This window comes from Mesobacterium pallidum (genome assembly GCF_019966535.1).
GTDB lineage: Bacteria > Pseudomonadota > Alphaproteobacteria > Rhodobacterales > Rhodobacteraceae > Mesobacterium > Mesobacterium pallidum.
In genome coordinates this window covers 55338-110729 of the sequence record NZ_JAIMID010000003.1, presented here as the reverse complement: position 1 = coordinate 110729, position 55392 = coordinate 55338, and the positions used below count along the sequence as shown (strand labels likewise).

Below are 55392 nucleotides of genomic sequence, written 5' to 3'. Positions count from 1 at the left end.
CGCCATGTTGAAGTCATGCGTCAGCGAGACCAGCACCAGTGACGCCGCCAGCGTGTTGACCACGAAATACGACAGGCATTCCGAGGTCACGAACCGCATGCTGAGCGAGAGGTAATTGGCGACGTAGAGAATGAACCCGGCAAAGCCCAAGAGGCGGGGTAGCTCTGCCAGGGTGATATCGAAGTGGAAGAAGAACATCGCGCGCCCCGTTGGAAACTGGCTGATCGCCTATGTCCTTACCCTAGCGTCAACCTGAGGTGGCGGGCAGTCCGGTATTCCATGCCTCGTGCGGACGATTTGAAATGCCATGCGGGCCATCCCATATTCATCGGCATGGAGATCGTACCCGGCATGACCGAGGCGCAGGTGAACGCCCGCCTCGACGAGTTGGCCCGGCGGCACAAGGCCGCCAGCGGGCTTGGTGTGCAGTTGTTGAACGTGGTGGGCGGACAGGCCGAGAACCTGCTCGATCGCTTGCCGGGCAGCGTCAAGGAGCGTCTCGACGGCGCCACCGAGGCGGCGCTGCGCACGGCGATGAACGCCGCCGGCCGGTCGCGCAAGGCCGTGCCGGACCAGGCGGGTTGGCTCAACACCGCCGTCAGCGCCGCGCTGGGCGGGGCCGGGGGCTTTGGCGGGTTGCCAAGCGCCTTGGCCGAGCTGCCGGTCACCGTGACGGTGCTGTTGCGCGCGATCCAGGGCGTGGCCGCGCGCCACGGGTTCGACCCTGACGACGAGGTGATCCGCCTCGCCTGTCTCGAGGTGCTGGGCACGGCCGGGCCGCTTGACGACGACGACGGGGCCGAGCTGAGCTTCCTTGCCGCCCGCGTGACGCTGACCGGGGCGACGGTGCGGGGCCTTCTGGCCAAGGTCGCGCCGCGGCTGGCGACGGTGCTGGGCCAGAAGCTGGCCGCGCAGACCGTGCCGGTGCTGGGCGCCGTGACCGGCGCTGCGACCAATTACATCTACACCAATTATTACCAGGAAATGGCCGAGATCCAATTCGGCATCCTGGCCCTGGCCCGCGACAGCGGCACCCCGCGCGAAGAGCTGCTGGCCAGCCTGCGCGACCGGCTGCGCCCGCCGCAGGTCAAGCGGGCCTGAGCCCGGGTCAGTTGCTTGAACTGCGCAGGTAATCCATCACCGCCTCGCGCACGCATTGCTCTCCGCTGGCGCGCGCGCCGTCGATCACGGCCTTGACCGCGTTCAGGTCGGATCGCATCAGCAGATGCTTGACCGGCCCGATCGAGGCCGGGCGCATCGACAGCGACCGGAAGCCGATGGCGGCAAGGCACAGCGCCTCGACCGGCCGACCGGCGTCTTCGCCGCAGAAGCTGAGCCTGGTGTTCGATTGCGCGCAGCGCTCCACGATCAGCTCGAGGAAGGTCAGGAAGCTGAGGTTCAGTGTGTCGTAGCGCCGCCGCACCAGCTCGTTCTCGCGGTCGGCCGCAAAGAAGAACTGCTTGAGATCGTTGCCGCCCACCGACAGGAACTCCACCTCTTCGAAGAAGCGTTTGGAGGCATAGGCCAGCGAGGGCGTCTCGAGCATGCTGCCCACCTCGACCCGCGAGGGCAGCGGGTGGCCGAGGATGCGTTCGCGCTCAAGCGCCTTGTCCATCTCGGCGCGGGCGGCGCGCCATTCCTCGTATTGCGCCACGAACGGAAACATGACCGACAGCGGCCCGCCCGCGGCGGCCCGGATCAGCGCCTGCAGCTGCATCCGCAGCACGCCCGGCTTGTCGAGCCCGACGCGGATCGCCCGCCAACCCAGCGCCGGGTTCGGCTCGTCCGTCGGCTTCATGTAGGGCAGCACCTTGTCCGACCCGATGTCGAGCGTGCGGAAGACCACGCGCTGGCCGCGTGCGGCCTTCATCACATGGGCATACAGCGCGGCCAGTTCGGTGCGGCGCGGCATCTGGTTGCGGATCAGGAACTGCAACTCGGTGCGGAAGAGGCCCACGCCCTCGGCCCCCGACCCCTCGAGCGAGGGCAGGTCGGCCATGAGCCCCGCGTTCATCGTCAGCGTGATCGTCTCGCCCGAGAGCGTCGTCGCGGGCTTGTCGCGGATCGAGGCGTAACGCTGCTGCGCCTCGGCCTGCATGGCGATCTTGTCGTTGAAGGCGGCGATGACCGTGTCGTCGGGCCGCAGATGCGCGATGCCCTGGTCACCGTCGACAAGGATGACGTCGCCGTTCAGCGCCTCGTCGGTGATGCGCGCGGCATGGACCACCAGCGGGATCGCCAGCGCCCGCGCGACGATGGCGGCATGGCTGCCGACCGAGCCGTCCTGCAGCACGATGCCCTTGAGCTTGCGGTCGTATTCCAGCAACTCGGCCGGGCCGATGTTGCGCGCGATCAGGATCGGGTCTTCGGGCATCTCGGCCCCGGTCTCTTGCCCCTGGCCGGTGAGGATGCGCAGCAGGCGGTTCGACAGGTCGTCGAGGTCGTGCAGCCGCTCGCGCAGGTAGGCGTCGGGCACCTGCGCCATGCGGGCGCGGGCGCTGCTCTGTTCCTTCTCCACCGCCGCCTCGGCCGACAGGCCGCGCGCGATGTCTTCCTCCATCCGGCGCAGCCAGCCCTTGGAATTGGCGAACATGCGGTAGGCCTCGAGCACCTGCAACTGTTCGGTGTCGCCGCCCCGCGCCCCGTCGAGCATGTCGTCGACCCGCACGCGCAGCGTCTCGACCGCCTCGTTCAGGCGCTGGCTCTCGGTCTCGGGGTCCTCGGCGATCGGGTTGGTGACAACGACGCGCGGCTCGTGCAGCCAGACATGGCCCTTGGCCGTGCCTTCCTGGCCGGTGGTGCCGCGGAACATCACCGGCTGCTGGTGCCGCGCCTTCATCGCCGCGCCTTCGCCGACGAAGATGCCCAGCTCGGTCATCTCGGCCAGCACCATGGCGACGACCTCGAGCGCGTAAAGTTCGTCGTCCGAAAATTCGCGCTTTTCCTTGGACTGCACGACCAGCACGCCCAGCTTTTCGCCCAGCCGCTGGATCGGCACGCCGAGGAAGCTCGAATAGATCTCCTCCCCCGTCTCGGGCATGTAGCGGAACCCCGGCTCCGAGGGGGCATCGGCGCTGTTGACCACCTTGCCCGACCGCGCGACGCGGCCCACCAGGCCCTCGCCCAGCCGCATCCGCGTCTGGTGCACGGCCTCGGCCTTCAGGCCCTCGGTGGCGCAAAGCTCCAGGGTTTCCTCGTCGCGGAAGAGGTAGATCGAGCAGACCTCGGTCCCCATCGAATCCGCGGTCAGGCTGACGATCCGGTCCAGCCGCGCCTGGCCTGCCGCTTCCTCTGCCATGAGGGTGCGCAGGCGGCCGAGCAGCTTTCGGCTTTCGCTCTCGGAATTCTGGGGCATCAGGGCGGGGTCCCTTCAGGGTTGAATCCGCAGGCGACTAGACCACATGGCGGCCCGAAGCGAAACGGCAAATCGGACCGCCCCCGAAAACTTTCGGCGCCCCGCAACGCGCAGCGCCCGGCGGGCCGGCTTCCCGGGGCGCCGCGCCCTGTCTTTCACTTTTCCCGAAATACTCCGGGGGTATGGGGGCAGCGCCCCCATGCGCGGGCCGCAACAGGCGCCCCGCGGGGTCGCCGTGTCACGCGACCCAAAGCAGTCGCCTTGATCAGGCGACCCAAAGCAGTCGCCTTGTTCAGGCGACCCAAAGCAGTCGCCTTGTTCAGGCGACTTTGTCCAGTTCGAACGCATCGTGCAGCGCCTGAACGGCCAGCTCGGTGTACTTGCGGTCCACCAGCACCGAGATCTTGATCTCGGAAGTCGCGATCACCTTGATGTTGATGCCTTCCTCGGACAGCACCTTGAACATCTTGGACGCGACACCCGATTGCGACCGCATGCCGATGCCCACGACCGAGATCTTTGCGACGCCCGTGTCGGCGATCAGCTCAGCGAAATCGAGCCCCGCGGCCTTGGCATCGGCCAGCGCCTTTTCCGCCCGCTTCACTTGGTCGGTGGGGCAGGAGAACGTCATGTCCGTGCGGCCCTCGTCCGAGATGTTCTGCACGATCATGTCGACGTTGATCCCGGCATCGGCCAGGGGGCCGAAGATCGCCGCGGCGATGCCCGGCTGGTCGGCGACCGACGTCAGGGTCATCTTGGCTTCTTCCCGGCTGGCGGCGACGCCGCTGACGACTCTGCTTTCCACGATATCCTCCTCGGCACAGATCAGCGTGCCGGCATTGGGGTCATATTCCTCGAACGAGCTCAGCACCCGCAGTTTCACCTTGTAACGCATCGCCAGCTCGACGGACCGGGTCTGCAGCACCTTGGCGCCCAGCGATGCCAGCTCGAGCATTTCCTCGAAGGCGATCTTTTCCAGCTTCTGCGCCTTGTCGGTGATCCGCGGGTCCGTGGTATAGACCCCGTCCACGTCAGTATAGATGTCGCAGCGCTCGGCGTCGAAGGCGGCGGCAAAGGCGACGGCGGTCGTGTCGCTGCCGCCCCGGCCCAGCGTGGTGATCCGGCCCTCGGGGCTGATGCCCTGGAAGCCCGCGACCACGGCGACCTTCATGCCCTCGCCGAACTTGGCGCTGATATTGTCGGTCGGGATGTCCACGATCCGCGCCTGGCCATGGGCCGAGGTCGTCTGAAGCGGCACCTGCCAGCCCTGCCAGGAGCGGGCGGGCACGTCCATCTCCTGCAGCGTCAGCGCCATCAGGCCGGCGGTCACGTTCTCGCCCGAACTGACGACGGCGTCGTATTCGCGCGCGTCGTACAGCGGCGAGGTCTCGCCGACGAAGCCCACCAGCTTGTTGGTCTCGCCGGACATGGCCGAGACGATGACGATGACGTCGTAACCGTTGGCAACCTCGCGGCCGACCCGTTTGGCCGCACGGCGGATGCGGTCAAGGGTGGCTACGGACGTGCCGCCGAATTTCATCACGAGGACGGGCATGGAAGGCTCCGGTCAGGGTCGAACGGACGGGGGTTTAATCCGCGGTGAAAAAAAGGGCAAGCAGGATGGGGCCCCGCAGATTTTTCCGACGAAAAATCTGCGGCGGGGGCGGGGCGGCTGACCAAGATTATTCGTCAGAATAATCTTGGGCCCCAGCGATGGGTCAGTTCGTCTTTTGCCGGGGGGTGAAGGGAAGCGGGGCGATGGTCACGCCATCCTCGATCAGGGCGCGGGCTTCCTCGGGCTTGGCCTCACCGTAGATCGGCCGCTCGGGCGCCTCGCCCAGGTGTTGGGCGCGCGCCTCCTTGGCGAATCCGCCGCCCACGTAGGTGGCGTTCTTCTCGACCGTGTCGCGCAGTTTCGCGATCATCTCGGCCATCCCGGCGGGGGGCTGGCCGGGACTTGCGGCCGGCGCCGGCGCGGGGTCTGCCGCCGCCTTGCGCGAGGTGCGCACGCCGGGCGCCATCATCATCTTCTCGACCTCGGTCGAGCCGCAGGTGGCGCAGGCCACCATGCCCGCCGCATGCAGCTTGTCATAGGCCGAGGCCGACTGGAACCAGCTGTCGAACCGGTGACCGTCTGAGCATTTGAGGTCGTAATGTATCATGATCGCGCAGGAAGGGCTGTTACCTGAGGTTTACATAAACCCTGCCGGCCGAAGATCAAGCGCGGCGCAGCTTGCGCGGGTCGAAGTTGCGGATCAGGTAGGCGAGGTCCGGGTCATCCGTCTTGCGCGCCGCCTTCTTGCGTCCCATCCAGCGCCGCTTGCGTTCGTGCTTTTCCGGCCAACTGTCGGCCAGGCTGTCCACCTTGACCGGGTAAAGCATCACCACGCAGGGCAGCAGCACCCCGTTCTCGACGATCTTGCCATAAGAATACACCCCCAGGCTCGGCCCCACCGCCTGGCCGCGCACGCCGGCCTCTTCCCAGGCCTCGATCTCGGCGGCCTGGCCGGGGGTCTTGTTCTCCATCGGCCAGCCCTTGGGCACGATCCAGCGCCGCCGGCTGCGCGAGGTGACCATGAGCACCTCGGTCTTGCCGTCCTTGATCCGGTAGCAGAGCGCACCGAACTGCACGCGGACGTCGGACTTCCCGGCGCCATAGGTGGAAATGGGGCGCTGTCGCGGCAAATGCATTGGCTCCCCCGTATGCTCGACTGCTTTTGACCAAAGCGTAGTCACGAGAGGCGGGTGAATCCAGCGTTAATCAGGGGCGCCATTGGATTTCAGCGCTGCGAGAATCCCGGCCAGTACCCGGTCGGTTTGCGCGGCGTGGCTGCCCGCCAGGGCGGCCGAGGCGCGGGCCGGCAGGGCAGCCAGCGCGGCCGGGTCCGACAGCGCCACGGCAAGGGCCGGGCCATGCGCCACGGCGATGGCGGCATCCGCGCGGGTCAGCGCGGCGAAGGCGGTGGCGTGGTTGGCCACATGCGGCCCGTGCAGGATCGCGCTGCCATGGGCGGCGGGCTCATAGGGCGTGTGCCCGCCGATGCCCGGGACCAGCGAGCCGCCGACGAAGCAGGCCGAGGCCGCGTCGTAGAACAGCGCCATCTCGCCCATGGTGTCGACCAGCAGGACCTCGCCTGCGGCAGGGGCCGTGCCGTGCGAGCGCAGGCGGTGGGGCAGGCCGGCGGCGTCCAGCAGGGCCGCGACCTCCGGCACCCGGCGCGGATGGCGCGGGGCGAGGATAAGGCGCAGGGCCGGGCGACTCTTCAGCGCCGCGAGGTGAGCGGCGATCACCTCGGCCTCCTCGCCCGGATGGGTCGAGGCGGCGAGCCAGGTGTCGGCCCGGTCCAGCCCCGCCAACATCGGGTCGGTCCCGCGCTCCGGGGCGGTGTACCCGGCCTTGAGCGGCGTCACCGGCCCCAGCGCCGCCGGGTCCAGCCCCAGCGCCACAAGGCGCGGGCCGGTGGCCGTGTCCTGCGGCCAGGCGCGCGCCACGGGGGTCAGTGCCGCGCGGGCGGCGACAGGCAGGCGCGACCAGGCCCGCGCCGTCGCCTCGCTCATCGCCGAAGCGAGGCCGAGGATCGGTGCGCTCTGCGCTGCAAGGCGGGCGTGGCGCTGCGGCCAGAATTCCTTTTCCAGCGTGATGTAGCCCTGCACGTCGTGGCGGCGCAAAAAGGCCGACAGGCAAGGGCCCAGGTCAAGCGGTGCACAGCGGGCGGCCAGCCCCCAGCCCGCGATCATGTCGCGCGCGGTGGTGGAGTTCGAGGTCACCAGCAGCGCTAGGTCCGGGCGGGCGGCGGCGATGGCCTCGATCAGCGGGCGGGTGGGCGCCAGCTCTCCGTTCGAGGCGCCGTGGATCCAGAGCACCGGGCCATCGGTCGCCGCGCCGAACCCCAGCCGTTCGCCGAACACCGCCCAGCTTTCCCGGCCGCGCAAGGCGCGCAGGGCCAGCGCCGGGATCATGACCAGCGCGATCAGCGACAGCAGCAGGCGGTAGGCCAGCATCGGGCGCTCAGCTCGCCTGCCCGCGGCGCCAGAGCACGGGGAACCAGTCTTCGCGCAGGCGCTGGCCGTCCACCATGTCATGCCCCGGGAAGGGCGGAGAGGTCGGCCCCGGCCGCGTCACGTAGCGCGCGTCATCCCCCAGCAGCCGCAGCGAGAAGGCCCGGCGCCGGCTGGCCGCCGCATTGCCGCGCGCGCCGTGCAGGGTGTTGTAGTCGAAGGCCACTGCATCGCCGGGCTCGAGCGTCCATTCCAGCACCTCCATGCCTTCCGTATCCGGGTCGGGCACGGGGCGATAGGCGCCTTCGTCCGGGTAGAAGGCATCCTCGTTCAGCCAGCGGGTCGGCAGCACCGGCGGGTCCCAGCGGTGCGAGCCCGCGACCAGACGTAGCGTCGCCTCGCGCACCGGGTCGACGGGCGACCAGAAGGACACGGTCTGGCGGCCTTGGACGAAGTAATAGGGGCCGTCCGCATGCCAGGGCGTCGGCTTGGACGTGCCCGGTTCCTTGACCAGCACGTGATCGTGGAAGAGCTGCGCCGAATCCGACCCCATCAGGTCCGCGGCGACCTCGGCGGCGGGGCTTTGGCGGATCACCTCTTCGAACTCGGGGATGCGCTGCCAGTTGCAGTAATCGTCGAAAAAGCGGCCGGCGTCCCCGGGCTTGAGGTTCTCGGCCGCGTAAGGCCCCGGCTCGGCCATGTTGCGGGCGATGCCGGCGGCGAGCGCATCGACATGGCCGGCAAAGAGCCCGCGCACCACGCAGGCGCCGTCGCGGGCGAAGGCGTCGATCGTCTCTTGGGTCAGGAGAGGATGCATCGGCCTCACTCCGGCGCGCGCGTGTTCTGCCAATGGGCCAGCTGCGGGCCATGGCCCGTGTCGATCCAGAAAGCGGAATAGAGGTTCTGCGAGACCTTGGGCGTGTCATTGATTTCCAGCGCGATGCGGATCCGGCCCGAGACCATGGCCCCGCCCGGCACGGCGACGATGCGCTGCGCTTCGGGCGTCATGTCCGACACCTTCAGCGCGCCGGTCAGGAACTTGCGCACCATCGTGGCCCGGCTGTCGGTCTGGCCCGAGCCATGGACCCAGCTGAAATCCGTCGCGAAGAGGCTGTAGAGCGCCTCGGTGTCGGCGGCTTTCATTGCGGCGATCATCTGCGCCTCGGCCTGTCTGGCGTCGTCTTCGGTCATGGTCTCGGCCCCTTGGTCGGTTCGGCGCCAATGGGCCAGAGCGGGGCGCGTTTGTCCAGTGATGGAAGTGGGGGGCTGTCTGCCCCCCACACCCCCCGAGAGTTTACTGGCAAGATGAAGCGGGATCCTGCCTCGTGGCGCGGTTACGCGGTCACGTCGGCGTGGAGCTTGTCGACAGCGTTGACCAGCAGGATCATGTCGAGCGAGCAGGCGACGAAGAGGAACCCCCAGTCGAGGTACTTGCGCGCATCGGCGGCGTTGGTGGCCAGGATGCCGGGCGCCTTGCCGGCGGCGCGGATCTTTTGCGCGGCTTGCCTGATGGCGGCCTGCACGTCTTCGTGACCCGGGTTGCCGATGTGACCGAGCGAGGCCGAGAGGTCCGAGGGGCCGATGAAGACGCCGTCCACCCCGTCGGTCGCGGCGATGGCCTCGATCTGCTCCATCGCCTCGCCGGTTTCGACCTGGACCAGCACGCAGATGTCGTCCGAGGCGCGGTGCAGGTATTGCTTGTCGCGCCCGTAGCGCCCGGCGCGGGTGGCGCCGGCGACGCCGCGGATGCCGCCCAGGGGGTAGCGGGACGCGGAGACGGCGCCGGCCGCCTCCTCGGGCGTCTGGACGAAGGGCAAGAGGATCGTCTGTGCGCCCGAATCCAGCACGCGCTTGATCAGGACGGGGTCGTTCCAGGGCGGACGGACGGCGGAATGGGCCGTGCCAGAGGCGGCGGCCTGCATCATCGGCACGAGACCCGACAGCTCGACCGGCGTGTGTTCGGCATCGAAGAGCACCCAGTCGAAGGCCGATTGCGCCAGAACCTCGGCCACGGTCGGCGAGGGGATCGAACACCAGATGCCAAGCTGCGGCGTGCCGGCAGCAAGCGCGGCCTTGAAGGGATTTTTCAGCGGGGGCAGGGACATGGGATTTCCTTACACGAATTGCAGGGCGACAGAGCCGAGCGGGCCGAAGTCCGCGTGCAGCGTGTCGCCTTTCTTGGCGTGAACGGGCCGGGTGAAGCTGCCCGAGAGCATCAGGTCGCCCGGCTTCAGCGTCACGTCGAAGGGCGCCAGCTTGTTGGCGAGCCATGCGATGGCCATGGCCGGGTGGCCCAGCACGCCGCAGGAGACGCCCGTCTCTTCGATCTGCGAGTTGCGGTAGAAGGCGGCGCCGATCCAGCGCAGGTCGACCTCGTCCACCTTGACTGGGCGGCCGCCCAGAACGATGCCCGCGCCCGCGCCGTTGTCGGCGATCGTGTCGAAGATCTTGCGCGGCTCGGTCAGACGGGCGTCGATGATCTCGATCGACGGAATGACGTATTCGGTGGCGCGCAGCACGTCGACCAGGCCCACGTTCGGCCCCTTGAGCGGGTCCTTCAGCACGAAGGTCAGCTCGGGCTCGACCCGCGGGACGCAGTAGTCTTCGAATTTCACGATGGCGCCGTCGGCCAGGACCTGGTCGGAAAAGATGTAGCCATAGTCGGGCTCGTCGATCTTCGAGGCGGCCTGCATCGCCTTGGAGGTCAGGCCGATCTTGTGGCCGACGATGCTGCGCCCCTCGGCCTGGAAGGTCTGGGCCACGGCCGAGGAGATGGCGTAGCTGTCGGCAATCTCGATCTCGGGGAACATGGCCGAGGGGCGCTCTCCCTGGATCTTGGTGCGGTGGCTCTCAAGCAGCGAGGCGACGCATTGCGCGCGCTGGTCTTCGGTCAGCATCAGGTGTCCTTTTCGGTCGTGTCGATCACCGCGAGGACCGCTTGCGTGGTCCGGTCGAGGTGGGATTTCGTGGCCGCGCAGGCGCGGGCGGTGTCGCGGGCCAGCACCGCCTCGAGGATGGCGCGGTGTTCGGCCTGCACGTCGCGCGGCGCGTCGGGGCGCTGGCGCGAGATGCGGCGGTAACGTTCGTGCTGGGCGTAGAGCATGTCGCGGAAGCGGCGCAGCCAGGTGCTGTCGCAGGCGGCCACCAGCGCCTCGTGGAAGGCGCGGTTGCGGTCCTCCCATTCGTCCTGGGTGGCCTCGGGGTCGGCCTGGCGGCGCTGGTGCGATTTTTCCAGCGCGTAGAAGGCGGCGACGATGCCCGCCTCCCATCCGTCGTCGCCGGCGGCGATGGCGCGGGCCAGCGCCTCGCATTCCATCTCGCAGCGCATCTGCGAGATGTCGCGCAGGTCCTGGGCGCTGATCGGTGCGACGGCAAAGCCGCGCTGGCCTTCGACGGTGACGAGGAATTCTGCGGACAGGCGCGACAGCGCCTCGCGCAGGGGGGAGGCGCCTATGGCGTAATCCTCGGAGAGGCGGGCGATGCGCAGCCGCGTGCCGGGGGCGAGGCGGCCCGAGACGATGTCGCGGCGCAGCGCGGCATGGGCCTGGTCGGTCAGGGTCGGGGCGGGCGATTCCAGCATCCTGCGGTCTCCTTGGAGGGAGGGATAGCGGGGACGGGGATGTGGATCAACGATGAATGTGTGAAATATCGATGATTTATGTTCAGGTCGATATTTCAATCCGAGTCGCAAGTGGAGAGCGCGGACTGGGGGCTGTCTGCCCGTCGCCATTGTCGCTCGGACCAATGGCGCGACAATGGCGACCCCCGAAGGTATTTTGCGGACCAATGAAATGGGTGCGCAAATGGGCGACGGGTCGCAATCCGAACCGGGACGCACTAGGTTGCAGATACATGCGGACCACATCGAACCGGAGCGCGCCATGATCCCCTATTCCTTGCTTGACCTCTCGCCCGTGCCCGAGGGCAAGACGACCGCCGAGGCGTTGCAGAGCACGCTCGAGCTGGCGCCCCATGCCGAGGCACTGGGCTACAACCGCTACTGGCTGGCCGAGCATCACGGCATGGTCGGAATCGCCTCGGCCGCGACGGCGGTGCTGATCGGGCAGGTGGCCGCGGTGACCAAGACGATTCGCGTCGGCGCTGGCGGCATCATGCTGCCCAACCACGCGCCGATGGTGGTGGCCGAGCAGTTCGGCACGCTGGCCGAGCTGTTCCCCGGGCGCATCGACCTGGGTCTCGGCCGCGCGCCGGGATCGGACCGCAACGTGATGCGCGCCCTGCGGCGGGGGATGGAGGCGGACCGCTTCCCCGAGGACGTGGTCGAGCTGATGGGGTTCCTGGGCGAGGCGCAGCCGGGCCATCCCGTCCGCGCCATCCCGGGCGAGGGGACGAATGTGCCGGTCTGGATCCTCGGCTCCTCGCTCTACGGCGCGCAGCTGGCGGCGCATCTGGGCCTGCCCTATGCCTTCGCCAGCCATTTCGCCCCCGACGCGCTGGGCGAGGCGCTGACCATCTACCGCGACCGCTTCCGGCCCGGGATCACCGACAAGCCGCATGCGATGATGGCGGTCAACGTGATCGCGGCCGAGACCGATGCCGAGGCGGCCCGGCTCTTCACCTCGGTCCAGCAGGCCTTCCTGAACATGATCCACGACCGGCGTGGCAAGCTGCCGGCGCCCATCGACGACATCACTGCCGTGGCCGGGCCGGCCGCGCTGGCCCAGATTGGACACATGCTGCGCATCACCGCCACCGGCGGGCCGGGGACGGTCAAGGCGCAGCTGGGTGCCTTGATCGACGAGTTCCGCCCGGACGAGGTCATGCTGGCCGGCCAGATCCACGACCTTGGCGCCCGCAAGCGGTCGTTCGAGATCGCGGCCGAGGCCATGCGCGCCCTGGCGCCCGAAGCGGCGGCCTGACGCGCTTTGCCCCTCGCATTTCGCGCCCGTTAGCGGTATCGACGGGCCGAACCGCATCTGCACCCGGAGGGAGACCCATGGCAAGCGCACTCGACCAGCTGAGAGACATGACCGTCGTCGTCGCCGACACCGGCGACGTGGAGGCAATCCGGGCGCTGAAACCCATCGATTGCACCACCAACCCCTCGATCGTGCTGAAAGCGCTGCAATCGCCGGCCTTCGAGGCGCTGGTCGCGGACGAGATCGCCAAGGGCAAGACCGCCGGCTCCACGCCGATGGAGATTGCCGATGCGCTGACGCTGGGCGTGGGCGCGGAACTGGCCGGGCTGGTGCCCGGACGCGTCTCGACCGAGGTGGACGCGCGGCTGTCGTTCGACACCGAGGCAAGCCTTGCCAAGGCCCGCGCGATCATCGCCGGATACGAGGCGCGCGGCATCACCCGCGACCGCATCCTGATCAAGCTCGCCTCGACCTGGGAAGGCATCCGCGCCGCCGAGGTGCTGCAGGGTGAAGGCATCGACTGCAACCTGACGCTGCTCTTCTGCCGCGCCCAGGCCATCGCCTGCGCCGAGGCGGGCGTCTTCCTGATCTCGCCCTTCGTCGGCCGGATCACCGACTGGTACAAGAAGGCACAAGGCGTCGACAGCTTCGCGCCGGACGAGGATCCGGGCGTGCTCTCGGTGCGCGGGATCTACGATTACTACAAGTCGAACGGCATCGAGACGGTCGTCATGGGCGCGTCGTTCCGCAACACCGACCAGATCAAGGCGCTGGCGGGCTGCGACCGGCTGACCATCTCGCCCGACCTGCTGACCCAGCTGGCCGCGGACGAGGTCGCCCTGCCGCAGGTCCTCTCTGCAGACAGCGCCACCGGGCTCGAAAAGGTCAGCCTAACCGAGGCGGACTTCCGCTGGGAGCTGAACCAGGACGCCATGGCGACGGAAAAACTGGCCGAAGGCATCCGCAACTTCGACGCGGACCACCAGAAGCTGCTCAAGTTGATCGCCGACAAGCTCGCCGCCTGACCGAAACGCACGCCAGGCAGGGCCACCCCCTGCCTTCATCGTTTTGAAAATACCTCGGGGGGCGGTGCCAAGGGCACCGGGGGGGCAGCGCCCCCCAAACGGGCGGCCCTGGCCGCCCCACCAAGAATGAAAACGGCGCCCGCGGGCGCCGCTTCCATCTCACATCTCGTAATCGGGCAGGCTGTCCAGCGCCTGCTTCAGCGCCTCGCCCCAGCCGTCCGAGATGGTGCGGAAATACGCGTTGTCCGCCTCGATCCGCCGGCTGTAGCCCAGCTTGAAACTGTCCGCCTCGTAGACCTGCAGATCGAAGGGCGCGCCGACCGACAGGTTCGCCTTGACCGTCGAATCAAAGCTGACGAGCAGCAGCTTGATCGCCTCTTCAAAGGACATGGCCGGGTCATAGGCGCGCACGAGGATCGGGCGGCCGTACTTGGTCTCGCCGATCTGGAAGAAGGGCGTGTCGCGGCTGGCCTCGATGAAATTGCCCTCGGGGTAGATCAGGAACAGCCGCGGCGCGCTTCCAGCGACCTGGCCGCCCAGCAGGATCGTCGCGTTGAAGGCGCTCGACGCCTCCTGGCCCGAGGCGTCGTGCCGCGCGATCACCTCGCGCAGCGTGTCAGCGACCATGCGCGCGGCCTGGAACATCGACGGCACGCCCAGGATCGACGGCGTGCGGTCCTCGGGCGCCTTGGTGCGTTCGTTCAGCAGGCTGACCACGGCCTGGGTGGTGGCCAGGTTGCCCGCGGTCATCATCGCGATGGTGCAGTCGCCCGGCGCTTCCCAGGTCTGCATCTTGCGAAAGGTCGAGATGTTGTCGAGACCGGCATTGGTCCGCGTGTCCGACATGAACACGAGGCCCGCATCCAGCATCATCCCCACACAATAGGTCACGGGCCCGACTCCCTTGGCAACAGCTCCAGCAGGTGTCTTTCTCCTGTTCGCCAGCCATTGCAAGAATTTTCGGATGAAAATTCTTGCAATCCCGCGCGACATATCGCCGGCACGGCGCAGGTGAAGATTTTTCGGGCGAAAAATCTTCCTCGGCGGTGCGGTTACTGTTGCGCGACTTCAAGCGCGACAGTCAACTCCTCGGCCTCGCCGCCGTAGCGGGTGCCGGTGACAGGCGCGGCCTCGTTGTAGTCGAGGCCGGTGGCGATGCGCACGTAGCGCACGTCGGGGCTTTGCTTGTTCGACACGTCGAACCCGACCCAGCCCAGCCCGGTCACATGCGCCTCGGCCCAGGCATGGGTGGCCTCCTGATGCGGGCTGTCCTCCATCAGCAGGTAGCCCGACACGTAGCGGGCCGGAAAGCCCATCTCGCGCGCGCAGGCGCAGAAGATATGGGCGTGGTCCTGGCAGACACCATGCCCCGCCGCGACGGATTCCTCGGCCGTGGCGCCGCTGTCGGTCTGGCCCTTCTCGTATGTGACCTCTTCGTGGATCAGCGCCATCAGCGCGTGCAGGCGTTCCAGCTGGCTCTCGCCTTCGACCTTGCGGACGAGGGCCTTGCAGCCGCTGCCCGCCTTGGTGCGGGGCGTCGCGCGTTCGAACAGCCACAGCGGTGCGGGGCCCACATGGGCGCCGACCACGCCATGGGTCTCGGTCAGTTCGACCTCGCCCGTGCTGCGGATCGACACCTCGGTCGCGTCGCGGTCGATGCTGATCAGGTCCACCGTGTTGCGGTGGTAATCGTCGAAGGTGAGCTCTCGCTTGCCGCCCTCGAGCGCAAGCGACCAGGACAGCACCCGCTGCGAGGCCATCGGTTTCGGGGTCACCCGGATCTGCTGCATCCCGTAATGCACGGGCTGTTCGAACCGGTAGTGGGTCAGGTGATTGATCTTCAGTCGCATGATCTCACTCGTAGAACCGGTAATCGCGTTCGATGGCCATCCCCAGTTCCCCGAAGGAACCAAGGATGCTTTGGATGTATTCGTGCAGCCCGAAATCGAAGATCGCCTCGATGTCGTGCGACATGAACTGGCGCACCAGCTTGTCGATGCAGGCCTGGGATTCGCCCTTCTCGCCGTAGTCCGACGCCAGGTAGGACAGGTTGCCCTTGATCTTGGAGGCGCAGAAATAAAGGCTGCGCGGCATCCGCCGGTCAAGGATCAGGTACTGCGCGATGTCGCGCGGCACGATCTGGTCGCCATAGGCCTTCTTGTACCCGCCGCGGCCCGAGACCGAGCGCAGGATGGTTTCCCATTGCACGTTGTCGATGTTCGACCCGACCGCGTTCACCGACGGCAGCAGCACGTAGTACTTGACGTCGAGGATCCGCGCCGTGCTGTCGCCCCGTTCGAGGAAGGTGCCGATGCGCGCGAAATCGAAGATGTCGTTGCGCAGCATGGTGCCATGGGTCGCCCCGCGCACCAGCCCGGTGCTTTGCCGGATGCGGCCCAGCACCGCCGGCAGCTCGCGCTCGCCCACCTTGCGGGCCAGCGCCTCTTTCGTGTCCATGTAGGCCGCGTTCAGCGCCTCCCAGACCTCGGAGGTCAGGGCCGTGCGCACCAGCCGCCCGTTCTGCCGCGCCGCGTTGACGCTGGCGCGCACCGACGAGGGGTTGTCGAGCGCGCGCAGCAGCCAGTCGATCGCCCCGTCGCGGGTCACCGCGTCGTGGGTTTCGCGATAGCTCTCCAGCGCGCCGGCGGTCTGCAGCACCGACGTCCATTCGTCGTCGCCGCTGCCCGAACGGGTCAGCGAAATCCGCTGTCCGGTCTCGATCAGTCGCGACGTGTTCTCGGCCCGCTCCAGGTAGCGATACATCCAGTAGAGGCCGTTTGCCGTTTTGCCGAGCATCAGTCCTCCAGTACCCAGGTGTCCTTGGTCCCGCCGCCCTGCGACGAGTTCACGACCAGCGAGCCCTTCTTGAGTGCCACGCGGGTCAGTCCGCCGGGCGTGATCTCGATCCCGTCCGGGCTCATCAGCACGAAAGGCCGCAGGTCGACGTGGCGCGGCGCCAGCCCCGCCTTGGTAAAGATCGGCACCGTCGACAGCGACAGCGTGGGCTGGGCGATGTAATTGCCCGGCCGCGCCATCAGCTTCTTGCGGAACTCGGCGATCTCCTTCTTGGTCGCGGTCGGCCCGATCAGCATGCCGTAGCCGCCCGATCCGTGCACCTCCTTGACCACGAGGTCCTTGAGGTTGTCGAGCACGTAGGCCAGCGAGTCGGGCTCGTTGCAGCGCCAGGTCGGCACGTTCTCGAGCAGCGCCTTCTCGCCGGTGTAGAACTCGACGATCTCGGGCATGTAGCTGTAGATCGCCTTGTCGTCGGAAATCCCCGTGCCCGGCGCATTGGCGATGGTCACGTTGCCCGCGCGGTAGACGCCCATCAGACCCGGCACGCCAAGCGCGCTGTCGGGGTTGAAGTTCAGCGGATCGAGGAAGTCGTCGTCGATGCGGCGGTAGATCACGTCGATCGGCTTGTAGCCGCGCGTCGTGCGCATCATCACCCGGCCGTCCATGACGCGCAGGTCGTTGCCCTCGACCAGCTCGACGCCCATCTGGTCGGCCAGGAAGCTGTGTTCGAAATAGGCCGAGTTGAAGATGCCCGGCGTCATCACCGCGACCGTCGGCTTGGGCCCGGCCCCGGCGGGGGCGCAGGCCGCAAGGCTGCGGCGCAGGTTGCGCGGGTAGGTCGACACCGGCCGCACCCGGTTCGACGAAAAGAGCTCAGGGAACATGCGCAGCATGGTCTCGCGGTTCTCGAGCATGTAGCTGACGCCCGAGGGCGTGCGCGCATTGTCCTCGAGCACGTAGAACTGGCCCGCATCCGTCCGCACCAGGTCGATGCCGGTGATATGCGTGTAGATCCCGCCCGGCGGGTCGAACCCCATCATCTGCGGCAGGAACGCCTCGTTGCGCGCGATCATCTCGCGCGGGACGCGGCCGGCCTTCAGGATCTCCTGCCGGTGGTAGATGTCGTGCAGGAAGGCGTTGATGGCGATCACCCGCTGCTCGATCCCGCGCGACAGCTTCTGCCACTCGGCGCCCGAGATGATGCGGGGGATGATGTCGAAGGGGATCAGCCGTTCCTCGGCCTCGGCGCGGCCGTAGACGTTGAAGGTGATGCCCGTCAGGCGGAACACCTCTTCGGCCTCGCGCTGCTTCGCGCGCAATCGGGCCGGGTCCTCATCGTCGAACCATTGGTGAAAGTTGGCATAGGGAGACCGCAGGCTGTCGTCGCGGCCCCACATCTCATCAAATACGCGATCATTTTCCATGAATTGACCCTATACCTTGGCGTCGTCTCGGCAACAGGGAACATACGCAAGCCGCCGTTTTTTCCCGTTGCCGATGTGAAACTTTGAGCATCCTTCTAGGCTAGCACGCCCGGCCACGCAGTCCAGTCCGGTCGCAGCGCTCAGGCGCCGGCAAAGTCCTGACGGGCGGACTCCATGAACTCGACCAGGCGCGCCCGGTCCAGCGGCTTGGCGATGAACGGAACGCCCAGCAGGTCGCATTCGGCCATCAGCGCCTGGGTGCGATCGGCCGAGATGATGCGGGCGTTGATGTCGCCGTAACGCGCGCGCAGGTGGCCCAGCAATTCGGTGCCCGGCATGTTGCCCGCGCCCAGCTGGTTGTCGATCAGGAAGCCGTCGGGCAGGATGCCCAGCTCTTCCATCAGGGACAGCGCTTCTTCGCCGGATTCAGTGTGGATGACGTGGCTGCCCCAGCCCTCGATGGTCAGGGTGATGCCGCGCGCCACGTCCGGGTCGTTCTCGACCAGGAAGACGACGAGGCCCTCGGCCAGCGGCATCTTGCGGCCCTCGGGGCGGCGCGCATCCGTGGCCACGCCCTGGCCGATGCAGGTGGCCGAGACGGAAAAACAGCTGCCACGCCCGGGCTCGGACCAAAGGCCAAGGCGGTGGCCCAGGGTCTGGCAGGCGCGTTCCACGATGGCGAGGCCCAGCCCCAGCCCGTTGGCGCCCGAGCGGCCCGGCTGCAGCTGGCGGAATTCCTGGAAGATCACCTGCTGGTCTTCGGGCGCGATGCCGGGGCCCTCGTCCCAGACCTCGACCCGCGCGGCGCCCCCGGTGCGGCGCACGCCCAGCACGATCTTGCGGCCGTTGGTGTGGCGGATCGCGTTGGTGACAAGGTTCTGGATCACCCGGCGCAGGTAGATCGGATCGCTCTCGATCAGCAGGGACGAGGGCACGATGCGCAGCTCGAGCCCCTTGCCGCGCGCCAGCGGCATCATTTCCGTCCGCAGAGAGCTGACCAGCGCACCCAGGTGGACGGGCTGGATGTTCAGGCTCGCCTGCCCGCTGTCGAGCTTGGAGATGTCGAGCAGCGCCTCGATGATCCCCTCGACGCTGGCCAGCGCCGAGATTGCCTTGGTCGCGGTCTCGCCCGCCTCGCCCTCGCAGCGTTCCTCGAGCGAGGCCATGAACAGCTTGGCGGCCGAGAGCGGCTGCAAGAGGTCATGGCTGGCGGCGGCGACAAAGCGGTTCTTGGAGGCATTGGCGCGCTGCGCCTCGGCCAGCGCCTCGCCCAGCTCCAGCGTGCGCTCCTCCACCCGCCGCTCGAGCGTCTCGTTGAGGTCGCGCAGCGCGCGGGCCGCCTCGCGTTCGACGGTCACGTCGGTGAAGGAGATGACGAAGCCGCGGTCCGGCATCTCCTGGGCGAAGACGGCGAAGATCTGGTCCTCGAGGCGCTGGATCTCGAAGTTCAGCGGCCGGCGGCCATTGGCCAGCCGCGCCCAGGCCTCGATGTCGTCGCGGCCCACCTGGCCGGTGAATCGCAGCGTGTCGTCTAGCCGGTCGAGCAGGTCCGAGAACGGCAGGCCCAGCACGCTGCCCTCGGCGGGCAGTTGCAGCAGCGCCTCCATCTGCATGTTCCAGCCGACGAGGCGCTGGTCCTTGTCGAAGATGCAGACGCCCTGGTTCAGGTGGTCGAGCGTCGCCCGCACCATCCGTGCCTGCCGGTCGACCAGCCGGTCGCGTTCGCGCCGCTCGAGCCGCAGGATCTTGGTGACATCCGTCTGCAGGATCGCCGTGCCGCCCGAGGCCGAGCGATGCTCGCTCACCTGCAACCAGCGGTCCCAGATCAGCGCGACGTTGAAGACGACGTGCCGGTCCTTGTGCCGCGCCATGCGGCGGTCGGCCCAGCTGCCCGGCGTGTCCCCGCCCGGCAGCGACAGGAAACGCGACCCGCTGACCGCTTGCACGTAATCCTCGAAACTCAGCCCCGGCCGCAGGATCGGCTTGATGTCCGCCAGCTCCTTGCAGAAGCGGGTGTTGTGCATGACCAGCCGGTCGTCCACGTCGAAGAGGGCGAACCCTTCGTCCACCGCCTCGATCGCCTCGGCCAGGTTCTTGCGCGCGGCCTCCGCCTCGGCATTGGCCTGGGCAAGCCGGGCGTTCGAGGAATGCAGCAGGTCCAGCGTGCGTTCGAGATCGTTGGTCCGCTGGCGCACCTGCGCCTCGAGCAGGGCGGCCCGTTCGAACTGCGCATAGGCCAGGCCGGAATTGTTCGGGCTCTGCTCGACCCGCCGCATCAGGCTTTCGGCGATGCGCACCAGCTTTTCGTTCTGCCGCTCGAGGCTGTCGGTGGGGTCGATCAGGCTCATCGCAGCGCGCGCTCGGGCAGGTAGAAGGCGACGCCGGTCATGGTGTGGTTCACATGCATCGGGCCGATCTGTTCGCCATAGGTGGAAAAGCCGACCACCCTGTTGCGTTGCAGCACGTCCGACACCGCCTGCTTGATCTGGCTCTGCTCGGCCTCGATCTTGCGCAGAAGGCAGTCGCAGCCAAGGATGTCGGCCGGGCGCTCGGTCTCGGACAGGCGCGCCAGCTCGGCCTCGAGATGCACGGACAGGTCCTGCGCATTGGCGACCGTCAGCACCATGCCCTCGTCGATGGCGGAAAAGAAATGCAGCTCTCCGTCGTCGCCGACGCGCTGGATCGACCGCACGTGATGCGTGTCACCAAGGCGCACCACGACCGGGTGGGCGGCAAAGGTGAACTCGTCGAGATCGCCCGCCGTCTTGCCGATGATGCGGGCATATTCCTGCGCGGCGGGCTCGGCGTTGATTTCCTTGACCACGCGGCGGTCGGGGTCGGCATCGGTCACCACCATGCGCGTGCCGGTCGGCACCAGGTGGTCGAGGCTGAAGACCCGCGTGCCGCAATCGGTCACGGCAAAGGTCAGCACGGCGGCATTGTCGTAAAGCAGCCCGTCATGCAGCACCCGCGTTTCCTGGAACCGCATCCCGTCCCCGGCCGAGCCGCCGAAGACCGGGAAGGTGCCAAGCGCCGGGGCGATGGTGCCGGCCAGCATGTCTTCGCGCAGCGACATGCCGTCGACCAGCAGGAAGGCAAAGCCGTTGGGCCGCTCGGGGTTCTCGCGTGTCAGCGTGATACGCTCCTGGACCAGCCGGTCGATCAGCGATTGCGAGTCGAGCGCGTCGAGGTTCTCGATCAGCACGGTGCGGGTGCGGAAATGGCGTCGGGGCAGGGCGATTGCCACAAGGTGATCGTCGAGATATCCGGCGGGCCCGATCTCTCCGGCCGTGGTGCAGCCGGTGATGTCGGAATTCGGGAAATGGGTGCGGCAGGCAGCGCCAAGCGCGCCCAGATCGCCCGAGGGCGACATGAACAGGAAGATCTGCTCGGGATCGTCTTCGCCGAAGGCGACGCGCATCTGGGCCACCGGATCGGGATGATCCGAAGGCACCTGAAGCGTGACGAGGGCGTGCGCCGCTCCTCCGGCGGCGCGCGACGTCAATCCGCCGCTCTTCATTTCCATGCCCGAAGCCTCCCCTGCTTCGAGAACCAGTCCCGGAGGTCAGGTTACGGCGATTGCTCGATCTCTGGCAAGATGGCGGCGAACCGCGCCTCTTGCGCGACCAGTACGGCCTGGGTCCGGCTTTGCACACCGAGTTTGCGCATGATGGCGGTGACATGCGCCTTGACCGTGGTCTCGGCGATCGTCAGCTCGAAGGCGATCTGCTTGTTCAGCTTGCCGTCGCAGATCAGTTCCAGGATGCGCCCCTGCTGCGCGGTCAACGTGGCCAGCCGCGCCACGGCATCGGCATGCTCGGCCTCGCCGCTGGCGTCGAGGAAATTGTCCGGCACGAAGGTCTCGCCGCGCGCGATGGTGTCCAGCGCCGCCTTGAAGACCGAGCGCGGCGAATGTTTCGGCACGTAGCCTGAGGCGCCGGCCTTGAGCGCGCCCGAGATGATCCGCGCATCGGCCATCGAGCTGACGACGATCACCGGCGTGTCCTGTGCGGCGCGTTTCAGCCGCATCAGACCGTCCAGCCCGGTGACATCGGGCAGGTTCAGGTCCAGCGCGATGACGCCGGGCGCGGGGCGACCTGACAGCACCTCCAGCGCGGCCTCGAGCGTGTCGGCGGTGACCACGTCGCAATCCGGCGCGACCGAGCGCAGCGTCAGCTCGAGCGCGTCGCAGAACAGCGGGTGATCGTCGATCACGAGGGCCCAGTCCTTGTTCATCAGCATGTCGGTCACCGGATTTGGTTCGGGAGTTCAGGCTATGCGGACCCGGCTCCCGGGTCACTAGGCAATTGGTCGGAGGCGGCGCGCGGCCCCGCGCCTCGCAGCGGCCGCAGCCCGGCCAGCAGGTCGGCATTTTCGTCGTATAGCCGCAGGATGCGGTCGATCAGGCGGCGCAGGGGCGGGCGGTGGCGGTCGTCATCATGCATGACCAGGTGCTGCGTTTCCGTGAGCGCTTCGATGATCGGTCCGGCGCGGGCCAGCGCCGGGTCGGTATCGCCGGTCATGCAGGGCATCACCCCGATCCCCGCGCCCGCGCGCACCAGTTGGTGCACGGTGCCGACCGAGGTCGCCATGGTGCCGATCCGGTGCCCTTGGTCATGCACCCAGAGCGCGGCGGGATGGCGCGCATGGGCGGGGTCCAGCGCGACCCAGTCCAGCAGCTCGGGGCGCGGCACACTCATGGCGCGATAGGGGGCAAAGCGCAGCATCCCAAGCGGGCGCGAGGCGAGGTTGCCGCCTTCGGGCGGGCGGTTGCGGATGCCCAGGTCGACCTCACGGTGAGCGATGTCCAGAACGGCCTCGGTGGTCACCAGCGTCAGCCGGTACGGATCGTCCGGCCCGCAGAGCATCGCGATCCGGTCGGCAAGGAACATGGCCGTGGCGGTGCCGGCCGTAAGGCGCAGCAGGGGCCTCTCGGACGTCTCGGACAGCAGGTCGAGCGCGGGGCGGGCGGCGGCCTGCATGGCGCGCACCCGGTCCAGCAGGGCGGCGCCGGTGGGGGTCAGGTCATAGCCGGTCTGGGACCGGACAAAGAGGCTGCGGCCGGTTTGTTGTTCCAGCGCCAGCATGCGGCGGCCCAGAGTCGGCGCGCTGACCCCGGTGCGCCGAGCCGCACCCGACAGGCCCCCGGCCTCGGCCACGTGGAAGAAGAGATTGAGGTCGTCCCAGCTGAGGTCTTTCATACTTGGAAAGTTCACTCCGTTCTTGGCCGCAGAAATGCGGACTTTCGCAGGATAGCTTTCCGGAAAGGAAATGAACAGGAGTGCGAACCATGATTCCGGTGCTTGGAAAAGGGACGACCGATCCGTTGACCGAAGAGGAGTTCTACGCGCTGGGCACGGGCGCGGGCCGCTGGCGGCGCGCGTGGCGCCGTTTGTCGGGCCTGGTGGCCCGCCGCCCGGCAGCCAAGCCATGCCGCGCCCCGGCCGAGTGACCGATCAGAAGGAAATCGTCGTGAGCACCCGCGCGGGCGGGGCGGTGAACTTGGCGCCGGGAGGGGCGCGGCGCATGCCGAACGGGGGCTTGAGGGCCGGGACGGCGGACTTGGCCTGCCGCTAGTGTCTTTCCTGCACGCGGCCAGCCTCGCAGGCGTCGTCCTGTTCCCAGAGCGCCCGGCTGATCGGGCTCGACACCGCCCAGGTGACCTGCGCCGGGGCGACGTCATCCGGGCCCCCCATGCGTTGCGCGATCAGGGCCTTGATCATCTCGGCCATCACCTCGGCGCTCTCGGTAAAGGGCATGGCGGCAAGCCGCGCCTCTTCGGGCGAGGCGGCGCCGTCGCGGTTGCAACGGCTGGCAACGAAGAGCCAGTCATGCACCACGTAGGCCGGCGCATAGCCCCAGGGCCCGAGCCCCTTGAGCGGCTGGAACAGCCGCGGGATCGAGCCGCCGTCGGTATAGATCATCTCGGGGCGCAGGGTGCCGACCGTGCCGTCTGCATGGTTGCGGGTGAAGGTCAGCGGGTTTTCGGGGTCGGGCACGAACAGAAAGCTGCCGCCGCCGCTGGTGTCGCTGCCGGGGCCAAGCCAGTGCACGAAGACGCTGCCGGTGAACCGGCCCGCGTCCTGCGCGTCGCGGTACATGCCGCCGTAGCTGGCGCGCATCAAGGTCAGGGCGAGGGTGATCCGCCGCATGGGACCTCCGGCAATCACGACCCCATGGTTGTGCGTATCGGGCGGCATTGCAACGAAAAGGGCGCCCCGTTGCCGAGGCGCCCCCTTGTCACGTGTCGCAGCAGATCAGTTGGCCGAGGCCAGTTGCTTGGGCAGCTTGAACGTCCAGACCATGCCACCCTGGTTCAGGTAGTTGACCTTCTTGGCCACTTCGCCGCCCCAGAGCGGAACCGCGCCGCCCCAGCCCGAGACGACCGAGACGTATTGCTCGCCGTCCATGTCCCAGGTGACGGGCTGGCCGACGATGCCCGAGCCGGTCTGGAAGGACCACAGCTCTTCGCCGGTCTCGTCGTCAAGCGCGAGGAACTTGCCCTCGGGCGTGCCGTAGAACACCAGGCCCCCGGCCGTGGTCATCACGCCGCCCCAGAGCGGTGCGTCGTTCTTGGCTTCCCACTTCCATTCGCCGGTCATGGGGTCGATCGCCTTGAGCGAGCCGATGTGGTCCTCGTAGTTCGGCTTGATCGTGAAGCCCGAGCCGAGGTAGGCCGCGCCCTTCTTGTAGGTGATCGGCTCGTTCCAGATGTCCATGCCCCATTCGTTCGAGGGCACGTAGAACAGGCCGGTCTTCTGGCTGAACGCCATCGGCATCCAGTTCTTGCCGCCCAGGAACGACGGGGAAGAGAAGACAACCTCGCCCTTCTTGCCATCGGCCGCGTCGGCCGGGTTGCCCGGACGGTTGGCCTCGTTGAAGATCGGGCGGCCGTTCTCGTCGATGCCCTCGGCCCAGGTGATGTCCTTGACGAAGGGATAGGCGGCCTCGAACCCGCCGTCGGCGGCGTTCAGCACGTAGAAGAACCCGTTCCGGTCGGCGGTGGCCAGCAGCTGTTCGCCGCCCGGTCCGTCGAAGGCGACGACTTCGTTCACGCCGTCATAGTCCCAGCCCTCGCGCGGGGTGGTCTGGAAGTGCCACTTGATGTCGCCGGTCGCGGGGTCGATGCCGATGCGGCTGGCGGCATAAAGGTTGTCGCCCGTGCCGTCGTTCTTGTCGCCGGCATTGCGCAGCCACGAGTTCCAGGGCGCCGGGTTGCCCGCGCCGAAGATCAGCGTGTCGGTGCGTTCGTCATACGAGCCGCCCAGCCAGGTGGCGCCGCCACCGGTCTTCCACATGTCGCCCGGCCAGGTCGCGTTCAGCGTGCCGGTCATGGTGGATTCCTGACCGTTGAGCGTGCCCATGTGGCCTTCGATCACCGGGCGGGTCCAGACCAGTTCGCCGGTCTCGACGTTGCGGGCCTGCACTTCGCCCACGATGCCGAATTCACCGCCCGAGTTGCCGGTCACGACCAGGTCATTCACGATCAACGGGGCGGCGGTGTAGGAATAGCCGGCCTTGTAATCGGCAATCTTGTCACGCCAGACCACGTCGCCGGTCTTGGCGTTCAGCGCCACGAGGCGGGCGTCGAGCGTGCCGAAGATGATCTTGTCGCCGTGGATCGCCGCGCCGCGGTTGATCACATCACAGCAGGGCAGGATGCCTTCAGGCAGGCGGGCGTCGTATTGCCAGATCTCTTCGCCCGTCATCACGTCGATCGCATACAGGCGCGAATACGAGCCGGTGATGTACATGATACCGTCGTGCACGATCGGCTGGGTTTCCTGGCCACGCTGCTTTTCGCCGCCAAGGCTGAAGGCCCAGGCCGGAACGAGGTTGCTGACGTTGTCCTTGTTGAGCGTGTCGAGCGGCGAGTAGCGCTGCAAGTGGCGGCCCATGCCGTTGGTCAGCACGTCGCCGGTGGACGCCTGGTCGCCGGCCAGCTCTGCTTCGGTGATTTCCGCCTGCGCGATCTGCGCGGACCCTGCCGCCAGAATGCCTGCCGCGACGGCCATGATGAACCGGTTCATCGGTCTCCTCCCTATGCGTTGTTCCCGGGGCCGGAACATGCCCCTCGCAGGGACCGGCCTCGGCAGCAGTATTCGCCGCGGCCGGGCCCGGGGGGTATTGTGCAATGGTCGTACGACCTTTGGGCGGTGGTGGGGCGGGGCCGGGTTTACTCCCGCTTTTCAGTCACTTCGCTGCCGTCGCGGGGCGAGATGTGGGCGAGGTAGGCGAGGATGAAGTCCTGCACGGTGCGGTCGGTGATCCCGACGTGGCGCATCCTGGTGCCGGGCATGAAGCCGTCGTTGTCCTCGATCCAGGCGCGCAGGGCGGCGGGGGTCCAGACGATTCCCGAGGCCGAGAGCGCGATCGAGTAATCGTAGTCCGGATAGGTGCCTGCGCCGCGCCCCAGGACGTTCTCGAGCGGCGGGCCGTAAGAGGCGTCGCTGGCGTCCACCGCGTGGCAGCGACGGCATTCGGCGTCGAACAGCGTCTCGCCGGCGGTGATCTTGATCTTTTCGAAGGCGCCTTCGGAATAGCTTTCCTGCGACAGGGCAGGCAGGGCGGCGAGGCAAAACGCGGCGGTGGCGATTGGGCGAAGCATGGCGGGTCCTCCTTTGGATTGCGCAGCAGAACGCTACGCCCGCCGCAGGCGGGGCCGGTTGATGCAGGTCAACCCGGCGGCGCTGCGGCGCTGGTCCTTTGGTCGTACGACCCTGCCGTGCGACAGACATGAAAAACCCCGCCCCGGGCAAGCCGAGGCGGGGCTGGTCGCACCCGGGGAGGGGAGGGGCGACCGCTCGGGGGCAAGCCCCCGGGGGAACCGGGGCCGCCTAGAACAGCGGCGCGTATTTCCAGTCGTCGGCGTCGGGCGTCACCTCGTCAAGGTCGTAGCCCGCCCGTTGCAGGCGCCGCGCGATGGGCAGGCCCTGGTCGGCGGCGGCGTCGACAAGACGGCGGCCTGCGTCCTCGTCGCGCGCCACGCCATGGCCGCGCATCAGGTCGAGCCCGTAGTTGAACTGGCCCACCGGGTCGCCGGTTTCCGCCGCGCGCCGGTCCCAGGCGGCGGCCGCGTCGGGGTCGTACTCTCCGCCGAGGCCGTTGTTGTCGAGCTGGCTCATCCAGGTCATTGCGCCGGGATAGCCGGCGGCGGCGCAGGCTTCGAACAGCTTGCGCGCGGCGTCGTGGCGCCCGGCCTTGGTGATGTAGTAGCCCGTCGCGCAGGTGGTCATGTCGGTGACGCCCTGGTCGATGTTCGACATGACGCGGCCAAAGCCGCTGTCCTGTGGGTTGAGCGTGCCGCCCTCGTCCTCGACCGTTCGGGTATCGACCGCGAAGGCGGGGCCGGCGGCGATGAGAGCGGCGATCAGGGTCAGGCGCATGGGGTGTCTCCTCGGGTGTCCTCAATGTTCGAATATAGCACGCGGCGGTTGAAAGATCACCAGTTGCGTGGTCGCGATCCGGGTCAGGACGGCTGACCCACTCCGCTACTTGATCGTGATTTCAATGCGTTGCGTTTCCCCGGTGCTTCCGGGAACCTTCATATAGTACTGGCCCGGCTTGATCGCGACAAAGCCGATCTCCATCTCGCCGGCCTCGTCGAACTCGACCGAGTCGAGGCCGAGGGGGCGGATTTCCAGCCCCTCGACGACGATCTCGTCGATCCAGATGGCGCGGAAGAACTCGGGGCCGACCAACGCCAGTTCCTGGCTGCCGTCGCCCTGAATCTCGACCTCGTAATAGGTGCCCGATTGCAGCACCCAGGGCGCGTCCGACAGGGGCATCCCGGCCGACAGGATGATCGGCGGCAGGTCTTGCTTGTTGCCCGAAGACAGCACGCCGGCGAGGCCGAAGCGGGGGCTGTCGTCGTCATGGTCGTCGGCCAGCAGCGGAGTGGCGGCGAGCGCCAGGGCGGTGATCAGGGCAATCGGTTTCATGACGTCCTCTCAGTTGGTCGGGCGGAAGGCGGCGCCCCAGGGGAAGCGGCCGACCTCGATGGTCTTGATCCCGCGCCGCTTGGCGACATCGACGACCGTGACGTCGCCCGAGATCCCGTTGGTGGTGAACAGCAGCGACTTGTCGGCGTTGAAGGCCATGTGCCAGACACGTCGGCCGACGAGGATGTAATCCTCGACCTCGTAGGTCTTCATGTTGACGACGGCCAGGTGGTTCGACGGCCCCAGCGCGACAAAGGCGTGGTTCTCTCCGGCCGCGAACTCGAAGCCCACGGGCTGGATGCGGTCGGGATGCATGCCGTCGATCTCAAAGGCGATCTTGGCCTTTTCCGTCTGCGTCGCCACGTCAAACACCGTGACCGTGCCGCCGATTTCCGAACTGACCCACAACTCGGTCCCGTCCTCGGTGAACTCGGCGTGGCGCGGGCGCGAATCGACCAGCGTGTTGGCGAACAGCTTCTGCGTCGCGGTGTCGATCCAATGCGCCATGTTGGTGGTTTCAGACGTGGTGATCGCGATGGTGCCATCGGGCGACACGGCCATCCCCTCGGGTTCGATCCCGACGTCGATCTGGGCGATGACGCGGCGCGTTTCGGTATCGACCACGGTGGTGATCGCGTCGTCTTCGTTGGCGATGTAGAGATGCCGGTTGTCCGGGTGCAGCACGAATTGCTCGGGGTCCTCGCCCGAGGGCAGGTCATGCAGGATCTCGCCCGAGGCCGGGTCCATCACCTGCACCGCGTCGCTGTCCGAGGCGCAGATGTAGACCACCTTGTAATCGTGGCTGAAGGTGATGCCGCGCGGGCGCTCGCCGACCTGGATCGTGCGCACCACCTCGAGCGTCTCTATGTCGATCACGCTGATCGTGTCGTCGCGTTCGTTGGTGACCCAGATCTCGTCGGCGGCCAGCGGGCCGGCCAGCGCGGCCGCAAGGGCCAGGGCTGAGAGGTGCTTCATCGGTTACTCCTCGAAGGCGGTGCAGGCGCTTTCGGGGCGGTCGAGCCCCAGCGTGTCAAGTTCGGTGACCGGGTGCAGGAACCCTTCGAACGGGGCGCTGGCGGCCAGCGCGCGGTCATGGACCAGCGGAATGGTCTGGCGCAGCTGGCCGTTCCAGGGGCGGAAGGACAGCGGGCGGCCCTTGAAGCCGGCCAGTTCGAACTCCGGGCCCGTCATGTAGGCATAGACGCTGTCCGAATCGCCCGTGCCGGTGCGCGTCACCGCTTCGCCCACCGCGCGGACGGCGGCCCAGGCGGCGTAATCGCCCGGCTCCATCGGGCGGCCGGCGTGATCCTGGAACCGCGATTGCAGCTGCGCGGCGCCCCATTGCTCGACCACCGGCGCCCATGCCTCGGCCCGCAGCCCTTCGGAGCCGACGACGGGGCGCGGTTCTTGCGTGTTGTAGGGGATGAAGCGGCCGAAATCGTGCAGTTCGTCAGCGACGATCACCACGTCATGTCCGGGGAAATCGGCGGTGAATAGCGGCACCTCCTCGGCGGCGTTGCGGCGCATGTCGGCGCCGCTCTCGCCCCAGGTCTTGGTCTCGCGCAGCCGCGCGCCGAACTTGGCGAGCGAGCGTTCCATGGCCGCGGCGAAAGCCTTGTCGGCGGGGTGCGGCCCGACGATCATCACCGCGTCGGTCCATTTGCGCACCACGAGGTACTGCGCGATGGCATCGGTCCGCATCGCGTCCGAGGGCGCGGTGTGCAGCAGGTTCGCCCGGCAGTCGCCCGACCGCAGGGCGGCATCGGGCGCCGAGGCGTTGAAGAGGATGGCACCCTGCGCCTCGGGCAGATCGGCGATGGCCAGCAGCGCCTCGGCCGGGCCGTCGATGACCAGGTAGGGTGTCTGCGCCAGCGCGGCCCGGGCGGCGCCGGTGACATCGCCGTCCACGTCGACCTCGGACTGTTCGAGCCTGTAGGTCTGGCCAAGAAAGCGCCCCGTCGTCGTATTGTCCGCCACCGCCAGCGCGGCCCCGTCCAGGCCCAGCCCCTCGGGCACCACGTCGAGCGAGGTCAGCGTCGGCGGCGCCGGCACGTCGATCTTGAGGAAATGCAGGGTCACGGCGACCTCGGCCCGCAGCGGCTGGGCCGCGGACAATCCAAGGGCGATGGCGCCCAGCAGGCGTGATGCGCGTTTCATGAAATCCTCCCTCCGTCCAAGGTAGGAACGCGCGGAAGTCACGCATCCTAGACCTTGGTCGCAAGACGATGGTGCCTGAACCAAAGTCCAATACCGGCCGGTGCGAAGTCGCGGGTACACCATGGATCAGCGAACAGAAACGGTAGGACCGGGAGGAGAAACCTATGAGCGCGATCAAGCACGGCCTTGCACTGGCGGCCCTTGCCCTTGCAGGGCAGGCATTGGCCCATGGCGACGTGGCCCCGCAGGCGGTTGATACCACCGGCCTGCCCGAACTGGCCGAGGAATGGCTGACGGAAAATCCCTACCGCGCCGAGGCGGCGGGCGAAGAGGTCTGGCAGACGGCGGTCGAAATCGGCGCCTCGGGCTACAACCAGAACTGCGCCCGCTGCCACGGGCTCGAGGTCGTCTCGGGCGGGCTGGCGCCAGACCTGCGGTTCCTAGAGGCCGAGGAATTCGGCGACGAATGGTATGTCGAGCGGTTCCGCGATGGCTACACGCAGAACGGCATCACCAAGATGCCCGCCTTCGGCGAACTGCTGGGCCAGGAGGCCGCCTGGGCCATCCGCACCTATATCGAGACGCGGCCCGACAGCGACATGATGGAAGAGGTGAGCCCCGAGCTGAAGGCGCTGCGCGACCAGTTGGCCGGCTATGCCACGGACGCCACGGGCGCCGATGCGGATGCGCTGAAGGCCCGCCTGAGCGAGATCGCGAGCGGCATCGAGACCCTGTCGGGCGCGCCCATGGCCGACAGCGTGGCAAGCCGCGCCGCCAGGATCATCGACGGCTCGCCCGAGGGCTATCACAAGGCGGCCGAGACGCTGACCATCGGCCTGTCCGCGGCGCACTGACATGCGGCGCCGCAGGCTCCTTGGTACGCTGCTGGCGGCGGCGCTGGGCGCGGGCGCAGCCCCCGTCCGGGCCGCCGACCCCTGCGCGGACTTCGTCCCGCAAGCCAAGCCGCAGAATGCCGGACGCGACATCGTCGGGCAGGACATCGACCAGATCCTGGACCGCGGCTTCATGACTTTCGCGGTCTACGAGGACTTCCCGCCCTATTCCTGGGAAGAGGCCGGCCAGCCGCGCGGCGTCGACATCGAGATCGCGCAACTGATCGCCGAGGATATCGGCGTCGAGCCGCAGTTCCGGTTCGTCGCCGCGGGCGAAACGCTCGAGGCGGACCTGCGCAACAACATCTGGAAAGGCGACGTGCTGGGCGGCCCGGTGTCCAACGTGATGATGCGCGTGCCCTATGATTCGGCCTTTGCCTGCCGGGTCGAACAGGCGGTGTTCACGGGCCGCTACGCGTCCGAGGACATGGTGATCGCCTACCGCGAAGAGGCCTATCCCGACGACAAGCCAATCCCGGCCTATTTCCGGTTCGATACCGTCGCGGTCGAGAACGACTCGCTGGCCGATTTCTACCTGTCGTCCTTTGCCGGCGGGCAGACGCGCGACAAGGTCCTGCGCTATCCGTCCATGGACGCGGCGATGAAGGCCCTGTCGGCGGGCGAGACCATGGCGGCCATGGGCCCGCGTGCGCAGGTCGAATGGGGCCTGGGCGAAGGCACCGCCTACCACGTGCCGCCGCTCGCCGGCCTTGCCCGCGGAAAATGGGAGTTGGGGGTCGCGGTGAATTTCCGCTACCGTGCGCTTGGTTACATGGTCGATGATGCCATTCGCGCCGCCAGCGCGGACGGGCGCATCGCCAAGATCTACGCGGGCTACGGCCTGACCTGGCTGCCGGTCACCGATTACTGACCGGACCACGATTCGCGGACCGGGCCGGATGGCCCTGTCCATTGGTCTTATATCCGCGCCGCGCCGTCCCGGCGTAGCGTGCCCATGAAAGTCAAGGAGCGTCCAATGGAGCTTAAGGGTTCCCGTTCTATCGCAGCCCCCCGTGAGGTGGTCTATGCGGCCATGCTCGACCCCGACGTGCTGAAGGCCTGCGTGCCCGGCTGCCAGGAAATGACCGGCAATGCCGATGACGGCTTCGAAGCGGTCGTCGTGCAGAAGGTCGGCCCGGTCAAGGCGACCTTCAAGGGCAAGGTCGCGATCGAGGATCCGAACCCGCCCGCCAGCCTCAAGATCGTGGGCGAAGGCAAGGGTGGCGCGGCCGGCTTCGCCTCGGGCGGGGCGGTCGTCACGCTGACCGAAGAGGGCGAGGGCACGCTGCTGGAATACGACGTGCAGGCCAAGGTGGGCGGCAAGCTGGCGCAGCTTGGCTCGCGTATCATCGACGGCTTTGCCAAGAAGATGGCGGATCAGTTCTTTGAACGCTTCCAAGGGGTTGTCGAAGGCCCCGAAGAAGGAGAGACTGATCCGGAAGTCGCCGAGGTGGCGGCGGAAAAGAAAGGCTGGCTCAAGCGTCTCGCGCGCGGCTGAGCCAAGGAATTTCGGGATAGAGGGAGGAGCCACATGGCCAAGATTTCGATGAAGGTGAACGGGCGCGACGTGTCCGGCGAGGTGGAGGGCCGCACGCTTCTGGTGCAGTTCCTGCGCGACCAGCTGGGGCTGACCGGCACCCACGTGGGCTGCGACACCAGCCAGTGCGGCGCCTGCACCGTGCAGGTGGACGGCAAGCAGGTGAAATCCTGCACCATGTTCGCGGCCGAGGCCGAGGGCGCGGAGGTCTCGACCATCGAGGGCGAAGCGGCGCAGGACGGCACGCTGTCGGCGATCCAGGCGGCGTTCCAGGAACACCACGGCCTGCAGTGCGGCTTCTGCACCCCCGGCATGGTCATGGCGGCCAAGTCGCTGCTCGAGGTGAACCCCAAGCCGACCGAGGCCGAGGTGCGTCACCATCTCGAGGGCAACATCTGCCGCTGCACCGGCTACCACAACATCGTCAAGGCGATCATGGCCGCATCCGGCCAGGACGTCGGCGCGATCGCGGCCGAGTGAATTGAGACGCATGGTGGGGTGAAACCCCACCCTACCCACATTTCGTAGGGTGGGGCCCACCCCCACCATCCTTCAGGGAGGAGCAAGCATGCCGAAAGATCATGGCATTGGCGCCAGCAACAAGCGGCGCGAGGATATCCGGTTTCTGACCGGTACCGGCAATTACACCGACGACATCAACATCCACGGCCAGGCCTATGTCTACTTCCTGCGCTCGGACGTGGCGCATGGGAAGATCAACAGCATCGACACCGCCGCCGCCGCGGCGATGCCGGGCGTCGTGCGCATCTTTACCGGCGCCGATTTCGAAGGCATCGGCGGGCTGCCCTGCGGCTGGCAGGTGACCGACAAGCATGGCGAGCCGATGAAGGAGCCGCCGCACCCGGTGCTGGCCCAGGGCAAGGTGCGCCACGTGGGCGACCCGATCGCCGCCGTGGTGGCCGACAGCCTCGACCAGGCGCGCGACGCCGCCGAGGCGATCGAGCTCGACATCGAGGAACTGCCCGCCGTCGTCGACATGAAGGCCGCCGTGCAAGAGGGCTCGGCCCTCGTCCATGACGATATCGGCACCAACCTCTGCTATGACTGGGGCTTTGTCGAAGAGAACAAGGGCGCCGTCGAAGAGGCGTTCTCCAAGGCCGCGCATGTCACCACGCTCGAGCTGCGCAACAACCGCCTTGTCGCCAACCCGATGGAGCCGCGCGTGGCGGTGGGCGATTTCAACCGCGCCAGCGGCGACTCGACCCTCTACACCACCTCGCAGAACCCGCATGTGATCCGGCTGCTGATGGGCGCTTTCGTGCTCGGCATCCCCGAGCACAAGCTGCGTGTCGTCGCCCCCGACGTGGGTGGCGGTTTCGGCACCAAGATCTTCCACTATGCCGAAGAAGCCTTCTGCACCTTTGCCGCCAAGCAGCTGAACCGCGCGGTCAAGTGGACGTCGAGCCGGTCGGAGGCGTTCATGTCCGACGCCCATGGACGCGACCACGTGACCAAGATCCAACTGGCGCTGGATGCGGACAACAACTTCACCGCGCTGCGGACCGAGACCTACGCCAACATGGGCGCGTATCTTTCGACCTTCGCGCCGTCGGTTCCGACCTGGCTGCATGGCACGCTGATGGCCGGCAACTACAAGACGCCGCTGATCTACGTGAACGTGAAGGCGGTCTTTACCAACACCGTTCCCGTGGACGCCTACCGCGGTGCCGGCCGCCCCGAGGCGACCTTCCAACTCGAGCGCGTGATCGACAAGGCGGCGCGCGAGCTGGGCGTCGACCCGGTCGAGCTGCGCCGCCAGAACTTCATCACCGAGTTCCCCTATGCCACCCCGGTGGCCGTGGAATACGACACGGGCGATTACCACGCAACGATGGACAAGCTGGTCGAGATCGCCGATTTCGCCGGCTTCGAGGCGCGGCGGAAGGACTCCGAAGCCAAGGGCAAGCTGCGTGGCCTTGGCGTCAACTGCTACATCGAGGCCTGCGGCATCGCGCCGTCGAACCTGGTGGGGCAACTGGGCGCCCGTGCCGGTCTTTATGAAAGCGCAACCGTGCGGGTGAATGCCACCGGCGGCGTCGTGGTCATGACCGGATCGCATAGCCACGGGCAGGGGCACGAGACCTCGTTCCCGCAGGTCATCTCCGAGATGATCGGCATCCCCGAGGACCAGGTCGAGATCGTCCATGGCGACACCGCCAGGTCTCCGATGGGCATGGGCACCTACGGCTCGCGCTCGCTCGCGGTGGGCGGCTCGGCCATGGTGCGCGCGGCCGAGAAGATCATCAACAAGGCCAAGAAGATCGCGGCCCACCTGATGGAAGCCTCGGAAGGCGATATCGAGCTCAAGGACGGCGCGTTCAGCGTCGCCGGCACCGACAAGTCGGTCGCCTGGGGCGAGGTCTGCCTCGCCGCCTACGTGCCGCACAACTACCCGCTGGAAGACATCGAGCCGGGGCTGGAAGAGACGGCGTTCTACGACCCGTCGAACTTCACCTACCCCTCGGGGGCCTATTGCTGCGAGGTCGAGGTCGACCCCGAGACCGGCAAAGTCACCATCGAGAGCTTCGCCGCCACCGATGACTTCGGCAACATCGTCAACCCGATGATCGTCGATGGCCAGGTGCACGGCGGGATCGGCCAGGGCATCGGCCAGGCGCTGCTGGAAAACTGCGCCTACGACGAGAACGGCCAGCTGCTGAGCGCATCCTACATGGATTACGCGATGCCGCGCGCCTCGGACGTGCCGTTCTACAAGGTCGACCATTCCTGCCAGACCCCCTGCACCCACAACCCGCTGGGCGTGAAGGGCTGCGGCGAGGCCGGCGCCATCGGCTCCCCGCCGGCGGTGGTCAACGCGGTGATCGACGCGCTGCACTCGGGCGGTCACAAGGTGGAACACATCGACATGCCCGTGTCGCCGTCGCGCGTCTGGGCAGCGATGAACGGCTGAATGGAGACATCATGTCCGGGGGCCTGCCCCGTCGCCATTGTCTCTCGGACCAATGGCGCGACAATGGCAACCCCCGGAGTTTATCTGGCAAGATGAAGCAGGGGATCTTCGGGTGGACCTGCAGGAGGAAACAGAATGTACGCATTCGATTTTGAGAAGCCGACCAGTGTCGCCGATGCTGTCGTGGCGCTGAAGGACGAGGACGCGCTGGCGCTGGGCGGGGGGCAGACGCTGATCCCGACGCTCAAGCAGCGCCTGGCGAGCCCGTCGAAACTGGTGAGCCTCATGGGCATCGCCGAGATGCAAGGCGTGAGCGCCGACGGCGGCACGCTGACCATCGGCGGCGGCACCAAGCATGCGGTCGTGGCGGCCGAGGCGGCGTCGGCCTATCCGGCGCTGGCGGCGCTGGCCGGCGGCATCGGCGACCCGGCCGTGCGCAACCGCGGCACCATCGGCGGCAGCCTCGCCAACAACGACCCGGCGGCCTGCTACCCGTCGGCGGCGCTGGCCTCGGGCGCGACCATCGTCACCGACAAGCGCGAGATCGCGGCGGACGACTACTTCCAGGGTATGTTCACCACCGCGCTGGACGAGGGCGAGATCGTGACCGCGGTCAAGTTCCCCATCCCCGAGGCGGCGAATTACCAGAAGTTCGAGCAGCCGGCATCGCGGTTCGCTCTGGTCGGCGTTTTTGTCGCCAAGTACGCGGATGGCGTGCGCGTGGCGGTGACCGGCGCCTCCGAGGAGGGCGTGTTCCGCTGGACCGAGGCCGAAGAGGCGCTGTCCGGCAATTTCTCGCCCGATGCGGTGGCGGGGCTGGCCGCCTCGGCCGATGGCATGATCACCGACCTGCATGGCTCGGGCGCCTATCGCGCGCATCTGATCGGCGTGCTGACCAAGCGGGCGGTGGCTGCGGCGGGCTGATCGCTGCCGGTTTCGAGACTTGGAACCCCCGGTCCGATGGGCCGGGGGTTTTCGTTTGTTTAGAGCGTGGAGAGGTCGCCGTCCGGCGAGATGACCGTGATCCGGGTCAGCCGAGCCTCGGTCTTGAGGCGGGCAAGTTCGGGACGCGGCAGGAAGACGGCGGCGGTCGAGAGGGCGTCGGCCAGGGTGGCCGAGGGGCCTTCGATACTCACCGTGGACCAGAGCGCCGGGCGGCCGTCGGGCGACAGGATATGGCCCGTGTCGCCGAGGTGCAGCGCGCCGGGGCTCGAGGTGGCGATGGCGCCGCCGGTCAGGGTGCGCTGGCCCATCGGCCCATGCGCGGGGTCTGAGAGACCCAGCCGGAACGGCCCGCCAAGCGCCGCGTATTCGCCGAGGTTCACCAGCGCATGGGTGAAGCCACGGGCGGCAAGCTGCCTGCGCACAAGGTCGGTCGCAAAGCCCTGGGCGATGCCGTTGAAGGTCAGTTGCTGGCCGGGGGCAAGGCGGGTGCCGGCGGGCCCCCTGCGCACCCGGTCCCAGCCGATCAGGGCTCGTGCCGGGCCTGGGTCTTCGCTGTTGGCCAGCGCCTGCCAGAGCGGCTGGATGGTCGGATCGAAGAGCCCGCCGGTCAGACGATGCGCCTGAGCCGCGCGTCCGAGGATGGCGTCGAAATCCGCGTTCGGGGGCAGCGCCCCTTCGGTGTTGAGGCGCATGAGGGCCGAGGTGGGCCGGTAGAGGCTGAAGGTCTCCTCGATCCTGTCCAGCATCTGTGGCAGGTCCGCCAGCATCTCCCGCACCGCCGGGCGCGGGCCACTCAGGGTCACGCTCACGTCGGCGCCGAGTGCGACGCCGTCCCAGCGGTCCGAATAGGCGCTGGCCGAGGCGTGGCTGCCCATCAGGGCGGAAAAGCTGGCCGAGAGGGCAAGGAAACGGCGGCGGTTCATTCGGCGGGCACCTCGTTCGGATGGCCGGTGCGGCGGCGTGGGCGCTGGCCCTGCCGCGCCTCGAGGATCAGCGGCACGCATTGCCGGGGGTCGTCGTGGATCGCCACGCAATCGAGGCACTGGAAGCATTCGTCGTACTGGATCCGGCCCGAGGGCGCGATGGCCCCGTAGCGGCATTTCACCCGGCAGAGCTGGCAGGGCGACCCGCAATCGGCGCGCCGCGCGATCCAGTCGCGGCCGCGCAGCAGCCCCCCGATCGCCATCAGCGCGCCAAGGGGGCAGACATAGCGGCAGAACCCCTTGAACAGCACCATCGACAGCACCAGCCACAGGGCCGCATAGGCCACGTAGTACCATTCACGGAGAAAGAAGGTGGTGATCGCGGTCTTGAAGGGCTCGACCTCGGCCGCCTTGTCGATATGGGTCGGGGCAAAGACCGTCACGCCGATGAGCCCCGCCAGCACGACGTATTTCAGTAGCTTGAGGCGCGCATCCCAGCCGGCCGAGGGCTCGACCTGCGGCACCCGCAGCAGGCGGCCGATGTGGCTGGCGAATTCCTGCAAGGCGCCGAAGGGGCAGAGCCAGCCGCAAAAGAGGCCACGGCCCCAGAGCACGAAGCCCACGATCACCACCGCCCAGATCAGCAGCGAGAACGGATCGTAGAGCAGGAAGGCGAAACTGCCCCCGTCAAGCGCGGTGCGCAGGGCGGCCAGGGGCGTGACGATCGACAGCTGCCCCTGGCCCCACCAGCCGATGAAGCCGGTGACAATGGCCAGGATGCCCAGCCGCACCGGCGTGAAGATGCGCAGCCCCGCCAGCCGGTTCATCCCCGGCCCCAGCAGCGCCAGCAGCAGGGCCAGGACCACGCCCAGCACGATCATGTCGTCGGCCCGGCCACGCAGCGCCTCGCGCCAGGGCGGCAGGGTCTGCACCACGCCGGGGCGGGTAAAGAACCGCTCGGGCGTGGCATGGTCGGCCGTCAGCGTGACCGAGCCGACCTGCGGCTGAAAGACGCCATGTTCGCGAATGGCCGCGACCTGCAACTCCCACGGGCTGGCCGGGTCGAACCCGAGCCGCCGGTCGGTGCGCAGGATCAGCGCATGGCCGTCGTAGACCGCATCATGCAGCGCCTGCGGCACGTCCCGCGCCAGGTCGAAGATCAGGTCGGCATCGCGCAGCGCGATCGGGAACCCGCCCTGTTCCGCGCTCAGCCAGTCGGGCGAAGTGTTGCGGATGAAATCCTCGCTCACCAGCCCGTGGCGGGCGGTCTCGACCACCAGGATCGGCTCGTCCGTGCCGGAGATCTCGAGGAAGCCTTGCAGCGTCTCGAACGAGCCTTCGTCCAGCACCGCCCGTGCGATGGAGGGCGGGCCGAGGTCCACGATCCAGAGGTCGAGATAGGGCGCTTGGGGGTCCGAGAGCGCCTCGGGGTCGTCGTCTTCCCAGAGCGTGCCGGCGAACGCGGCCTGCACCTCGGCATTGGTGACGATCTTGCGGGTCACGAGGCCCTGGTCCACCAGCGCCTGCCAGTCGAGCGCCTCGTCGACCGTGGGGTCGGGATGGGCGGGCGGGCCCGCCGCGACGCCGTTCATCTTTTCGCGCGCGACCTGCAGGGCGGCGGCCAGGATCGTCTCGTGCGCGATCCGAACGCTGGCGGTCGCCTTGGTCACCCCGTCGAGATAGACCAGCGCGCTGCCCGCCGTCGCATCGCCATAGGGCGTGCCGACCACCAGCGTGTCGGAAATCGAATGGCCGCGGTACTGTTCGACAAAGGCGTTGAAGGGCGCCTGCCCGAGGCCCGAGACGAAGATCGGTTCGTTGTGTTCCAGGATCTGCACGTCGAGGAACCGGCCGTCGAGGTCGAGCGTCACCAGCAGGTTGATCGGCGCGCCGGAAAAGCCGGGCAGGGGGGCCATCGGCTCGGTCTCGAAGACATAGCCGGCATGGGCCCCGCCGGAGTTCAGAAGCTGGTAGACGCCCTTGTCGTTCACCGGCTCGCCCAGCGACATGGGGGCGCGCACGCGCTCCGCGATGGTCTCGCGGGGCAGCGGCTCGGCCATGGTTACTTGCGCGATGAGGGCCAGGCACAGCGCAAGCGCCGCACCGAGGGGCCCGGTCGATCTCCTCCACATGTGGCGACGATAGGATCGGGTTCGGCCCCCGGATATGCGACGAAGGTCTGACCGGACAGGCCGCGTGTGATTCGGGTTTGGCGTTCCGACGGGTTTATGTATACATTGCGACAAGGGAGAGATCGGAGGTTCCATGGCCACAACTACGCAGAACCAGACCAAGCGCGCGGTGTTCGAACTGCGGCGCCGGATCATGAACGGAGAGCTCACGGGCGGCACCCGTCTTTACGAGGTGGCGCTGGCCGAAGAGCTCGACATCTCGCGCACGCCGGTGCGCGAGGCCATGTCGCGGCTGGCCGAAGAGGGGTTGTTGGAGCGCGCATCGGGCCGTGGATTCATGGTGCGCAGCTTTGCCTACAACGACGTGGTAGACGCCATAGAGTTGCGCGGCGTGCTCGAAGGCACAGCCGCCCGGCTGGCGGCGGAGCGCGGCTGGGAAGAGGCCCGGATGAGCGCCGTCCAGGAGACCCTCGCGCAGCTTGAAAAGAGTGTCGGTTCACAACCTGAAAATGTTGATTTTGAAAGTTATTATGAGTTCAACGCTCGATTTCACGATGAGCTGGGAATGCTCTGTTCGTCAGAGGTCGTGCAGCGTGAGCTGGATCGCGCCAAGTCGCTGCCCTTTGCCTCTCCCTCGGCCTTTCTGCCCGACCAGCGGGCGCTGCGCGATTTCCACCTGTCGTTGATCGTCGCGCAAAGCCAGCACCGCGGGTTGGTCGAGGCGATCCTGGCCCGTCAGGGCGCCCGGGCCGAGGCCATCGCCCGCGAGCACGCGATGATCGCGCGCCGGAACCTCGAATACATCCTGCGCGACGCGGCGGGCGCCAAGCCTGCCAGCCTCGCGCTGCTGGTGGAGTGATCTCGCCGCGCTGCGGCGAAAAATGACCCTTGCAAAACCGTGCCGATTTCGGCGAAATGTATACATTAACGCAATGGGAGGACACCCAATGGCCAATACGAGCCTGCAAGACATCATCGACGAGAAGGGCGGCGACATCGTCGGCCACCTGCGCGATTCCAAGATCGGCATGTACGTCTACCCGGTCGTCGCACCGGAATTCTCGAACTGGCGCGTGGAACAGGAAGCCTGGCGCAAGTCGGCCGTGCTGTTCGACCAGTCGCACCACATGGACGAGCTGATCGTCGAAGGCCCGCAGGCCGAGGAATTCCTTGCCTACCACGGCATCAACGCCTTCGGGAACTTCAACCTGAACCGCGCCAAGCACTACGTGCCGGTGACCCCCGCCGGCCACGTGATCGGCGACCACATCATCTTCCGTGAGCGTGAGGACAAGTTCATCCTCGTCGGCCGCGCCCCGGTGTCCAACTGGCTGATGTTCGCCGCCTCCTACGGCAGCTGGAACGTCCGCATCCGTCACGACCCCCGTTCGCCGTCGCGCCCCGAGGGCGAGCGCGTGCTGCGCGAGCATTACCGCTTCCAGATCCAGGGTCCCGACGCCGGCGCGATCTTCGAAAAGATGAACGGCGGCCCGATCCCCGATATCAAGTTCTTCCACGTCGAGTGGATCAACATCGGTTCCAAGAAGGTGCAGGCGCTGCGCCACGGCATGTCCGGCGCGCCGGGCCTCGAGGTCTGGGGCCCCTACAAGGACAAGGACTACATCCACTCGACCATCCTGCAGGCCGCGCGCGACGCCGGCGTGAACCTGGTCCAGTGCGGCAGCCGCGCCTATTCGACCAACACGCTGGAATCGGGCTGGATCCCGTCGCCGCTGCCGGGCATCTACACCGGCGGTGACATGGTCGCCGAATACCGCAAGTGGCTGGGCGTCGAGGCCTACGAGGCCGCCGGGTCGATCGGCGGGTCGTATGTCAGCGACAACATCGAAGACTACTACGTCAACCCGTTCGAACTGGGCTACGACTTCTACATCGGCTGGAAAAAGGCCGACTTCATCGGCAAGGCCGCTCTCGAGAAGATCAAGGCCGAAGGTCCCAAGCGCAAGAAGGTCACCTTCGAGTGGAACAAGGAAGACGTGCTGAAGGTCATCGCGTCGAACTTCGAAGAGGGCATTCCCTACAAGTGGATCGACTTCCCGCAGCCGAACTACGCCTCGTCCTCGGCCGACATGGTCATGAACGGCGACAAGATGGTCGGCATGTCGATGTTCAACGGCTACAGCTACAACGAACGCTGCCTGCTGAGCCTCGGCGTGGTGGACACCAGCGTCCAGGTTGGTGACGTGCTGACCCTCAAGTGGGGCGAGCCCGAGCCGACCGGCAAGACCTCGACCGAGACGCACCAGCAGACCGAGATCCGCGTCCGCGTGTCGCCGACCCCGTATTCGAGCGAGGCCCGCGAGAACTACGCCGACAGCTGGCGCACCAAGGGCAGCTGAGCCCGGATCGTCTGAAAATGAATATGGCGGGAAGGCAATTTCCCGCCATTTTCCCTAGGGTCATGGCGGTGCGCGCAAGGGTTGAGGAGCGCGTGTCTATAGCCGGGCCTTATAGAAATGTCCGAGATTTGACTTGGACGCCTAGGGCACGGGCGCTAAGCCTTATGCCAACCAGCCGCACAAGCTTGTCCAGGCGGTCGGTAACCATTCGGGAGGACTACCAATGATCCACAAGAACTTCGCTAAAACCGTCGCCGCGGCCATCGTGGCCGGCGCCATGGCGCTGCCCGCCGCCGCCGAGACGCTGAAACTGGCGCACTGGGTGCCGCCGGCGCACGTGCTGACCAGCTCGACCATCGAGCCGCTGATCGCCGCGGTCGAGGGCTCGGGCCTCGAGATCGAGGTCTATCCGGGCGGCGAGCTGGGCAAGGGCCCGCTCGAGCAATACGTCCGCGTCGTCCAGGGCGTGGCTGATATCGTCTGGGGCTTGCAGGGCTACACCTCGTCGCAATTCCCCAAGACCATGGTCTCGGAACTGCCCGGCGCGCTGCCCGAGGGCAAGACCGGCTATGACATCATCTGGGACGCGATGGACGCGGGCCTGCTGCAAAGCGAATTCCCGGCCACCAAGCCGCTCGCCCTGTGGCTCTCCGAGCCCAACATCTTCATCATGAAGGACATCGACATCCGCACCCCGGCCGATCTGCAGGGCCTCAAGATCCGCGTCTCCGGCTCGGCCGCGGCCGCCACGATCGAGGCGCTGGGCGCGACCCCGGTGCAGATGCCCGCGGGCGAGATCTACAACTCGCTGCAGACCGGCCTGATCGACGGCGTGGTCACCGGGGCCTCGGCGGTGGGTGACTTCAAGCTGGACGAAGTGGCCAACAGCTACACGATCGGCGCGCCGCTGGGCCGCATCTCGTTCTACCTGCTGATGAACGGCGCCAAGTACGACAGCCTGCCCCAGGCCGAGAAGGACGCGCTTGATGCCATCGCCGGCCGCCCGCTGTCCAAGTCGGCCGAAGAGGGCTGGAACGCCCGCGCGGCCCAGGTGCTGGCCGACCTCGAAGCCACCGGCGACAACACCGTCTACACCCTGAGCGACGAAGAGGCCGCCGCCTTTGGCGAGGTCACGCTGCCGGTCATGGGGCAGATCGTGGCCGAAGGTGGCTACGAGGACGTCCTCGCAGCCATGCAGGGCAAGTAAGCCTTGTATCGCACGCTCGACAAGATCGCGGAGGGGCTCACAAGCCTCTCCGCACTCATTGGCACCATCGGGCTGCTGGGTCTGGTGGGCGTCATCATGGTCGACGTGGTCGGCCGGTATTTCGGCCAACCTCTGACCGGCGCGCAGGACATCACGCAGATGGGCCTGGTGCTGATCGTCTTCGGAGGCATGGCCCTGTGCGACCGGATGGGCGGGCATATCGCCGTCGACCTGTTCGAGCGCAGCTTTCCCCACTGGGTGATCCGGCTGGGCGACATCGCCACCGCCCTGCTGGGCGCGGTGATCTTCGCCACCATCGCCTGGCATGTCTGGGAAAGCTCCAAGCTCAGCCTCATGCTGAACCTCAAGACCAACATCATCTACCTGCCCAAGGCCTGGTTCCAGTGGTTCGTCGTCGGCGCATCCACCCTCACTGCCTTCGGTATGCTGGTGCGCCTGCTCGCGCTTCTGACCGGCCGGATGGATCACCAGGAACATGAAGGGCTGACAGAATTATGAGCGGTTTCGCACTCGGCCTTTGGGGGATGGGCATCCTCTTCGTGCTGCTCGCCCTGCGCATTCCCGTGGCCTTTGCCATGTTCGCGGTCGGCTTTGTCGGCATCTGGATCCTGAACGGGCTGGGCGCCGCCACCTCGACGCTCGCGTCCGAGGCGTTCACGCTCGCCTCCTCGGCCGAGCTGGTCGTCGTGCCGCTGTTCATCCTGATGGGCAACGTGGCCACCGAAACAGGGATGAGCCGCAAGCTCTACGACGCGGCCTACGCGATGATCGGCTCGATCCGGGGCGGGCTTGCCTCGGCCACCGTGATCGGCTGCGGCGGATTTGCTGCGCTCTCGGGCTCGTCCGTTGCCTCGGCGCTAACCATGGGCAAGGTCTCCTTGCGCGAGATGGAGCGCTTCAACTACGACGACCGCCTGTCGACCGGTGTGGTTGCCGCGGGCGGCACGCTGGGCATCCTGATCCCGCCCTCGACCGGCTTTGTGATCTACGCGATCCTGACGCAGGAAAGCATAGGCCGGCTGTTCCTGGCCGGCGTGCTGCCGGGCCTGCTGCTGCTGTGCATGTTCATCGCGACGGTGTCGCTGATGTGCTGGATCAACCCAAAGCTCGGCCCCGCCGGCCCCAAGACCACGATGAGCGAGAAAGGCCGCGCCATGGTCGGCGCGCTGCCGATCATCACCGTGATCCTGCTGACCATCGGCGGCATCTACGGCGGCTTCTTCAGCCCGGTCGAGGCCGCGGCCGTCGGCGCCGGCCTGGTGATCCTGTTCGGCGCGGTCATGCGGACCCTGACGCTCAAGGCACTGTGGAGCGCGGCGCGCGACAGCGTCTCGACCACCGCCGCCGTCATGCTGATCCTGATCGCGGCGCATATGATCAACCCGTTCCTCGCGCTCAGCCACATCCCGCAGGCGCTGGGTGACTTCCTGTCGACGCTGGCGCTGCCGCCGCTGGGCGTGCTGGCGGTGATCCTGGCCTGCTACCTGGTGCTGGGCTGCTTCCTCGAAGGCTTCGCCATGCTGGTGCTGTCGATGCCGATCTTCTTCCCGGTGATCCAGCAGTTGGGGATCGACCCGATCTGGTTCGGCGTCCTCGTGGTGCTGACGCTGGAAATGGGGCTGATCTCGCCGCCAGTCGGGCTCAACGTGTTCATCGTGAAATCGGTGGCGCCGGGGGTCGAGCTGGGGCGCATCTTCCGCGGCGTGATCCCGTTCTTGATCGCCATGGTGGTGACGCTGATCCTGCTCATGCTCTTCCCGCAGATCGTGCTGCTCTTGCCCAACACGATGATCGGCTAGGGCGATGGCGACCACGCTTCTCATCCCCGGGCTGCTCTGCGATGCCATCGTCTGGGAATCCGTGCTGGCCCATATCCCGCTGGCGCAGGTCGCGGACCTGTCGACGCAGGACAGGATCGGGCAGATGGCGCAGGATTGCCTCGACCGCACCCCCGGCCAGCTGCGGGTGGCGGGCCATTCCATGGGCGCCCGCGTCGCCATCGAGATGCTGCGCCGCGCGCCCGAGCGGATCGAACGGGTCGCGCTGCTGGATACCGGCATCCACCCCCTCAAGAAGGACGAGCGCGAGAAGCGGGCCGAGATCGTCGCCTACGCCCATGCCAACGGGATGGAGGCCCTGGCCAAGCGCTGGCTGCCGCCCATGGTCTGGGAGGGCAACCAGCAGAACCCCGAGCTGATGGGGCGGCTGACTGACATGGTCCTGTCGAAAGACCCGGACCTGCACGAACGCCAGATCCATGCGCTGGTGACCCGCCCCGACACCGATCACCTGCGCGAGGTGCGTTGCCCCGCGCTGATCCTGGTCGGCCGCGAGGACCAGTGGAGCCCGGTCAGCCAACACGAAGACATCGCGGCGATGATGCCGCAGGCGCAGCTCGTCGTGATCGACGAGGCGGGGCATTTCGCCCCCATGGAGCGCCCCGAACAGGTCGACGCGGTGCTTGTGCCGTTCCTGACCGCAGAGAGCTAAGGAGGAGAGACCCATGGCCATCTTCAGACTGAAGGACCGCAAGACCGACGCACCCGCACCGGCATCCGAGGCGCTGCAAGGCTTCCTCGAAGGCTTTTCCATCGAGGTGATGCCGCGCACGGCCGCCAAGGTCGACAGCTTTGCCGACATCCTGCCCGCGGGCACCCGCGTCTACATCGCCCATATCGACGGCACGCCCATCGAGGACATGGTCGAGACCGCCAGGCGCCTGAACGCCGAGGGCTTCCCGGTCATGCCGCACTTCCCCGCGCGGATCATCAAGGACGCGACCACGCTGGGCGACTGGATCGCCCGCTACCAGGGCGAGGCGAACGTGGACCAGGCGCTGCTGCTGGCGGGCGGCGTGGACAAGCCGCATGGCGATTTCCACAGCTCGATGCAGCTGCTCGAAACCGGGCTCTTCGACCTTGCCGGTTTCAAGCGCCTGCACGTCGCCGGTCACCCCGAGGGCAACAAGGACATCGACGCCGATGGCTCGACCAAGCTGGTCGACGAGGCGGTGATGTGGAAGCAGGGCTTTTCGGAAAAGACCGATGCCGAGATGGCGATTGCCACGCAGTTCGCCTTCGAGGCGCAGCCGGTCATCGACTGGGCCGCGCGGCTTCAGGCCATGGGCGTCACGCTGCCGATCCATGTCGGTATTGCCGGCCCGGCCAAGCTGCAAACGCTGATCAAGTTCTCGATCGCCTGCGGGGTCGGGCCGTCTTTGCGCGTGCTGCAACGCCGCGCAAAGGACGTGACCAAGCTGCTGCTGCCCTTCGAGCCGACCGAGGTGCTGGAAGATTTCGCGGCCCATCACGTGGCGCACCCGGACAGCCTGATCCAGAAGGTCCACTTCTTCCCGCTGGGTGGGATCAAGACCAACGCGGGCTTCGCCGAAGCGCTGCTGGACGGCTGAATGGCGACAGGGGCGCGCGGCCTTGGCCGGCACGCCCCTGCCAGGCCGACGGCCCCGGGAATGGAAGAGCCACCAGCCCACCCGTCAACGAGGGGATGTACTCGTCAAACAAGCATCGCGGGCCCCGACGGGGCCCGAGTTCATTTCAGCGCGCCCGGTGGGGCGGGCGCGTCCGCACCGGGGGACAACACCGGCGCGGCGGTCAGCGACGCAAGGCCCATGAGGACAAGGCATCCGAGCGAAATCACCATGAGGATCCATCGCTGCATCCTTGGCCCCCTGCCTTGCGCGCTACCCGACAGGAGTCACGAAGCGGACGGCGGAAAGTTTCACGCCACCCCGAAAATTCGTGGAAAATTTGTCGGGGCGGTCGGGAAGGACCCCTTGAGGGGGTCCCGGGGCCGCGATCAAAGCGACTGAACAGGGCCGACGGCCAGCACGTCGCCCGTGGGCACGCCCGTGGGCGAACCGCCGGGCGGTTCGTCCGACACGGCCAGCGTGCCGCCCTGGGTCAGCCCCTCGGCCAGTGCGGCGGGGATGGCGATGGCGACCTCGGTCTCATCGGGCAGCACGCCCAGCGACACCGGCGCCGGCGCGCCCTCGGCGATCAGCCACAGCTCGAGCACCCGGCCCGGGCGGGCCTCGCCCGCGACCCGGTCAAGCCGCAGCGTGCCGGTCTCGGCCGAATAGGCCGCCGCGATGACCAGCGACCCGTCCTCGGCCGCGACCTCGGCGGCGTGGCTGGCAGGTGCCTCGCGCAGGAATTCGGTTTGCGGCAGGATCAGCACGACCGCGGCGACCAGTGCGGCGCCAAAGGCCGCCCCGGCCAGCCAGCGTAGCGGAGAGGTGCGCGCGCGCGCCTTGGGGAAGAGCTCGGCCTCGATCTGCCGCCAGACCCGCGGCGGGGGCGGGGTGGGCACGAAATCGTCCGACAGCTGGACCAGCGACGCTTCCCATTGCAGGACCAGAGCGGCCAGCGCCGGCTCGGCCAGGATCCGGGCCTCGAACGCCCGACGCGTCTCTGCATCCATCAGGTGCAGGACGTATTCGCCCGCCAGGGCGATGTCGTCAGGGTCGTCGGGCTGGCTCATCGATCCAGGCACTCTCTCAGTTTCTGCAGGCTGCGGCGCAGCCAGGTTCGCATCGTGTTCAGGGGCACGCCGTGTCTTTCGGCCAGCTCCTGGTATGTGTCGCCGTCAAGGTAGGCGCCCTTGACGGCATCGGCACGGTCTTCGTCCAGCTCGTTCATGCAGCCGGCGATCCGCCGTGCCTCCGACCCCGCGATCACCGCGGCTTCGGGGGAGGGCCCCGGCGCGCTGAGGTCGCGGCGGTCCGCGATATCCTCGGCCCCGGCATCGGGCCTCCGGGCCCGCAGCCGGTCGATGGCGAGGTTGCGCGCCACCGTGATCAGCCAGGTCATCGGGCTGTGTCCGGTCACGGCATAGCGGTCGGCCTTGCGCCAGATCCGGATGTAGACATCCTGCAGGCACTCCTCTGCCTCGCCCCTGTGCTTTAACACACGCAGGCAGACCCCAAAGAGTTTCGCCGAGGTGGCATCATATAGGGAAGAAAATGCCGCCCGGTCCCCGAGCGCGCAGCGCGCAATCCAGTCTTCGATCTCTTCCAGGGTCGCCATCGGCCCTCTTCGCGCTTGGTGACTCCAGAGTTTAGGGCCACCGCACGGTTCGGCAACTGCAAAAGAAAAAAGGCCCCCGACCCGCAAGGGGCCAGGGGCCGCCGGGCCGGGACTACGTCCCAGGTCCCGGCCCGGCTCGCGTCCCCGCGGGATCCCACCGCGGGTCGCGAAACCGGTGCTTACTTGGCGGTGACGATCTTCATCACCAGGTTGCCGTCCATGCGGATCGGGCCGTCTTCCTTGGCGCCGAGCGTGTATTCGAACTGGCCGGTGGTCATGCCGCCGTCTTCGCCATGCACCATCAGCATGAGCATGTCGCCCGGCGCGACGTCCTCGGTCAGGATCGCGGCGACGTCGACGTTCTCGCCCTCGCGCAGGGGAGCGTAGCCGACGACCGGGCCGGGGGCCATGTCGGCATCGGTGCGGTGCACGACCATCCAGCCGTTCTGCGGCGCGACGATCATCTCGGCGCTGACGACGCCGTTGGCGACGCTCTGGTCCATCGCCTCGACCATCGGGGCCATGGAATGGCTGGCGGCAAAGGCGCCGGTTGCGGTCACTGCGGCGGCGGCGGTGAGGATGAAGTTACGCATGTGTTGGTATCCTTTCGGTCTGGTTTCCGTCTCCACCGCGGCCGTTTCGGCGCGGCGTTGACCAAATCCACGAGGACCGGTGCGGCAGAGTTTCAGCGAGTCGCAAAAAAAGTCCAAACCTGCTGAAAATAACAGGAAAGCGTCGATTTTCGGCCGGGTATGGAATTCCGGACGTTGGGTTCAAGCGTCTGTGGCACAACCTTTAAATGCGTTTCGGCAATCTCAGGCTGAATGGTATTCTGGTTCCGCATTTCCTGCAGTCATTCAAACACAAGGTTCCCAGACATGCCCACTTTCGTCCCCACATCCTTCGCCGGTCCCGGCACCGCGTTTTCCCTCGGCGGCATCGGAGACAACCTCTTCCTGCTCGACGATCGCTACCTGATCTCGACCGATGACGTCGGCATCCGTGCCTTTTCCAACAATTCGCTCGACATTCACGGGACGGTGCACGGTTTCCGCTCCGGCATCGTCATGGGCGAAGAGATCGGCGGCGGATCGCTTTTCGTCGGCGACAGCGGCAGCGTCAGCTCGTCCACCTTCGGCGCCGTCGTCGGCTACGGCAACTCGAACGGGTATTTCAACGACGTCTCGATCGTGAACAACGGCGAGATCGTCACGCAAAGCACAGGCGGTCAGGGCGCCACGGGCGTGCCCGCCACGATCCACCTGTCCAACAACACGCTGCTGCTGGACGAAGGCACCCCGGGCACGACCTTCTCGGTCGTCAACAGCGGGCTCATCGCGAACGAGAGCGACACCCTGCGCACCCATGCGATCCGCTTTGACGCGGTGACCGATCATGCGCAGATCCACAACGCGCCCGACGGCGTGATCTCGAACCTGGCCGAGGGGATCGCGGCGATCCAGGTCGGCGGTGTCGGCTATGTCGACAAGGAGACCGGGCGCCAGGTCGAGACCACGGTCGACGTGATGAACGCCGGCACGATCTTCAGCAGCGGGTTGGCCTACCAGTCGACGCTCATGCACGAGAACGAGCAGGAGCGGCACGCGATCGATCATTTCACCAATACCGGAGAGGTCTTCGGCGACATCCGTCTTGGCACGGGCGACGACAGGTACAACGGCCGCGACGGCTATATCGACGGCGTGGTCTACGGCGAGGACGGCAATGACGTGCTGGTCGGCGGCGGCATCGCCGATCACCTCGACGGCGGCAGCGACAACGACGTTCTGCGCGGTGGCGCGGGTGACGACCATCTCGACGGCGGCGACGGGGCTGGCAGCGATTCCATTTATGCCGGCGAAGGCAACGACACGGTCACGAGCCAGGGCGGCAGCGACGTGATCTACGGCTACACCGGGGATGACGTGATCGACGCCAGCTTCGGGTCGGATCTTGCCTTTGGCGGCGATGGCAACGACCTGGTCGACGGAGGCGGCGGCTCGGATACGCTCTACGGCGGCGATGGCGACGACACCGTGCTTGGCGACCGGGGGCAGGACATCCTGCGCGGGGGCGACGGCGACGACATGCTCGACGGCGGAACCGAACGGGACGAACTTCTGGGGGGCCGGGGCAACGACACGCTGACCGGCGGATCCCAGGCCGATACCTTCGTCTTCGATTTCGACGGTGGCCATGACGTGGTCACCGACTTCACCGACGGTGTCGACCTGATCGACGTCTCGGCGCTGGCCTTCACCGGCTTCGCCCCGGACATCCAGCCGTTCATGATCCAGTCGGGCGCGGATGTGGTGATCGACCTCAGCTATGGCGCGTTGACCAACACGATCACCATCGAGTCCGAGGTGGTGGCCAGCATCGACGCGAGCGATTTCATCTTCTGATCCATCGCCTGCCTCACGGGGCCGCGCCGCCTGCCGGTGGCGCGGCCCTTTGCCGTGCCGGGGGTTGACGTCAGGGGGCAGCTGCCCTGTCATGCGGGCAACCAGATGGAGGGTGACATGGCCGAGACATTGACGACGCGGGTGGGTGACATCGAGGTCATCGCGGTGACCGACGGGGCGACAGAGTTCACGCCGGGAATGTTCCTGAACACCAGCGAGGACGAGATTTCCGAGATCCTCGAGGCGGCCGGCGAGTCCGAGATCCGCACCAACTTCAACGCCTTCTTCCTGCGCGGCCCGCAGGGGATCACCATGGTCGACAGCGGGCGCGGGCATCTCGCCGGGCCCGGCGGGTCGAACCTCGAGGCCGCGATGGCCGAGCTGGGGATCGCGCCCGGGGATGTCACGCGGCTGGTTTTCACGCACCTGCACCCGGATCACATCGGCGGCGCGATCACGGCCGAGGGCGCGGCGGTCTTCCCCGATGCCGAGGTGACCTTTTCCGAGCTGGAGCAGGCGTTCTGGTCCGACGGAAGCGCCTATTCCGGGCAGGAGCCGATGGAGAGCTGGTTCAAGGTCGCGGGGTCGATGCTGGCGGCCTACAAGGACCGGATCGTGACCTTCGCCGGGACCGACGGGGCCGAGGTCGCGCCCGGGATCACCGCCATTCCGCTGCATGGTCACACGCCGGGTCATACCGGCTTCCGCGTCTCGGATGGCGACGACCAGCTGGTGCTGGCGGCGGACATCGCCCATGCCCAGATTCTGCAATTCGCCAATCCCGAGATCTGCGTCGGCTTCGATATCGACCCCGAGGCGGCCGGCAAGGCGCGCAAGCGGGCGCTGGACATGCTGGCGACCGACGGCATCCGGTTTTCGGGCGGGCATATCCTTGGGCCCGACAAGTTCGTCACGGTCGCCCGGTCGGGGATCGGTTACAAGACGCTCTGAGCCCGTTCGGTGCCAGGCGCCCGAGGCGCGCATTCAAGGCAGGTGAGGGGCTGGCCCCCTCGCGCCAGAGGCGCGGCACCTATGATGCGAGGGGCCTGCCCCCTCGCGTTCCATTGGGTCTTCACAGCAAGGTAAGAGGGCACGGGGAGCCCTGCTTTCATCTTTCCATCAATATGCCCGCCGGAGGCAATCCGTCCTGGGCCACAGGTCGCAGCCCCGGCCGTTTGCGCCCCGCCCCTGCTTTCACTTTTCTCCAAATACTCTCGCCGAAGGCGCCTGCGACCATGGACGGAGTGAGGGGCCAGCCCCTCACGCTCCCCGGAGTTTATTGGCAAGATGAAGGGGGATCAGGCCCCCGGGAAGGCGGCGCGCAGGGCGATCTCGACCATGTCGCCGAAGCTGCGTTCGCGGTCTTCCGAGGGCAGCGCCTCGTGCGTCAGCAGGTGGTCCGAGACGGTCAGCACGGCCAGCGCGCGGACCTTGTGGCGGGCGGCAAGGATGTAAAGCTCGGCCGTCTCCATCTCGACCCCGAGGATGCCGTGGCGGGTCATCTGCTCGGTCAGGTCGGGGCGTTCGTCGTAGAAGACGTCCGAGGAATAGATGCCGCCGATATGGGTTGGGATCTCCATGCCCTGCGCGGCCGTGGCGGCGGCCTGCAGCAGGGACCAGTCGGCTGAAGGCGCGAAGTTCAGCTCGCGGAAGATGCCCCGCGAGGGGGTCGAGAGGGTCGAGGCGGTCATGGCGAGGATCACGTCGCGGATGCCCACGTCGGTCTGCATCCCGCCGCAGGAGCCGATGCGGATCAGGGTCTGCGCGCCGTAGTCGCGGATCAGCTCGTTGGCGTAGATCGAGAGCGACGGCATGCCCATGCCCGACCCCTGCACCGTCACGCGCTGTCCGCGCCAGGTTCCGGTAAAGCCGAGCATGCCGCGCACCTCGTTCACGCAGGTGGCGTTCTCGAGGAAGGTCTCGGCCACCCATTTCGCGCGGTAGGGATCGCCGGGCATCAACACGGTATCGGCGATCTCGCCGGGTTTAGCTCCGATGTGGACGGTCATGGCGCTCTCCTTGGTTCGGGAGTGCGATCATTTCCCGGCCGCGCGACAAAGTCCATCCGTCCCGGCAAGCGGGGAAGTGGCGTCACCGGGTAGGGTGGGCCGTCTGCTCACCGCGCCCCTAGCGGCGGATCTCGAACCCTTCGAAGCCCTCGGGCTCGGCCTTGGTCGATTGCACGTCGCGCACCTCGGCCGGGCCGGGGCCGGACCAGCATTCGGTGACGAGCGCCTCGACCGCCGCCTCCGGCCCTTCGAGATGCGCCGCGACCGAGCCGACCTCTTCGTTGCGCACCCAGCCGGCCACCCCAAGCTGTGCGGCCCGGCCGCGCGTCCAGGCGCGGTAGGCCACGCCCTGGACGTGGCCGGTGATCCGCAGGTGGCGCGCGACGATGCGCATCACTCGGCCGCGACGGCGGCGGGATCGGCCAGCGTCACGATGTCCTTCATGATGGTGTTCAGCTCGAAATCCTTGGGGGTGTAGACGCGGGCGACGCCCATGGCGCGCAGGCGGCGCGCGTCCTCGTCCGGGATGATGCCGCCGACGATCACCGGGCGGTCGCCCAGCCCCTCGGCGCGCAGACGGGTCATCACGTCCTCGACCAGCGGCAGGTGGCTGCCCGACAGGATCGACAACCCGATCACATGGGCGCCGTCCTTGGCGGCCTCCACGATCTGCTCCGGGGTCAGGCGGATGCCCTCGTAGTCGATCTCCATCCCGCAGTCGCGGGCGCGGAAGGCGATCTGTTCGGCCCCGTTGGAATGGCCGTCGAGTCCGGGCTTGCCGACGAGGAACCGCAGGCGCTTGCCCAGCCGGTCGCTGACCGCGTCCACGGCGGCGCGCAGGTCCTCGAGCCCCTCGGTCTGGTTGCTGACGGCGCGGCTGACGCCCGTGGGGCCGCGGTATTCGCCATGGACATTGCGCATCTGCGTGGCCCATTCGCCGGTCGTCACGCCAGCCTTGGCGCAGGCGATCGAGGCGGGCATGACGTTCTTGCCGGTGCTGGCCGCCGCGCGCAGGTCGGTCAGCGCCTGTTTCACGGCGGCCTCGTCACGCTCGGCCCGCCAGGCGTTCAACCGGCCAATCTGCTCGGCCTCGACGGCGGGGTCGACGACCATGATGCCGCCATCCTCGCCCACCAGCGGCGAGGGCTCGCCCTGGGTCCACTTGTTGACGCCGACCACGACGGTCTCGTTGCGCTCGATCCGGCCGAGGCGGGCGGCGTTGCTGTCCACCAGCCGGCTTTTCATGTAGTCGATGGCGCCGATGGCCCCGTCCATCGCCGCGATGTTCGCCAACTCGGACCGGGCGCCGTCCTTCAGCGCCTCAACCTTGGCGTCCACGGCCGGGTTGCCGTCGAAGAGGTCGTCGTATTCCAAGAGGTCCGTTTCATAGGCCATGATCTGCTGCATCCGCATGGACCATTGCTGGTCCCAGGGGCGGGGCAGGCCAAGCGCCTCGTTCCAGGCGGGCAGCTGCACGGCGCGGGCGCGGGCCTTTTTCGACAGGGTCACGGCGAGCATTTCAATGAGAATACGGTAGACGTTGTTCTCGGGCTGCTGCTCGGTCAGGCCCAGCGAGTTCACCTGCACGCCATAGCGGAAGCGGCGGTACTTGGGGTCGGTCACACCGTAGCGGTCAGCCAGGATCTCGTCCCAAAGGTCCACGAAGGCGCGCATCTTGCACATCTCGGTGACGAACCGGATGCCGGCGTTGACGAAGAAGGAGATGCGGCCGCAAAGCTGCGGAAAATCTTCCGCCGGAACGCGCGTCTTCAGCTCGTCCAGCACGGCGATGGCGGTGGCGAGGGCAAAGGCCAGCTCCTGCTCGGGCGTCGCGCCGGCCTCTTGCAGGTGGTAGGAACAGACGTTCATCGGGTTCCACTTGGGCACGTGGGTATAGCAATACTCGGCCACGTCCCCGATCATCTTGAGCGACGGCTTGGGCGGGCAAATATACGTCCCGCGGCTGAGGTATTCCTTGATCAGGTCGTTCTGCACCGTGCCTTGCAGCTGGGTGATGTCCGCGCCCTGCTCCTCGGCCACCGCGATATAGAGCGCCAGAAGCCAGGGCGCCGTCGCGTTGATGGTCATCGAGGTGTTCATCTGCTCGAGCGGGATCTGGTCAAACAGCGTGCGCATGTCGCCAAGGTGGCAGACCGGCACGCCGACCTTGCCGACCTCGCCCCGCGCCAGGATGTGGTCGCTGTCATAGCCGGTCTGCGTCGGCAGGTCGAAGGCGACCGACAGGCCCGTCTGCCCCTTGGCCAGGTTCGCCCGGTACAGCGCGTTGGACGCGGTGGCGGTGGAATGGCCGGCATAGGTGCGGATCAGCCAGGGCTTGTCCCTGGGGCTGGTCGGGGTCTGGGTCGTGTCGGTCATCGCTCAAGGCTCCGGCTGGATTCTGGCTGAATCGGTTGCGCAACAATCTTGCTTGAATGGCGTGATACGCGAAATTTTGCGCAAGTGTCAATTCGCTGCGTTGCGGCAGAGCATACGCGGCACCGGGCGATTCCCAAATAGGGCTTGGGTCGCAGGGCGGCCGGGGCCGGAGAGGCAAGGCTGCCCGCGGCGGAAAACGCCCTGCGCTCAGGGGATTGCCCAAGGTTTGGGCATCTGAAATGGTGCCGCCATGACCATGCCAGTCACCCTGCCGCTTTGGGCCTTCGTCCTGATTCTGCTTTTCGCGGCAGTGACATTCGCGTCGCATTTCCTGTTCCCCTCGGTGCGCTGGTTCTTCCGCAAACGGATGGAGCGCGCCGTGCGGCGGCTGAACCGGCGCCTGCAACGTCCCATCCAGCCGTTCAAGCTGCTGGGGCGGCACGACATGATCCAGCGGCTGGTCTACGACCCCGAGGTCAACCGCGCCATCGTCGCCCATGCGCGGGCCGAGGGCATCCCCGAGGCCGTCGCCTTCGAGACCGCGAAACGCTATGCGCGCGAGATCGTGCCGTCGTTTTCCACGATGCTCTACTTTGGCGTCGCCACGCGGGCGGCGCGGCTGCTGAGCCGGGCGTTTTACACCGTGCGCGTCAACGACGACCCCGAGCCGCTGGACGGGGTCGATCCCGAGGCGACGGTGATCTTCGTCATGAACCACCGCTCCAACATGGATTACGTGTTGGTCACGTACCTGGCCGCGCAACGCAGCGCGCTGGCCTACGCGGTGGGCGAATGGGCGCGGGTCTGGCCGCTGAGCTGGCTGATCCGGGCGCTGGGCGGCTACTTCATCCGGCGCCGGTCGCGCAATGACCTTTATCGCAAGGTGCTGGCGCGGTTCGTGCGGATGGTCACCGACAATGGCGTCACGCAGGCGATCTACCCCGAAGGCGGGCTCAGCCTGGACGGGGCGATGGCGCCGCCCAAGCTGGGGCTGCTCAAGTACATCACCGACGGGTTCGATCCGACGCTG

General features: G+C 67.4%; 55 protein-coding genes (2 of these 55 running past the window's edge). 20 read left to right on the top strand and 35 right to left on the bottom strand.

Features of this window, described 5'->3' with window-relative positions:
- A protein-coding gene (locus MF270_RS05885; RefSeq protein ID WP_238364940.1) for a CBU_0592 family membrane protein crosses the window boundary here: on the bottom strand, nucleotides 1-198 show its 5' portion. Its footprint begins 105 nt before the window's first position; only the first 198 of its 303 coding nucleotides appear in the window; it begins with the start codon at nucleotides 196-198; its stop codon lies off the left edge, out of view.
- 135 nt (nucleotides 199-333) lie between these two features.
- Here MF270_RS05885 and MF270_RS05880 point away from each other — a divergent pair, with 135 nt between their 5' ends.
- A complete protein-coding gene (locus tag MF270_RS05880) occupies nucleotides 334-1101 on the top strand; it encodes an EcsC family protein (protein WP_238364939.1) in 768 nt (255 codons plus the stop codon).
- Between the two features lie 7 nt (nucleotides 1102-1108).
- Here the strand turns inward: MF270_RS05880 and ptsP are convergent, their stop codons facing one another.
- From ptsP to MF270_RS05830, 10 genes are all read right to left on the bottom strand, one after another.
- Nucleotides 1109-3355 carry a phosphoenolpyruvate--protein phosphotransferase gene (gene ptsP, locus MF270_RS05875; protein ID WP_238364938.1) on the bottom strand — a complete coding sequence of 749 codons (2247 nt, stop codon included), beginning with the start codon at nucleotides 3353-3355 and terminating at the stop codon, nucleotides 1109-1111.
- Between the two features lie 319 nt (nucleotides 3356-3674).
- Entirely contained in the window at nucleotides 3675-4910 is a 1236-nt protein-coding gene (locus tag MF270_RS05870; RefSeq protein ID WP_238364937.1) for an aspartate kinase, read from the bottom strand.
- Nucleotides 4911-5073: 163 nt separating this feature from the next.
- On the bottom strand, nucleotides 5074-5517 hold the full coding sequence (locus MF270_RS05865) for a DUF1178 family protein (RefSeq protein ID WP_238364936.1): 444 nt from the start codon (nucleotides 5515-5517) through the stop codon (nucleotides 5074-5076).
- 55 nt (nucleotides 5518-5572) lie between these two features.
- Nucleotides 5573-6046 (bottom strand): NUDIX hydrolase, encoded by a 474-nt coding sequence (locus tag MF270_RS05860; RefSeq protein WP_238364935.1) that lies wholly within the window; start codon nucleotides 6044-6046, stop codon nucleotides 5573-5575.
- A 66-nt stretch (nucleotides 6047-6112) separates the two neighbouring features.
- Entirely contained in the window at nucleotides 6113-7357 is a 1245-nt protein-coding gene (locus MF270_RS05855; protein ID WP_238364934.1) for a 3-deoxy-D-manno-octulosonic acid transferase, read from the bottom strand.
- Nucleotides 7358-7364: 7 nt separating this feature from the next.
- Entirely contained in the window at nucleotides 7365-8171 is an 807-nt protein-coding gene (locus MF270_RS05850) for a phytanoyl-CoA dioxygenase family protein (protein WP_238364933.1), read from the bottom strand.
- Between the two features lie 5 nt (nucleotides 8172-8176).
- Entirely contained in the window at nucleotides 8177-8545 is a 369-nt protein-coding gene (locus tag MF270_RS05845; protein WP_238364932.1) for a nuclear transport factor 2 family protein, read from the bottom strand.
- Between the two features lie 143 nt (nucleotides 8546-8688).
- A complete protein-coding gene (locus MF270_RS05840) occupies nucleotides 8689-9459 on the bottom strand; it encodes an HpcH/HpaI aldolase family protein (RefSeq protein ID WP_238364931.1) in 771 nt (256 codons plus the stop codon).
- A gap of 9 nt (nucleotides 9460-9468) precedes the next feature.
- Nucleotides 9469-10251, bottom strand: coding sequence for an FAA hydrolase family protein (locus tag MF270_RS05835; RefSeq protein ID WP_238364930.1), 783 nt, complete (start codon nucleotides 10249-10251; stop codon nucleotides 9469-9471).
- Nucleotides 10251-10934, bottom strand: coding sequence for a GntR family transcriptional regulator (locus MF270_RS05830; protein ID WP_238364929.1), 684 nt, complete (start codon nucleotides 10932-10934; stop codon nucleotides 10251-10253). The genes MF270_RS05835 and MF270_RS05830 overlap by 1 nt, the downstream gene beginning before the upstream one ends.
- 301 nt (nucleotides 10935-11235) lie before the next feature.
- Between MF270_RS05830 and MF270_RS05825 the strand changes: the two genes are divergently transcribed.
- Together MF270_RS05825 and tal are read left to right on the top strand one after the other, a co-directional pair.
- A complete protein-coding gene (locus tag MF270_RS05825; RefSeq protein WP_238364928.1) occupies nucleotides 11236-12234 on the top strand; it encodes an LLM class flavin-dependent oxidoreductase in 999 nt (332 codons plus the stop codon).
- Between the two features lie 77 nt (nucleotides 12235-12311).
- The gene (gene tal, locus MF270_RS05820) at nucleotides 12312-13259 is read left to right on the top strand and encodes a transaldolase (protein ID WP_238364927.1); all 948 of its coding nucleotides are present in this window, start codon (nucleotides 12312-12314) and stop codon (nucleotides 13257-13259) included.
- 159 nt (nucleotides 13260-13418) lie between these two features.
- Here the strand turns inward: tal and MF270_RS05815 are convergent, their stop codons facing one another.
- The 8 genes from MF270_RS05815 to MF270_RS05780 form a co-directional block, all read right to left on the bottom strand.
- Complete coding sequence (locus MF270_RS05815; RefSeq protein ID WP_418887862.1) at nucleotides 13419-14150, bottom strand: proteasome-type protease; 732 nt, start codon at nucleotides 14148-14150, stop codon at nucleotides 13419-13421.
- Nucleotides 14151-14311: 161 nt separating this feature from the next.
- Entirely contained in the window at nucleotides 14312-15109 is a 798-nt protein-coding gene (locus MF270_RS05810; protein ID WP_238364926.1) for a transglutaminase family protein, read from the bottom strand.
- Nucleotides 15110-15113: 4 nt separating this feature from the next.
- Nucleotides 15114-16055 (bottom strand): alpha-E domain-containing protein, encoded by a 942-nt coding sequence (locus MF270_RS05805; protein WP_238364925.1) that lies wholly within the window; start codon nucleotides 16053-16055, stop codon nucleotides 15114-15116.
- Nucleotides 16055-17479 carry a circularly permuted type 2 ATP-grasp protein gene (locus MF270_RS05800; protein ID WP_238364924.1) on the bottom strand — a complete coding sequence of 475 codons (1425 nt, stop codon included), beginning with the start codon at nucleotides 17477-17479 and terminating at the stop codon, nucleotides 16055-16057. Before MF270_RS05800 ends, MF270_RS05805 begins: the two co-directional genes overlap by 1 nt.
- A gap of 140 nt (nucleotides 17480-17619) precedes the next feature.
- Complete coding sequence (locus MF270_RS05795; RefSeq protein WP_238364923.1) at nucleotides 17620-19827, bottom strand: hybrid sensor histidine kinase/response regulator; 2208 nt, start codon at nucleotides 19825-19827, stop codon at nucleotides 17620-17622.
- Nucleotides 19824-21005 (bottom strand): FIST N-terminal domain-containing protein, encoded by a 1182-nt coding sequence (locus MF270_RS05790; RefSeq protein WP_238364922.1) that lies wholly within the window; start codon nucleotides 21003-21005, stop codon nucleotides 19824-19826. Before MF270_RS05790 ends, MF270_RS05795 begins: the two co-directional genes overlap by 4 nt.
- Before the next feature lie 44 nt (nucleotides 21006-21049).
- Entirely contained in the window at nucleotides 21050-21721 is a 672-nt protein-coding gene (locus MF270_RS05785; RefSeq protein WP_418887861.1) for a response regulator transcription factor, read from the bottom strand.
- A gap of 32 nt (nucleotides 21722-21753) precedes the next feature.
- Entirely contained in the window at nucleotides 21754-22680 is a 927-nt protein-coding gene (locus MF270_RS05780; protein WP_238364921.1) for a LysR family transcriptional regulator, read from the bottom strand.
- 89 nt (nucleotides 22681-22769) lie between these two features.
- On the opposite strand from MF270_RS05780, the gene MF270_RS05775 reads away from it, so the two are divergent.
- The gene (locus MF270_RS05775; protein WP_238364920.1) at nucleotides 22770-22931 is read left to right on the top strand and encodes a hypothetical protein; all 162 of its coding nucleotides are present in this window, start codon (nucleotides 22770-22772) and stop codon (nucleotides 22929-22931) included.
- Between the two features lie 121 nt (nucleotides 22932-23052).
- On the opposite strand, the gene MF270_RS05770 is transcribed toward MF270_RS05775, so the two are convergent.
- The 7 genes from MF270_RS05770 to MF270_RS05740 all read right to left on the bottom strand — a co-directional run bounded on the left by MF270_RS05770 (nucleotide 23053) and on the right by MF270_RS05740 (nucleotide 29577).
- Entirely contained in the window at nucleotides 23053-23631 is a 579-nt protein-coding gene (locus tag MF270_RS05770; RefSeq protein ID WP_238364919.1) for a DUF1353 domain-containing protein, read from the bottom strand.
- A 105-nt stretch (nucleotides 23632-23736) separates the two neighbouring features.
- Nucleotides 23737-25509 carry a PQQ-dependent methanol/ethanol family dehydrogenase gene (locus tag MF270_RS05765; RefSeq protein ID WP_238364918.1) on the bottom strand — a complete coding sequence of 591 codons (1773 nt, stop codon included), beginning with the start codon at nucleotides 25507-25509 and terminating at the stop codon, nucleotides 23737-23739.
- A 146-nt stretch (nucleotides 25510-25655) separates the two neighbouring features.
- Nucleotides 25656-26087: a c-type cytochrome gene (locus MF270_RS05760; protein WP_238364917.1), complete on the bottom strand. Its 432-nt coding sequence runs from the start codon at nucleotides 26085-26087 to the stop codon at nucleotides 25656-25658.
- 229 nt (nucleotides 26088-26316) lie between these two features.
- A complete protein-coding gene (locus tag MF270_RS05755; protein WP_238364916.1) occupies nucleotides 26317-26865 on the bottom strand; it encodes an SEL1-like repeat protein in 549 nt (182 codons plus the stop codon).
- 105 nt (nucleotides 26866-26970) lie between these two features.
- Nucleotides 26971-27420 carry a hypothetical protein gene (locus MF270_RS05750; RefSeq protein ID WP_238364915.1) on the bottom strand — a complete coding sequence of 150 codons (450 nt, stop codon included), beginning with the start codon at nucleotides 27418-27420 and terminating at the stop codon, nucleotides 26971-26973.
- A gap of 9 nt (nucleotides 27421-27429) precedes the next feature.
- Nucleotides 27430-28395 carry a YVTN family beta-propeller repeat protein gene (locus MF270_RS05745; protein ID WP_238364914.1) on the bottom strand — a complete coding sequence of 322 codons (966 nt, stop codon included), beginning with the start codon at nucleotides 28393-28395 and terminating at the stop codon, nucleotides 27430-27432.
- Nucleotides 28396-28398: 3 nt separating this feature from the next.
- The gene (locus tag MF270_RS05740; protein ID WP_238364913.1) at nucleotides 28399-29577 is read right to left on the bottom strand and encodes an ABC transporter substrate-binding protein; all 1179 of its coding nucleotides are present in this window, start codon (nucleotides 29575-29577) and stop codon (nucleotides 28399-28401) included.
- A gap of 164 nt (nucleotides 29578-29741) precedes the next feature.
- On the opposite strand from MF270_RS05740, the gene pedF reads away from it, so the two are divergent.
- The 6 genes from pedF (at nucleotide 29742) to MF270_RS05710 (ending at nucleotide 35863) form a co-directional block, all read left to right on the top strand.
- On the top strand, nucleotides 29742-30431 hold the full coding sequence (gene pedF / locus MF270_RS05735; protein WP_238364912.1) for a cytochrome c-550 PedF: 690 nt from the start codon (nucleotides 29742-29744) through the stop codon (nucleotides 30429-30431).
- Between the two features lies 1 nt (nucleotide 30432).
- Nucleotides 30433-31341 (top strand): substrate-binding periplasmic protein, encoded by a 909-nt coding sequence (locus MF270_RS05730; RefSeq protein ID WP_238364911.1) that lies wholly within the window; start codon nucleotides 30433-30435, stop codon nucleotides 31339-31341.
- A gap of 105 nt (nucleotides 31342-31446) precedes the next feature.
- Nucleotides 31447-31968, top strand: coding sequence for a CoxG family protein (locus MF270_RS05725; RefSeq protein WP_238364910.1), 522 nt, complete (start codon nucleotides 31447-31449; stop codon nucleotides 31966-31968).
- A gap of 33 nt (nucleotides 31969-32001) precedes the next feature.
- Nucleotides 32002-32487, top strand: coding sequence for a (2Fe-2S)-binding protein (locus MF270_RS05720; RefSeq protein ID WP_238364909.1), 486 nt, complete (start codon nucleotides 32002-32004; stop codon nucleotides 32485-32487).
- Nucleotides 32488-32575: 88 nt separating this feature from the next.
- Complete coding sequence (locus MF270_RS05715) at nucleotides 32576-34939, top strand: xanthine dehydrogenase family protein molybdopterin-binding subunit (RefSeq protein ID WP_238364908.1); 2364 nt, start codon at nucleotides 32576-32578, stop codon at nucleotides 34937-34939.
- 135 nt (nucleotides 34940-35074) lie between these two features.
- The gene (locus MF270_RS05710) at nucleotides 35075-35863 is read left to right on the top strand and encodes an FAD binding domain-containing protein (RefSeq protein WP_238364907.1); all 789 of its coding nucleotides are present in this window, start codon (nucleotides 35075-35077) and stop codon (nucleotides 35861-35863) included.
- A gap of 59 nt (nucleotides 35864-35922) precedes the next feature.
- Here the strand turns inward: MF270_RS05710 and MF270_RS05705 are convergent, their stop codons facing one another.
- Nucleotides 35923-36807, bottom strand: coding sequence for an FAD:protein FMN transferase (locus MF270_RS05705; protein WP_238364906.1), 885 nt, complete (start codon nucleotides 36805-36807; stop codon nucleotides 35923-35925).
- Entirely contained in the window at nucleotides 36804-38867 is a 2064-nt protein-coding gene (locus MF270_RS05700; protein ID WP_238364905.1) for a 4Fe-4S binding protein, read from the bottom strand. Before MF270_RS05700 ends, MF270_RS05705 begins: the two co-directional genes overlap by 4 nt.
- Nucleotides 38868-39072: 205 nt before the next feature.
- Here MF270_RS05700 and MF270_RS05695 point away from each other — a divergent pair, with 205 nt between their 5' ends.
- The 7 genes from MF270_RS05695 to MF270_RS05665 all read left to right on the top strand — a co-directional run bounded on the left by MF270_RS05695 (nucleotide 39073) and on the right by MF270_RS05665 (nucleotide 45936).
- Entirely contained in the window at nucleotides 39073-39798 is a 726-nt protein-coding gene (locus tag MF270_RS05695; protein WP_238364904.1) for a GntR family transcriptional regulator, read from the top strand.
- 88 nt (nucleotides 39799-39886) lie between these two features.
- The gene (gene ligM, locus MF270_RS05690) at nucleotides 39887-41299 is read left to right on the top strand and encodes a vanillate/3-O-methylgallate O-demethylase (RefSeq protein ID WP_238364903.1); all 1413 of its coding nucleotides are present in this window, start codon (nucleotides 39887-39889) and stop codon (nucleotides 41297-41299) included.
- 223 nt (nucleotides 41300-41522) lie between these two features.
- Nucleotides 41523-42506 (top strand): TRAP transporter substrate-binding protein, encoded by a 984-nt coding sequence (locus MF270_RS05685; protein WP_238364902.1) that lies wholly within the window; start codon nucleotides 41523-41525, stop codon nucleotides 42504-42506.
- A gap of 3 nt (nucleotides 42507-42509) precedes the next feature.
- Nucleotides 42510-43025, top strand: coding sequence for a TRAP transporter small permease (locus MF270_RS05680; RefSeq protein ID WP_238364901.1), 516 nt, complete (start codon nucleotides 42510-42512; stop codon nucleotides 43023-43025).
- Nucleotides 43022-44326, top strand: coding sequence for a TRAP transporter large permease (locus MF270_RS05675; RefSeq protein WP_238364900.1), 1305 nt, complete (start codon nucleotides 43022-43024; stop codon nucleotides 44324-44326). The genes MF270_RS05680 and MF270_RS05675 overlap by 4 nt, the downstream gene beginning before the upstream one ends.
- Nucleotides 44327-44330: 4 nt before the next feature.
- Entirely contained in the window at nucleotides 44331-45017 is a 687-nt protein-coding gene (locus MF270_RS05670; RefSeq protein WP_238364899.1) for an alpha/beta fold hydrolase, read from the top strand.
- A gap of 13 nt (nucleotides 45018-45030) precedes the next feature.
- On the top strand, nucleotides 45031-45936 hold the full coding sequence (locus tag MF270_RS05665; protein WP_238364898.1) for a methylenetetrahydrofolate reductase: 906 nt from the start codon (nucleotides 45031-45033) through the stop codon (nucleotides 45934-45936).
- Nucleotides 45937-46076: 140 nt separating this feature from the next.
- On the opposite strand, the gene MF270_RS28155 is transcribed toward MF270_RS05665, so the two are convergent.
- The 4 genes from MF270_RS28155 to MF270_RS05650 form a co-directional block, all read right to left on the bottom strand.
- A complete protein-coding gene (locus tag MF270_RS28155) occupies nucleotides 46077-46205 on the bottom strand; it encodes a hypothetical protein (protein ID WP_272490688.1) in 129 nt (42 codons plus the stop codon).
- 138 nt (nucleotides 46206-46343) lie between these two features.
- Nucleotides 46344-47027 (bottom strand): anti-sigma factor, encoded by a 684-nt coding sequence (locus tag MF270_RS05660; protein WP_238364897.1) that lies wholly within the window; start codon nucleotides 47025-47027, stop codon nucleotides 46344-46346.
- Nucleotides 47024-47572 carry a sigma-70 family RNA polymerase sigma factor gene (locus MF270_RS05655; protein ID WP_238364896.1) on the bottom strand — a complete coding sequence of 183 codons (549 nt, stop codon included), beginning with the start codon at nucleotides 47570-47572 and terminating at the stop codon, nucleotides 47024-47026. The genes MF270_RS05660 and MF270_RS05655 overlap by 4 nt, the downstream gene beginning before the upstream one ends.
- A gap of 179 nt (nucleotides 47573-47751) precedes the next feature.
- Entirely contained in the window at nucleotides 47752-48165 is a 414-nt protein-coding gene (locus tag MF270_RS05650) for a DUF7282 domain-containing protein (protein ID WP_238364895.1), read from the bottom strand.
- A 285-nt stretch (nucleotides 48166-48450) separates the two neighbouring features.
- Here MF270_RS05650 and MF270_RS05645 point away from each other — a divergent pair, with 285 nt between their 5' ends.
- Both MF270_RS05645 and MF270_RS05640 read left to right on the top strand, forming a co-directional pair.
- Entirely contained in the window at nucleotides 48451-49977 is a 1527-nt protein-coding gene (locus tag MF270_RS05645; RefSeq protein WP_238364894.1) for a calcium-binding protein, read from the top strand.
- 117 nt (nucleotides 49978-50094) lie between these two features.
- Nucleotides 50095-50928: an MBL fold metallo-hydrolase gene (locus MF270_RS05640; protein ID WP_238364893.1), complete on the top strand. Its 834-nt coding sequence runs from the start codon at nucleotides 50095-50097 to the stop codon at nucleotides 50926-50928.
- A 347-nt stretch (nucleotides 50929-51275) separates the two neighbouring features.
- Here the strand turns inward: MF270_RS05640 and deoD are convergent, their stop codons facing one another.
- The 3 genes from deoD to MF270_RS05625 form a co-directional block, all read right to left on the bottom strand.
- Nucleotides 51276-51986 (bottom strand): purine-nucleoside phosphorylase, encoded by a 711-nt coding sequence (gene deoD, locus MF270_RS05635; RefSeq protein ID WP_238364892.1) that lies wholly within the window; start codon nucleotides 51984-51986, stop codon nucleotides 51276-51278.
- Nucleotides 51987-52104: 118 nt separating this feature from the next.
- Complete coding sequence (locus MF270_RS05630; protein WP_238364891.1) at nucleotides 52105-52380, bottom strand: acylphosphatase; 276 nt, start codon at nucleotides 52378-52380, stop codon at nucleotides 52105-52107.
- A complete protein-coding gene (locus MF270_RS05625) occupies nucleotides 52380-54362 on the bottom strand; it encodes a protein meaA (protein WP_238364890.1) in 1983 nt (660 codons plus the stop codon). Before MF270_RS05625 ends, MF270_RS05630 begins: the two co-directional genes overlap by 1 nt.
- Before the next feature lie 250 nt (nucleotides 54363-54612).
- On the opposite strand from MF270_RS05625, the gene MF270_RS05620 reads away from it, so the two are divergent.
- Nucleotides 54613-55392, top strand: the 5' portion of a protein-coding gene (locus tag MF270_RS05620; protein WP_238364889.1) for a 1-acyl-sn-glycerol-3-phosphate acyltransferase. The gene runs 573 nt beyond the window's last position; 780 of the gene's 1353 nt are visible here — the first part of the coding sequence; the start codon lies at nucleotides 54613-54615; its stop codon lies off the right edge, out of view.

Bases quoted from the DNA above. Each gene is read 5' to 3' on its own strand.
- MF270_RS05880 (WP_238364939.1), top strand. From the start codon at position 334: ATGGAGATCGTACCCGGCATGACCGAGGCGCAGGTGAACGCCCGCCTC.
- ptsP (WP_238364938.1), bottom strand. From the start codon at position 3,355: ATGCCCCAGAATTCCGAGAGCGAAAGCCGAAAGCTGCTCGGCCGCCTG.
- MF270_RS05870 (WP_238364937.1), bottom strand. From the start codon at position 4,910: ATGCCCGTCCTCGTGATGAAATTCGGCGGCACGTCCGTAGCCACCCTT.
- MF270_RS05865 (WP_238364936.1), bottom strand. From the start codon at position 5,517: ATGATACATTACGACCTCAAATGCTCAGACGGTCACCGGTTCGACAGC.
- MF270_RS05860 (WP_238364935.1), bottom strand. From the start codon at position 6,046: ATGCATTTGCCGCGACAGCGCCCCATTTCCACCTATGGCGCCGGGAAG.
- MF270_RS05855 (WP_238364934.1), bottom strand. From the start codon at position 7,357: ATGCTGGCCTACCGCCTGCTGCTGTCGCTGATCGCGCTGGTCATGATC.
- MF270_RS05850 (WP_238364933.1), bottom strand. From the start codon at position 8,171: ATGCATCCTCTCCTGACCCAAGAGACGATCGACGCCTTCGCCCGCGAC.
- MF270_RS05845 (WP_238364932.1), bottom strand. From the start codon at position 8,545: ATGACCGAAGACGACGCCAGACAGGCCGAGGCGCAGATGATCGCCGCA.
- MF270_RS05840 (WP_238364931.1), bottom strand. From the start codon at position 9,459: ATGTCCCTGCCCCCGCTGAAAAATCCCTTCAAGGCCGCGCTTGCTGCC.
- MF270_RS05835 (WP_238364930.1), bottom strand. From the start codon at position 10,251: ATGCTGACCGAAGACCAGCGCGCGCAATGCGTCGCCTCGCTGCTTGAG.
- MF270_RS05830 (WP_238364929.1), bottom strand. From the start codon at position 10,934: ATGCTGGAATCGCCCGCCCCGACCCTGACCGACCAGGCCCATGCCGCG.
- MF270_RS05825 (WP_238364928.1), top strand. From the start codon at position 11,236: ATGATCCCCTATTCCTTGCTTGACCTCTCGCCCGTGCCCGAGGGCAAG.
- tal (WP_238364927.1), top strand. From the start codon at position 12,312: ATGGCAAGCGCACTCGACCAGCTGAGAGACATGACCGTCGTCGTCGCC.
- MF270_RS05810 (WP_238364926.1), bottom strand. From the start codon at position 15,109: ATGCGACTGAAGATCAATCACCTGACCCACTACCGGTTCGAACAGCCC.
- MF270_RS05805 (WP_238364925.1), bottom strand. From the start codon at position 16,055: ATGCTCGGCAAAACGGCAAACGGCCTCTACTGGATGTATCGCTACCTG.
- MF270_RS05800 (WP_238364924.1), bottom strand. From the start codon at position 17,479: ATGGAAAATGATCGCGTATTTGATGAGATGTGGGGCCGCGACGACAGC.
- MF270_RS05795 (WP_238364923.1), bottom strand. From the start codon at position 19,827: ATGAGCCTGATCGACCCCACCGACAGCCTCGAGCGGCAGAACGAAAAG.
- MF270_RS05790 (WP_238364922.1), bottom strand. From the start codon at position 21,005: ATGGAAATGAAGAGCGGCGGATTGACGTCGCGCGCCGCCGGAGGAGCG.
- MF270_RS05785 (WP_418887861.1), bottom strand. From the start codon at position 21,721: ATGCTGATGAACAAGGACTGGGCCCTCGTGATCGACGATCACCCGCTG.
- MF270_RS05780 (WP_238364921.1), bottom strand. From the start codon at position 22,680: ATGAAAGACCTCAGCTGGGACGACCTCAATCTCTTCTTCCACGTGGCC.
- MF270_RS05775 (WP_238364920.1), top strand. From the start codon at position 22,770: ATGATTCCGGTGCTTGGAAAAGGGACGACCGATCCGTTGACCGAAGAG.
- MF270_RS05770 (WP_238364919.1), bottom strand. From the start codon at position 23,631: ATGCGGCGGATCACCCTCGCCCTGACCTTGATGCGCGCCAGCTACGGC.
- MF270_RS05765 (WP_238364918.1), bottom strand. From the start codon at position 25,509: ATGAACCGGTTCATCATGGCCGTCGCGGCAGGCATTCTGGCGGCAGGG.
- MF270_RS05760 (WP_238364917.1), bottom strand. From the start codon at position 26,087: ATGCTTCGCCCAATCGCCACCGCCGCGTTTTGCCTCGCCGCCCTGCCT.
- MF270_RS05755 (WP_238364916.1), bottom strand. From the start codon at position 26,865: ATGCGCCTGACCCTGATCGCCGCTCTCATCGCCGCCGGCCCCGCCTTC.
- MF270_RS05750 (WP_238364915.1), bottom strand. From the start codon at position 27,420: ATGAAACCGATTGCCCTGATCACCGCCCTGGCGCTCGCCGCCACTCCG.
- MF270_RS05745 (WP_238364914.1), bottom strand. From the start codon at position 28,395: ATGAAGCACCTCTCAGCCCTGGCCCTTGCGGCCGCGCTGGCCGGCCCG.
- MF270_RS05740 (WP_238364913.1), bottom strand. From the start codon at position 29,577: ATGAAACGCGCATCACGCCTGCTGGGCGCCATCGCCCTTGGATTGTCC.
- pedF (WP_238364912.1), top strand. From the start codon at position 29,742: ATGAGCGCGATCAAGCACGGCCTTGCACTGGCGGCCCTTGCCCTTGCA.
- MF270_RS05730 (WP_238364911.1), top strand. From the start codon at position 30,433: ATGCGGCGCCGCAGGCTCCTTGGTACGCTGCTGGCGGCGGCGCTGGGC.
- MF270_RS05725 (WP_238364910.1), top strand. From the start codon at position 31,447: ATGGAGCTTAAGGGTTCCCGTTCTATCGCAGCCCCCCGTGAGGTGGTC.
- MF270_RS05720 (WP_238364909.1), top strand. From the start codon at position 32,002: ATGGCCAAGATTTCGATGAAGGTGAACGGGCGCGACGTGTCCGGCGAG.
- MF270_RS05715 (WP_238364908.1), top strand. From the start codon at position 32,576: ATGCCGAAAGATCATGGCATTGGCGCCAGCAACAAGCGGCGCGAGGAT.
- MF270_RS05710 (WP_238364907.1), top strand. From the start codon at position 35,075: ATGTACGCATTCGATTTTGAGAAGCCGACCAGTGTCGCCGATGCTGTC.
- MF270_RS05705 (WP_238364906.1), bottom strand. From the start codon at position 36,807: ATGAACCGCCGCCGTTTCCTTGCCCTCTCGGCCAGCTTTTCCGCCCTG.
- MF270_RS05700 (WP_238364905.1), bottom strand. From the start codon at position 38,867: ATGGCCGAGCCGCTGCCCCGCGAGACCATCGCGGAGCGCGTGCGCGCC.
- MF270_RS05695 (WP_238364904.1), top strand. From the start codon at position 39,073: ATGGCCACAACTACGCAGAACCAGACCAAGCGCGCGGTGTTCGAACTG.
- ligM (WP_238364903.1), top strand. From the start codon at position 39,887: ATGGCCAATACGAGCCTGCAAGACATCATCGACGAGAAGGGCGGCGAC.
- MF270_RS05685 (WP_238364902.1), top strand. From the start codon at position 41,523: ATGATCCACAAGAACTTCGCTAAAACCGTCGCCGCGGCCATCGTGGCC.
- MF270_RS05675 (WP_238364900.1), top strand. From the start codon at position 43,022: ATGAGCGGTTTCGCACTCGGCCTTTGGGGGATGGGCATCCTCTTCGTG.
- MF270_RS05670 (WP_238364899.1), top strand. From the start codon at position 44,331: ATGGCGACCACGCTTCTCATCCCCGGGCTGCTCTGCGATGCCATCGTC.
- MF270_RS05665 (WP_238364898.1), top strand. From the start codon at position 45,031: ATGGCCATCTTCAGACTGAAGGACCGCAAGACCGACGCACCCGCACCG.
- MF270_RS28155 (WP_272490688.1), bottom strand. From the start codon at position 46,205: ATGCAGCGATGGATCCTCATGGTGATTTCGCTCGGATGCCTTGTCCTC.
- MF270_RS05660 (WP_238364897.1), bottom strand. From the start codon at position 47,027: ATGAGCCAGCCCGACGACCCTGACGACATCGCCCTGGCGGGCGAATAC.
- MF270_RS05655 (WP_238364896.1), bottom strand. From the start codon at position 47,572: ATGGCGACCCTGGAAGAGATCGAAGACTGGATTGCGCGCTGCGCGCTC.
- MF270_RS05650 (WP_238364895.1), bottom strand. From the start codon at position 48,165: ATGCGTAACTTCATCCTCACCGCCGCCGCCGCAGTGACCGCAACCGGC.
- MF270_RS05645 (WP_238364894.1), top strand. From the start codon at position 48,451: ATGCCCACTTTCGTCCCCACATCCTTCGCCGGTCCCGGCACCGCGTTT.
- MF270_RS05640 (WP_238364893.1), top strand. From the start codon at position 50,095: ATGGCCGAGACATTGACGACGCGGGTGGGTGACATCGAGGTCATCGCG.
- deoD (WP_238364892.1), bottom strand. From the start codon at position 51,986: ATGACCGTCCACATCGGAGCTAAACCCGGCGAGATCGCCGATACCGTG.
- MF270_RS05630 (WP_238364891.1), bottom strand. From the start codon at position 52,380: ATGCGCATCGTCGCGCGCCACCTGCGGATCACCGGCCACGTCCAGGGC.
- MF270_RS05625 (WP_238364890.1), bottom strand. From the start codon at position 54,362: ATGACCGACACGACCCAGACCCCGACCAGCCCCAGGGACAAGCCCTGG.